This window comes from Pseudomonas sp. GG8, assembly GCF_052976945.1.
On the sequence record NZ_JBRIIP010000001.1, the window covers coordinates 4,884,887 to 4,942,243 of the forward strand.

Annotated in this window: 53 protein-coding genes and 2 tRNA genes (2 of these 55 only partly in view); 35 read left to right on the forward strand and 20 right to left on the reverse strand. The window is 57.9% G+C overall.

Annotated elements, in window-relative coordinates:
* Window positions 1-45: the 3' portion of a hypothetical protein gene (locus ACVBEG_RS23100; RefSeq protein ID WP_447108336.1), read on the forward strand. The gene continues 1,092 nt to the left of window position 1, outside the view; only the last 45 of its 1,137 coding nucleotides appear in the window; its start codon lies beyond the left edge, outside the window; its stop codon occupies window positions 43-45.
* Window positions 46-146: 101 nt separating this feature from the next.
* On the opposite strand, the gene ACVBEG_RS23105 is transcribed toward ACVBEG_RS23100, so the two are convergent.
* Window positions 147-1,808: an OFA family MFS transporter gene (locus tag ACVBEG_RS23105; protein ID WP_322177352.1), complete on the reverse strand. Its 1,662-nt coding sequence runs from the start codon at window positions 1,806-1,808 to the stop codon at window positions 147-149.
* A gap of 255 nt (window positions 1,809-2,063) precedes the next feature.
* Between ACVBEG_RS23105 and panM the strand changes: the two genes are divergently transcribed.
* The 8 genes from panM (at window position 2,064) to ACVBEG_RS23145 (ending at window position 9,021) form a co-directional block, all read left to right on the forward strand.
* Window positions 2,064-2,480: an aspartate 1-decarboxylase autocleavage activator PanM gene (gene panM, locus ACVBEG_RS23110; RefSeq protein WP_322177351.1), complete on the forward strand. Its 417-nt coding sequence runs from the start codon at window positions 2,064-2,066 to the stop codon at window positions 2,478-2,480.
* A 93-nt stretch (window positions 2,481-2,573) separates the two neighbouring features.
* Window positions 2,574-4,805: an AsmA family protein gene (locus ACVBEG_RS23115; RefSeq protein WP_322177350.1), complete on the forward strand. Its 2,232-nt coding sequence runs from the start codon at window positions 2,574-2,576 to the stop codon at window positions 4,803-4,805.
* Window positions 4,802-5,869 (forward strand): A/G-specific adenine glycosylase, encoded by a 1,068-nt coding sequence (gene mutY / locus ACVBEG_RS23120; RefSeq protein ID WP_322177349.1) that lies wholly within the window; start codon window positions 4,802-4,804, stop codon window positions 5,867-5,869. The genes ACVBEG_RS23115 and mutY overlap by 4 nt, the downstream gene beginning before the upstream one ends.
* Window positions 5,866-6,138, forward strand: coding sequence for an oxidative damage protection protein (locus ACVBEG_RS23125; RefSeq protein WP_219063674.1), 273 nt, complete (start codon window positions 5,866-5,868; stop codon window positions 6,136-6,138). Before mutY ends, ACVBEG_RS23125 begins: the two co-directional genes overlap by 4 nt.
* 101 nt (window positions 6,139-6,239) lie before the next feature.
* Window positions 6,240-6,315 (forward strand) — tRNA-Phe (locus ACVBEG_RS23130).
* Window positions 6,316-6,477: 162 nt separating this feature from the next.
* The gene (locus ACVBEG_RS23135) at window positions 6,478-6,969 is read left to right on the forward strand and encodes a hypothetical protein (RefSeq protein ID WP_322177323.1); all 492 of its coding nucleotides are present in this window, start codon (window positions 6,478-6,480) and stop codon (window positions 6,967-6,969) included.
* Window positions 6,970-7,037: 68 nt separating this feature from the next.
* On the forward strand, window positions 7,038-7,427 hold the full coding sequence (locus ACVBEG_RS23140; protein WP_322177322.1) for a bacteriocin: 390 nt from the start codon (window positions 7,038-7,040) through the stop codon (window positions 7,425-7,427).
* A gap of 439 nt (window positions 7,428-7,866) precedes the next feature.
* Window positions 7,867-9,021 carry a Fic family protein gene (locus tag ACVBEG_RS23145; protein ID WP_323565792.1) on the forward strand — a complete coding sequence of 385 codons (1,155 nt, stop codon included), beginning with the start codon at window positions 7,867-7,869 and terminating at the stop codon, window positions 9,019-9,021.
* 105 nt (window positions 9,022-9,126) lie between these two features.
* Here ACVBEG_RS23145 and gabP read toward each other — a convergent pair whose 3' ends face one another.
* The gene (gene gabP, locus ACVBEG_RS23150) at window positions 9,127-10,521 is read right to left on the reverse strand and encodes a GABA permease (RefSeq protein WP_330201634.1); all 1,395 of its coding nucleotides are present in this window, start codon (window positions 10,519-10,521) and stop codon (window positions 9,127-9,129) included.
* 555 nt (window positions 10,522-11,076) lie between these two features.
* Here gabP and ACVBEG_RS23155 point away from each other — a divergent pair.
* The 5 genes from ACVBEG_RS23155 to ACVBEG_RS23175 all read left to right on the forward strand — a co-directional run bounded on the left by ACVBEG_RS23155 (window position 11,077) and on the right by ACVBEG_RS23175 (window position 14,638).
* Window positions 11,077-11,850 carry an ABC transporter ATP-binding protein gene (locus ACVBEG_RS23155; protein WP_219063677.1) on the forward strand — a complete coding sequence of 258 codons (774 nt, stop codon included), beginning with the start codon at window positions 11,077-11,079 and terminating at the stop codon, window positions 11,848-11,850.
* A gap of 13 nt (window positions 11,851-11,863) precedes the next feature.
* Window positions 11,864-12,628 (forward strand): ABC transporter substrate-binding protein, encoded by a 765-nt coding sequence (locus tag ACVBEG_RS23160; protein WP_322177319.1) that lies wholly within the window; start codon window positions 11,864-11,866, stop codon window positions 12,626-12,628.
* Window positions 12,629-12,701: 73 nt separating this feature from the next.
* Window positions 12,702-13,397, forward strand: a complete 696-nt coding sequence (locus ACVBEG_RS23165) for an ABC transporter permease (protein WP_322277828.1) — start codon at window positions 12,702-12,704, stop codon at window positions 13,395-13,397.
* Window positions 13,394-14,083, forward strand: a complete 690-nt coding sequence (locus ACVBEG_RS23170; RefSeq protein ID WP_322277827.1) for an ABC transporter permease — start codon at window positions 13,394-13,396, stop codon at window positions 14,081-14,083. The genes ACVBEG_RS23165 and ACVBEG_RS23170 overlap by 4 nt, the downstream gene beginning before the upstream one ends.
* A gap of 479 nt (window positions 14,084-14,562) precedes the next feature.
* Window positions 14,563-14,638: transfer RNA gene (locus tag ACVBEG_RS23175), tRNA-Thr, on the forward strand.
* 95 nt (window positions 14,639-14,733) lie between these two features.
* Here the strand turns inward: ACVBEG_RS23175 and ACVBEG_RS23180 are convergent.
* From ACVBEG_RS23180 to ACVBEG_RS23240, 13 genes are all read right to left on the reverse strand, one after another.
* Window positions 14,734-15,318: an HD domain-containing protein gene (locus ACVBEG_RS23180; protein WP_447108337.1), complete on the reverse strand. Its 585-nt coding sequence runs from the start codon at window positions 15,316-15,318 to the stop codon at window positions 14,734-14,736.
* Window positions 15,319-15,434: 116 nt separating this feature from the next.
* The gene (locus ACVBEG_RS23185) at window positions 15,435-16,508 is read right to left on the reverse strand and encodes a hypothetical protein (protein ID WP_322177316.1); all 1,074 of its coding nucleotides are present in this window, start codon (window positions 16,506-16,508) and stop codon (window positions 15,435-15,437) included.
* Window positions 16,508-17,800: a DUF2252 domain-containing protein gene (locus tag ACVBEG_RS23190; protein ID WP_447108486.1), complete on the reverse strand. Its 1,293-nt coding sequence runs from the start codon at window positions 17,798-17,800 to the stop codon at window positions 16,508-16,510. Before ACVBEG_RS23190 ends, ACVBEG_RS23185 begins: the two co-directional genes overlap by 1 nt.
* Window positions 17,801-18,213: 413 nt before the next feature.
* Window positions 18,214-18,417, reverse strand: coding sequence for a membrane protein insertion efficiency factor YidD (gene yidD, locus ACVBEG_RS23195; protein ID WP_322277807.1), 204 nt, complete (start codon window positions 18,415-18,417; stop codon window positions 18,214-18,216).
* Window positions 18,417-18,656, reverse strand: coding sequence for a DUF4177 domain-containing protein (locus tag ACVBEG_RS23200; RefSeq protein WP_322177314.1), 240 nt, complete (start codon window positions 18,654-18,656; stop codon window positions 18,417-18,419). Before ACVBEG_RS23200 ends, yidD begins: the two co-directional genes overlap by 1 nt.
* A 205-nt stretch (window positions 18,657-18,861) precedes the next feature.
* Window positions 18,862-19,116: a DUF2790 domain-containing protein gene (locus ACVBEG_RS23205; protein ID WP_322177313.1), complete on the reverse strand. Its 255-nt coding sequence runs from the start codon at window positions 19,114-19,116 to the stop codon at window positions 18,862-18,864.
* A 377-nt stretch (window positions 19,117-19,493) separates the two neighbouring features.
* Window positions 19,494-19,748, reverse strand: a complete 255-nt coding sequence (locus ACVBEG_RS23210; RefSeq protein WP_322177312.1) for a DUF2790 domain-containing protein — start codon at window positions 19,746-19,748, stop codon at window positions 19,494-19,496.
* A gap of 259 nt (window positions 19,749-20,007) precedes the next feature.
* Window positions 20,008-20,967, reverse strand: coding sequence for a quinone oxidoreductase family protein (locus ACVBEG_RS23215; protein WP_322177311.1), 960 nt, complete (start codon window positions 20,965-20,967; stop codon window positions 20,008-20,010).
* 150 nt (window positions 20,968-21,117) lie between these two features.
* Window positions 21,118-21,900 carry an AraC family transcriptional regulator gene (locus ACVBEG_RS23220; protein ID WP_443696375.1) on the reverse strand — a complete coding sequence of 261 codons (783 nt, stop codon included), beginning with the start codon at window positions 21,898-21,900 and terminating at the stop codon, window positions 21,118-21,120.
* A 182-nt stretch (window positions 21,901-22,082) separates the two neighbouring features.
* Complete coding sequence (locus ACVBEG_RS23225) at window positions 22,083-23,354, reverse strand: OprD family porin (RefSeq protein ID WP_447108339.1); 1,272 nt, start codon at window positions 23,352-23,354, stop codon at window positions 22,083-22,085.
* Window positions 23,355-23,901: 547 nt separating this feature from the next.
* Window positions 23,902-25,008 (reverse strand): agmatine deiminase, encoded by a 1,107-nt coding sequence (aguA, locus tag ACVBEG_RS23230; protein WP_330201626.1) that lies wholly within the window; start codon window positions 25,006-25,008, stop codon window positions 23,902-23,904.
* 5 nt (window positions 25,009-25,013) lie between these two features.
* Window positions 25,014-25,892 (reverse strand): N-carbamoylputrescine amidase, encoded by an 879-nt coding sequence (gene aguB, locus ACVBEG_RS23235; RefSeq protein WP_322177307.1) that lies wholly within the window; start codon window positions 25,890-25,892, stop codon window positions 25,014-25,016.
* 200 nt (window positions 25,893-26,092) lie between these two features.
* Window positions 26,093-29,005, reverse strand: a complete 2,913-nt coding sequence (locus tag ACVBEG_RS23240) for an aminotransferase (protein WP_447108340.1) — start codon at window positions 29,003-29,005, stop codon at window positions 26,093-26,095.
* Between the two features lie 419 nt (window positions 29,006-29,424).
* Here ACVBEG_RS23240 and rfbB point away from each other — a divergent pair, with 419 nt between their 5' ends.
* The 7 genes from rfbB (at window position 29,425) to ACVBEG_RS23275 (ending at window position 36,636) form a co-directional block, all read left to right on the forward strand.
* Window positions 29,425-30,507 carry a dTDP-glucose 4,6-dehydratase gene (gene rfbB, locus ACVBEG_RS23245; protein WP_322177305.1) on the forward strand — a complete coding sequence of 361 codons (1,083 nt, stop codon included), beginning with the start codon at window positions 29,425-29,427 and terminating at the stop codon, window positions 30,505-30,507.
* The gene (gene rfbA, locus ACVBEG_RS23250) at window positions 30,504-31,379 is read left to right on the forward strand and encodes a glucose-1-phosphate thymidylyltransferase RfbA (protein WP_219063769.1); all 876 of its coding nucleotides are present in this window, start codon (window positions 30,504-30,506) and stop codon (window positions 31,377-31,379) included. The genes rfbB and rfbA overlap by 4 nt, the downstream gene beginning before the upstream one ends.
* Window positions 31,379-31,924, forward strand: a complete 546-nt coding sequence (gene rfbC / locus ACVBEG_RS23255) for a dTDP-4-dehydrorhamnose 3,5-epimerase (RefSeq protein ID WP_447108341.1) — start codon at window positions 31,379-31,381, stop codon at window positions 31,922-31,924. Before rfbA ends, rfbC begins: the two co-directional genes overlap by 1 nt.
* Window positions 31,921-32,814, forward strand: coding sequence for a dTDP-4-dehydrorhamnose reductase (gene rfbD, locus ACVBEG_RS23260; protein ID WP_322177303.1), 894 nt, complete (start codon window positions 31,921-31,923; stop codon window positions 32,812-32,814). Before rfbC ends, rfbD begins: the two co-directional genes overlap by 4 nt.
* A gap of 151 nt (window positions 32,815-32,965) precedes the next feature.
* Entirely contained in the window at window positions 32,966-34,780 is a 1,815-nt protein-coding gene (locus ACVBEG_RS23265) for a sensor histidine kinase (protein WP_330201625.1), read from the forward strand.
* Complete coding sequence (locus ACVBEG_RS23270) at window positions 34,777-36,165, forward strand: sigma-54-dependent transcriptional regulator (protein WP_322218908.1); 1,389 nt, start codon at window positions 34,777-34,779, stop codon at window positions 36,163-36,165. The genes ACVBEG_RS23265 and ACVBEG_RS23270 overlap by 4 nt, the downstream gene beginning before the upstream one ends.
* A gap of 15 nt (window positions 36,166-36,180) precedes the next feature.
* Complete coding sequence (locus ACVBEG_RS23275; protein WP_322218906.1) at window positions 36,181-36,636, forward strand: thioesterase domain-containing protein; 456 nt, start codon at window positions 36,181-36,183, stop codon at window positions 36,634-36,636.
* 3 nt (window positions 36,637-36,639) lie between these two features.
* Here ACVBEG_RS23275 and cysQ read toward each other — a convergent pair whose 3' ends face one another.
* Both cysQ and nudE read right to left on the reverse strand, forming a co-directional pair.
* Window positions 36,640-37,488, reverse strand: coding sequence for a 3'(2'),5'-bisphosphate nucleotidase CysQ (gene cysQ, locus ACVBEG_RS23280; RefSeq protein WP_447108342.1), 849 nt, complete (start codon window positions 37,486-37,488; stop codon window positions 36,640-36,642).
* Window positions 37,485-38,051, reverse strand: a complete 567-nt coding sequence (gene nudE, locus ACVBEG_RS23285; protein ID WP_322177298.1) for an ADP compounds hydrolase NudE — start codon at window positions 38,049-38,051, stop codon at window positions 37,485-37,487. The genes cysQ and nudE overlap by 4 nt, the downstream gene beginning before the upstream one ends.
* Before the next feature lie 99 nt (window positions 38,052-38,150).
* On the opposite strand from nudE, the gene yrfG reads away from it, so the two are divergent.
* The 5 genes from yrfG to ACVBEG_RS23310 all read left to right on the forward strand — a co-directional run bounded on the left by yrfG (window position 38,151) and on the right by ACVBEG_RS23310 (window position 43,760).
* Entirely contained in the window at window positions 38,151-38,813 is a 663-nt protein-coding gene (gene yrfG, locus ACVBEG_RS23290; RefSeq protein ID WP_322218900.1) for a GMP/IMP nucleotidase, read from the forward strand.
* A gap of 122 nt (window positions 38,814-38,935) precedes the next feature.
* Complete coding sequence (locus ACVBEG_RS23295; protein WP_322218898.1) at window positions 38,936-39,823, forward strand: LysR family transcriptional regulator; 888 nt, start codon at window positions 38,936-38,938, stop codon at window positions 39,821-39,823.
* A 93-nt stretch (window positions 39,824-39,916) separates the two neighbouring features.
* Entirely contained in the window at window positions 39,917-40,741 is an 825-nt protein-coding gene (fdhD, locus tag ACVBEG_RS23300; RefSeq protein WP_322177295.1) for a formate dehydrogenase accessory sulfurtransferase FdhD, read from the forward strand.
* The gene (locus ACVBEG_RS23305; protein ID WP_322177294.1) at window positions 40,738-43,074 is read left to right on the forward strand and encodes an FdhF/YdeP family oxidoreductase; all 2,337 of its coding nucleotides are present in this window, start codon (window positions 40,738-40,740) and stop codon (window positions 43,072-43,074) included. The genes fdhD and ACVBEG_RS23305 overlap by 4 nt, the downstream gene beginning before the upstream one ends.
* Before the next feature lie 197 nt (window positions 43,075-43,271).
* Window positions 43,272-43,760, forward strand: a complete 489-nt coding sequence (locus ACVBEG_RS23310) for a glycine zipper domain-containing protein (RefSeq protein ID WP_322177293.1) — start codon at window positions 43,272-43,274, stop codon at window positions 43,758-43,760.
* A gap of 271 nt (window positions 43,761-44,031) precedes the next feature.
* Here ACVBEG_RS23310 and typA read toward each other — a convergent pair whose 3' ends face one another.
* On the reverse strand, window positions 44,032-45,852 hold the full coding sequence (typA, locus tag ACVBEG_RS23315) for a translational GTPase TypA (RefSeq protein ID WP_447108343.1): 1,821 nt from the start codon (window positions 45,850-45,852) through the stop codon (window positions 44,032-44,034).
* Between the two features lie 140 nt (window positions 45,853-45,992).
* Complete coding sequence (thiI, locus tag ACVBEG_RS23320; RefSeq protein WP_322177291.1) at window positions 45,993-47,447, reverse strand: tRNA uracil 4-sulfurtransferase ThiI; 1,455 nt, start codon at window positions 47,445-47,447, stop codon at window positions 45,993-45,995.
* 332 nt (window positions 47,448-47,779) lie between these two features.
* Between thiI and glnA the strand changes: the two genes are divergently transcribed.
* The 9 genes from glnA (at window position 47,780) to ACVBEG_RS23365 (ending at window position 56,687) form a co-directional block, all read left to right on the forward strand.
* Entirely contained in the window at window positions 47,780-49,186 is a 1,407-nt protein-coding gene (gene glnA, locus ACVBEG_RS23325) for a glutamate--ammonia ligase (protein ID WP_322177290.1), read from the forward strand.
* A gap of 157 nt (window positions 49,187-49,343) precedes the next feature.
* Window positions 49,344-49,928, forward strand: coding sequence for a chorismate mutase (locus ACVBEG_RS23330; protein ID WP_322177289.1), 585 nt, complete (start codon window positions 49,344-49,346; stop codon window positions 49,926-49,928).
* A 195-nt stretch (window positions 49,929-50,123) separates the two neighbouring features.
* Window positions 50,124-50,546 carry a cupin domain-containing protein gene (locus ACVBEG_RS23335; RefSeq protein ID WP_322177288.1) on the forward strand — a complete coding sequence of 141 codons (423 nt, stop codon included), beginning with the start codon at window positions 50,124-50,126 and terminating at the stop codon, window positions 50,544-50,546.
* A 29-nt stretch (window positions 50,547-50,575) separates the two neighbouring features.
* Window positions 50,576-51,100, forward strand: a complete 525-nt coding sequence (locus ACVBEG_RS23340) for a DUF4124 domain-containing protein (RefSeq protein ID WP_322177287.1) — start codon at window positions 50,576-50,578, stop codon at window positions 51,098-51,100.
* 22 nt (window positions 51,101-51,122) lie between these two features.
* Window positions 51,123-51,743 carry a DUF4124 domain-containing protein gene (locus ACVBEG_RS23345; RefSeq protein WP_322278485.1) on the forward strand — a complete coding sequence of 207 codons (621 nt, stop codon included), beginning with the start codon at window positions 51,123-51,125 and terminating at the stop codon, window positions 51,741-51,743.
* A 293-nt stretch (window positions 51,744-52,036) separates the two neighbouring features.
* Entirely contained in the window at window positions 52,037-53,122 is a 1,086-nt protein-coding gene (glnL, locus tag ACVBEG_RS23350) for a nitrogen regulation protein NR(II) (RefSeq protein ID WP_322177286.1), read from the forward strand.
* The gene (ntrC, locus tag ACVBEG_RS23355; RefSeq protein ID WP_322177285.1) at window positions 53,119-54,552 is read left to right on the forward strand and encodes a nitrogen regulation protein NR(I); all 1,434 of its coding nucleotides are present in this window, start codon (window positions 53,119-53,121) and stop codon (window positions 54,550-54,552) included. The genes glnL and ntrC overlap by 4 nt, the downstream gene beginning before the upstream one ends.
* A 195-nt stretch (window positions 54,553-54,747) precedes the next feature.
* Complete coding sequence (locus ACVBEG_RS23360) at window positions 54,748-56,511, forward strand: amidase (RefSeq protein WP_447108344.1); 1,764 nt, start codon at window positions 54,748-54,750, stop codon at window positions 56,509-56,511.
* Complete coding sequence (locus ACVBEG_RS23365; protein WP_323568077.1) at window positions 56,508-56,687, forward strand: hypothetical protein; 180 nt, start codon at window positions 56,508-56,510, stop codon at window positions 56,685-56,687. Before ACVBEG_RS23360 ends, ACVBEG_RS23365 begins: the two co-directional genes overlap by 4 nt.
* Window positions 56,688-57,064: 377 nt before the next feature.
* Here the strand turns inward: ACVBEG_RS23365 and mgrA are convergent, their stop codons facing one another.
* On the reverse strand, window positions 57,065-57,357 hold the 3' end of the coding sequence (gene mgrA, locus ACVBEG_RS23370) for an L-glyceraldehyde 3-phosphate reductase (RefSeq protein WP_322177283.1). 745 nt of this gene lie beyond the right edge of the window; only the last 293 of its 1,038 coding nucleotides appear in the window; its start codon lies beyond the right edge, outside the window — the gene reads right to left on this strand; it ends in the stop codon at window positions 57,065-57,067.

Here is a 57,357-nt window from a genome sequence, read left to right on the forward strand (position 1 = left end):
GCCGAGGTCTATCGCGGCGAGAAGTCGGGGAGGCGTAGCGCGTAATTATGGTTACTCTGAAACCAACGCCTGCATCATCCCCCAGACGTTCATGTGGCACTTAAATCAACACCCGTGCCACACAAACGCGCGTTTACAGTCGGCTGTCAGTGAAACAACACGGCCGTTTTTTGCAGGGTAACCCACACGCCCCAAGTCAGCGGGATGCCTACCGCCAACCAGGCCGCGACGACCAGAGGCATGCTGGCAGGCGAAGCTTTCCACTCCAGCACGGTGGTGTGATCCGCACCGGCATCGTGACCGTAGGATTGCTCCACAGCCAACGCTTCGTCAGTCATGAAATGCTTATCGGCCACCGGACGAATCAGCAGGTTGCAGATAAAGCCCAGCACCAGCAGACCTGCGAGGATGTACAGGGTGATGTCGTAGGCGTCAGCGCGTGCAACGCCGATGCTCAACTGATACTCACGCAAGTAGGTGACCAACACCGGACCCAATACGCCCGCTGCAGCCCAGGCGGTCAGCAGACGACCATGAATCGCGCCGACCATTTGCGTGCCAAACAGATCCGCCAGATAAGCCGGAACAGTCGCAAAGCCACCACCGTACATCGACAGAACCACGCAGAACGCTGCCACAAACAGTGCAATGCTGCCCAAGTGACTCAACGAAGGCACTGACGCGTAGAGCAAAAAGCCCAGAAAAAAGAACACGAAGTACGTGGCTTTACGGCCGATGTAATCGGAAAAAGTCGCCCAGAAGAAACGTCCACCGATGTTGAACAGGCTCAGCAAACCGGTAAAGCCCGCAGCGATGGCAGCGATCTGCCCCAGTTGAACGGCGTCCAGTTGGCCATACGCCAAACCGTTGCCGAGCAATTTACCGGCGAACACTTCCTGCAGCAGTGGCGAGGCCATGCCGAGGATGCCGATGCCCGCCGACACGTTCAGGCACAGCACCAGCCACACCAGAGCGAACTGCGGAGTTTTCCACGCCACGCTGACGTGCACATGGCGGTGAGTAATCATCGCGTTGCTGGCTTTCTTTGCCGGAGCAGTCCAACCCTCAGGCTTCCAGCCGGTCGGTGGAACGCGGTAACCCAGAGCGCCGCCGATCATGAAGACAAAATAGATCGCCGCCATCACCAGGAAGCTCTGCCACACACCAGCACCAGCGGGCGAAGCAAAATGGCCCATCAAGGCTGCAGCCAACGGTGCGCCGACCATTGCCCCGCCACCGAAACCCATGATTGCCATGCCGGTCGCCATGCCGCGCTTGTCCGGGAACCACTTGATCAGCGTCGAGACTGGCGAGATATAGCCCAACCCCAGGCCGATACCGCCGATCACACCGGAGCCCAGCCACATCAGCCAGATCTGGTGGGTATAAATACCCAACGCGGAAATCACCAGCCCGCCGCACCAGCACAACGCCGAAACGACGCCCGCCTTACGCGGACCGGAATGCTCCAGCCAGCCGCCCCAAATGGCTGCGGAACAGCCCAGGAAGATGAAAAACAGGGTAAAAATCCAGCTCAGCATCGAAATCGGCCAGTCGCAATCCGATGCAAACACCTGGGCCAGGAAGCTCATGTTCGGCGCGCAAGCAACCGGCGCGGTCATGCCAATGGCTTTGGACAGCGGCAACCAGAACACCGAAAAACCATACGCCATGCCGATGCACAGATGGATGGCCAATGCTGCTGGGGGTACCAGCCAACGGTTGAAACCGGGCTTGGCGATGATGCGTTCTTTGGACAAGAACGCGGGCTGCGCGACAATGCCGCTCAGCGTAGCGTGTGTGTTCATTATTATTTCCCCGGATTGGATGTAGCTCGCAAGGCAATTACGTGTTTCACCCACAACCTTCCATGCACGCAGGCAACGCTTGTCTTATCGGCAGAGATCCCCCAGACGTGACAAAAAGACGCAGGAGGACTGACGATGGCCCAGAGGGTACCATCACGGCCTCTACGGAAGGCTATATGCCAGCACCTTTATTCGCGCTGTCTGGCCCTAATGCCACTACGCTCTACACCACTCACGCTTGATCGAGGAAACGTAATGCCCATCGTCATTGAGTCCGTACATTCAGCCTCCTATCAGGATCAGGAAGATCTGCAGAAGATTTACCGCGATGCACCGGAGTGGCTGCTTGCACCGTTTGGCGATAGTCAGGCGTTGATCACCGCAGGCCTGAGCAACGGCAGCTTGCTGGCTGCTCGGTTCAATGACCGCCTGTTGGGTGCCGCTCGCGTGCAACGCCAGGGCAACGTCTGGCACCTGTCGCAGCTGTGCGTACGCAAGCTCACCCGGCGCCGGGGGGTGGCCGAACGCTTGCTGGTCGAGGCGCAAAGAATGGCTCATGAGGCGGGTTGTGAACTACGCCTGCTGGCGCCAGTCGGACAACTGGAGGCTCAGGCGCTGGCGGCTAAACTCGACTTGCAACTGGACGCGCAACAGGCCCTGAACCAAGGGTAAGTCACACCCGGAGGCATCGGCAGCCCGGTTACTGTTTGTGGAGGCTATACTCGCGGGCTAAATTTTGAATGATTCAATTACAAGGACTCGCCCATGAAAGCGTTCGGCAAAATCCTGGGTCTGGTTATTCTCGGGCTGTTGCTGATCATCGTGGCTCTGGGCTTTGCTCTGAGCCATCTGTTTGATCCCAACGACTATAAAGACGAGATTCGCCAGCTGGCACGCGACAAGGCCCACCTAGAGCTGACACTCAACGGCGACATCGGCTGGAGCCTGTTCCCCTGGCTTGGGTTGGAGTTGCATGACGCCAGCGTGGCGACCCTGACCGCCCCCACCAAACCCTTTGCCGACCTGCAGATGCTCGGGCTCTCCGTGCGCGTCCTGCCGCTATTGCGCCGCGAAGTGCAGATGAGCGATGTCCGCGTCGAAGGCCTCAACCTGACGCTGAACCGCGACGAAAATGGCCATGGCAACTGGGAGGACATTGGGCGTCCGGCACAGCCCGCAACGCCGCCCCCGGTTGAACCAGGCGCAGCCGGTCAGACTGCACAAGGCACGGCAACAACGCCGGAAAAAACCTCGCAACCGATCAAACTGGACATCGACAGCCTGACCGTCAACAACGCGCGCATCGACTTCAACGATGCCAAGAATGGTCGGCAATTCAGTGCCGAAAGCATTCAACTGAGTACCGGCGCAGTGCATGAAGGGACCAACATCCCGGTCAAACTCACCGCCTTCTTCAGCACTAACCAGCCGGTGATCCGCGCCAAGACCGAACTGGCCGGGCAACTGCGCTTCGATCGTGTGCTCAAACGCTACCAATTCGAAGACATGCGCCTGTCCGGCGAAGCATCGGGCGAACCGCTGGACGGGAAAACCCTGACCTTTGCTGCACAAGGGCAACTGCTGGTGGACCTGGCAGCCAACGTCGCGGAGTGGAACGGCTTGAAGCTCTCAGCCAACCAACTGCGCGCCTTGGGCGAACTGCACGTTCGCGACCTGGACAAGACACCACAGCTCAGTGGCGGCCTGTCCATCGCGCAGTTCAACCTGCACGATTTCCTCGAAGGTATCGGTCAACCGGTACCCGAGATGGCCGCAGGCAGCCTGAACAAGTTCGAAATGGTCAGCCGCCTCACCGGTAACCCGACCAGCGTGGCCTTCGAAGACCTCAACCTGAAGGTCGACGACAGCACCTTCACCGGACGCCTTGCCGTCGACGACTTCGCCAAACAGGCGCTACGCGTCCAGCTCAAGGGTGACACCTTCGACGCTGATCGCTATCGCCCGGGCAAGTCCGAAGCCGCCAAAAGCGCTGGCGCAGCACGTAAATCCGAAGTTGAGAGCACCCAAAGCCAGGCCTTTGCAGCGAGTGGCGGCACAACCCCGCTGCCGAACGCGCCGACGCAAGGCGCATGGAGCAACACCCAGCTACTGCCGCTGGAGCGCATGCGCACACTCGATGTCCAGGCTGATCTCAACTTCGGCACGCTGACCCTCAACAAGCTGCCGATCCAGAATGCCGTACTCAAAACCCAGGCCCAGGCCGGGCAGATCACCCTCGAAAGCCTGCGTGGCGATCTCTACAACGGCAATTTCGAAGTCAAAGGCAACCTTGACGTGCGCCCGGACATTCCGCTGATGCGCGTGCAAACCCACATCGCCAAAGTGCCGGTCGAACGCTTCATCCAGAGCAAGGACCAAACGCCGCCGGTCAAAGGCCTGCTGACCTTGAGCAGCGACCTGACCAGCAAAGGCAACAGCGAAAAAGTCCTGATCGACGGACTCAACGGCACCGCCAGCTTCATGCTCAACGACGGCGTGCTGGTCAACGCCAACCTGGAGCAACAGCTTTGCCAGGGCATTGCCAAGCTCAACCGCAAAACCCTCGACAGCGAACCGCGCGGCAAGGACACCCCGTTCCAGCAGCTCAACGGCAATCTGGTCTTTCATAACGGTGTCGCCAGTAACCCGGACCTCAAAGTGGGCATTCCGGGGCTCACGGTCAAAGGCGATGGTGACGTAGACCTGCGCGTTCTGGGCATGGATTACCGCATCGCCATCATCATCGAAGGCGACAAGAGCGACATGCCCGACCCAGCGTGTCAGGTCAACGAACGCTACGCCGGCATCGAATGGCCCGTGCGCTGCCGTGGTCCTTTGGAACTGGGCGCCAAAGCCTGCCGCCTGGACAACGAAAAACTGGGCCAAGTCGCGGCGAAACTGGCCGGCGACAAGCTCCAGCAGAAAATCGAAGACAAGCTCGGCGATAAAGTCAGCCCACAACTCAAAGACGCCCTCAAAGGTCTGTTCAATCGATGAAACCCGAGCAGTTTTCAGCGGCCGTACTGGAATGGTATGAGCGTCACGGTCGGCATGACTTGCCTTGGCAACAGGGCATCACGCCGTACCGGGTGTGGGTTTCGGAGATCATGTTGCAGCAGACCCAAGTCAGTACCGTGCTCAATTACTTTGACCGGTTCATGGATGCGCTGCCGACGGTCCAGGCCCTGGCCGACGCGCCGGAGGACGAAGTACTTCACCTGTGGACCGGGCTGGGCTACTACACCCGCGCACGCAACTTGCAGAAGACCGCAAAAATCGTCGTGGCAGACCACGGCAGCGAGTTTCCCCGCAATGTCGAACAGCTCACAGAACTGCCGGGGATCGGTCTTTCTACCGCCGGTGCAATCGCCAGCCTGAGCATGGGCCTGCGTGCGCCGATCCTCGACGGCAACGTCAAACGCGTTCTGGCGCGCTACACCGCCCAGGAGGGCTACCCCGGCGAGCCGAAGGTCGCCAAACAGCTATGGGCCACGGCTGAGTGTTTTACCCCGCAGTCACGGGTCAATCACTACACCCAGGCGATGATGGACCTGGGCGCGACCCTGTGCACCCGGAGCAAACCGAGCTGCCTGCTCTGCCCCCTGGAAAAAGGCTGTGAAGCGCACCTGCTCGGGCTGGAGACTCGCTACCCGATCCCTAAGCCGCGTAAAACCATCCCACAGAAGCGCACGCTGATGCCGATGCTCGCCAACCGCGACGGCGCCATTCTGCTTTACCGGCGCCCGTCCACGGGGCTCTGGGGCGGCTTGTGGAGCCTGCCGGAGCTGGATCACTTCAGCGATCTGGAGCATCTGGCGAATCAACATGCCCTGGAACTGGGCAACCACCACGAACTGCCAGGCCTGATCCACACCTTCAGCCACTTCCAACTGAGCATCGAGCCGTGGCTGATACAGGTCGAAGAGTCTAGCCACCACGTGGCCGAGGCCGACTGGCTCTGGTATAACCTCGCCACCCCACCGCGCCTGGGCCTTGCTGCCCCGGTGAAGAAGCTGTTGAAACGCGCAGCCGACGTATTGAACGCAGGAGAGTTGTCATGACCCGCACCGTAATGTGCCGCAAGTACAAAGAAGAACTGCCAGGCCTTGAGCGCCCTCCGTACCCAGGTGCCAAAGGCGAAGATATCTTCAACCACGTCTCACTAAAAGCCTGGGGCGACTGGCAGAAACACCAGACGCTACTGATCAACGAACGTCGCCTGAACATGATGAACATCGACGACCGCAAATTCATCCAGGGCGAGATGGACAAGTACCTGTCCGGCGAAGAATACGCCCAGGCCGAAGGCTACGTTCCCCCAGAGAAATAAGCGTTTCCAGCAGGTAAGGGTCGTAAGCGACGGTAATAACTGAAATTTTTTTAACAACACGCTTGACGACCCCCTGAAAAACAAGTCTAATGCGCCCCGTTGCCCAGATAGCTCAGTCGGTAGAGCAGGGGATTGAAAATCCCCGTGTCGGCGGTTCGATTCCGTCTCTGGGCACCATAAATACCGAAAAACCCCTGCATCGAAAGATTCAGGGGTTTTTTATTGGGCGCCATTTATCGTTCGCTCGCACAGCGGCCGACGCCCCCCCCTTGGCTATTCGAAAGGTATGCGCTTCAATGGCGCCCCAACGCCCCCCTGCCTGCAAAAGGACTCAAGCCCATGGCCTCGTCAGACAAACAGCAGAAACGCGCCAAACGGGCGAAGACCAAGGCCAGGCAGAACCGCGTGAGCAAACCCGCGCAGAGCGTCGTCCACCCGGTTCTCGCGTCACCCCTGATCAACCAGCCTTTCGATGACGTCGACATTGACCTGAGCACGTTCGACTTCAAGGACATCCTTGAAAACGGCTTCGATCCGGCCGACTTCGACGACCTGTTCCAGACCATGAAAGCCGCCGAAGCGATTAGCCAACTGGCAATGTGCGTGGTCTTTCTTCAATACCCGGTGCTGGAACTGGTCATTGCCGAAGAGGAAGAAGAGGACGCCACCGACTTCTTGATGAGCCTGCTCATCGCGTACCGGGCGATGTTCTACGACGAAGACGAAGACGCTGCCGTTGTATGGATGGAAGGCCCTGTGTTCCAGGCCGACTACAACGAGGCATCACGGATTCTGCAGGAAAAAAACAAAACCCTGTCTCGCCGAGACTGATCCACCGGACAGGCTCCAGGAGTCTGCCGTCCCCCACCTTTGCATCGTCTTTTTTTGAGGTTAGTAACATGCGTACAACACTTTCTGCCCTTACCCTCGCCCTAGGACTTCTGGCCGCCCAAAGCGCCATGGCCGGGGGCGATCTCAACGCCGCACTTGGCGGGGGCATCGGCGGCGCACTGGGTAACGTCGTCGGCCAGAAAATGGGCGGCAGCACCGGTGCAGCACTGGGTGCCGGTGTCGGCGGCGCAGCAGGAGGCGCGATCTCTGCACCCAAAGGTCACAAGACCTCCGCAGCACTCGGTGGCGGCCTCGGATCAGCAGGCGGCTCGCTGATCGGCGGCAAACTTGGCGGTACTACCGGCTCAACCGTTGGCGCAGGCCTGGGCGGCGCAGCAGGTGGCGCCATTGCCAATGACATGGCCAGTGGCAGCAAACACAAGCGCAAACATGACTGATTCGTTTGCAGCCTGACGCTTTTTTGCCGGGCTTTGGTTTTGCGGTTTCACCCGGGGAATGCAGGCATGGCCTCCCTGAATGAGATCGTGACTAAGAAAGGAGCAGCGCTACTGGCTGCCGAAGGCGACCTGCTCGAACCGTTCAAATAAAGCCCGCTCCAAACAAAACGGCCGCGATCATCACTGATCGCGGCCGTTTTGTTTTTAAGAGTCATGCAGGGCAAGCTCGCCCGCCGAGCCGATCTTCCCTGCCCGCTGACTCTGCCCACGACGCCCCAAGACCTGTCGTTTTTACACATAATTTCCGCAGAAATTTAACTTAGCTTAATCGTTGATTTAATATAATGTTTATCAGGCCCTAATCAGGGACTCAGTGAATACAAGCTTTTCGCTGAAATTTTTATAGATAATCTATTTGGCGATTAGAGATATTCCGCTCATGCCTGAATTTCTTCACCATGACCTTAAGCTATTGAATCCCTCCTTTGACTCAGGCTTGGTGGACGTCCTGAGCGAGCTTGAGCACCTTCGCCGATTAAAACTTGAAGGGGACACGCCCGCCCCGGTCTTTTTCCAGCTCAAATCCATATTCCACACGCTTGAGAGCCTGGGATCTGCGCGCATCGAAGGGAACCACACCACCCTTGCTGACTACATCGACAGCAAGGTAGAAGGCAGGGTGGAAGACACCGATCAATTGCGCGAGGTGGCCAACATTGAAAAGGCCATGGATTACATAGAAAAAATCATGGAGCCCGGCACCCCGCTTACCGAGCATGTTATCCGCGAGCTGCATGCCATGACGGTGCAGGAACTCCACCGCGAAGGTGACAAGACGCCAGGGGCTTATCGACAAGGCACGGTACGCATATCCCAGTCAGAGCACTTGCCGCCTGACTTCGTCCTTGTGCAAGGGTACATGCAAGAGCTGGTCGACTTCATAAACAAGGACGACTCGCCAAAATACGACCTGATGAAAGTGGCGTTGGCTCATCATAGGTTCGGATGGATACACCCATTCGGTAATGGGAATGGTCGGGTGGTGAGACTACTCACCTACGCAATGCTGATGAAGTATGGTTTCAATGTGAGCACTGGAGGGCGGGTTCTCAACCCCACAGCCGTTTTCTGTAACGATCGAGAGCGCTACTACACAATGCTCGCGACAGCAGATACAGGCACAGAAGAAGGGCTCGAAGCCTGGTGCACCTATGTCCTGGAAGGCGTTCGCGACGAACTGGCCAAGGTTGATAGACTCACACAGTATGCATACCTGACGAAGTCGATCCTCAATCCTGCCATTGCTTTCGCCCGTGAAAGACGCTGGATCACCGAGACAGAAGAGTCTGTGCTGTCCGTGGCGATAAAGGCGAAGGTCGTTAAATCCGCAGATTTATCGGGCGTGTTACCCAAGCTTAAAAGCGCTCAGCGAACCTACCTGATAAAGAAACTCGTCGACCAAGACATGCTACTTCCTATCAGCGAAGGTGCAAGGCAGTACACGATTGGTTTTTCCAATAATTATTTGATACGCGGCGTTATCAAAGCACTTAGAGATCAGGGCTTCATACCCGAGCCATTGGAGAAGCCCTGAAAGCGCTCGTCGCTGCTTGAGCTTACCCCCCCCAACAAAAACGGCCGCGATCATCACTGATCGCGGCCGTTTTGTTTTATCGAGCCCTATAACAGCCCTGCCCCATTAACTCAGTACCGGCTTGCCCTGCCGTACCGCGATGTTGCGGCGTCGTGCCACCAGCAATCCTGCTGCGATGACCAACGCGCTCAACACGCCGGTGGCGAGGATTTCGACGCGGTGTTCTTCCTGGAACAGCATGATGGTCAGCACGCCGACGATGAAGACGATGACGGCCCATGTCAGCCCTGGGAACAGCCACATGCGGAAGGCAATGGTCTCGCCATTAGCGGTGCGTTTGTGGCGCAGGCGCAACTGGGAGATGGCGATGACCAGGTACACCAGCAGCGCAATGGCGCCGGAGCTGGCGAGCAGGAAGTCGAAAACCGCCGCCGGAGCGACGTAGTTGGCGAATACCGCCAGGAAGGCCGCTGAGGTGGACAGCATGACCGCCCAGTAAGGCGTGCCGCTGCGGTTAGTGCGTCTTGCAACAGCAGGCGCATCGCCGCGCTTGCCGAGGGAGAAGAGCATCCGCGAGGCGGTGTACAGCGCCGAATTCAAGCAACTGGTTACGGCGACCAATACCACCAGATCGACGATCAGTTTGGCGTTAGGAATGCCCATCATGTCGAGCACGGTCTGATAAGAACCCAGCTCGGTCAGACGGCTGTCATTCCACGGCACCAGCGCGACGACAAGGAAAATCGACACCAGATAGAACAGGCAAATCCGCCAGATCACCGAGTTGGTGGCCTTGGTGATCTGCTCACCCGGGTTCTTCGATTCAGCGGCAGCGATCGTAACGATCTCGGTGCCCATAAACGAAAACATGGTGGTCAACATGGCCGCCAGCACAGCGCCCATCCCGTTGGGCATGAAGCCGTGCGTGTCGACCAGATGACTGACGCCGCTGACCTGACTGCCCGGCAACAGACCGAAAATCGCCAGAACGCCTAAAATGACGAAACCGATAATGGCCAACACCTTGATCAGAGCGAACCAGAATTCGAACTCGCCGTAATGCTTCACGCTGAACAGGTTGGTGGCCGTGAGGAGCAAGGTGATAACCAGCGTGAACGCCCAAATTGCCATGCCGGGAAACCAGGCATGCAGGATTGTCGCGGCGGCGTTGGCTTCGAGAGGGATAACCAGCACCCAGAACCACCAGTACAGCCAACCAATGGTGAAACCGGCCCAATGGCCGATAGCACGGTCCGCGTAGGTGGAGAACGAACCGGTGTCAGGTGAGGCCACCGCCATCTCGGCCAGCATGCGCATGACCAGAACCACCAGCGTGCCCGCCGCCAAGTAGGCCAACAGCACAGCCGGGCCCGCCTCGGCGATGGCGTGCCCGGAGCCGACGAACAAGCCAGCGCCAATCACACCGGCGATAGAAAGCATGGTGATGTGTCGCGATTTGAGCCCCTGATCGAGGTCGTTGGATTTTTGCGCACTGCTCATTAAAACTACCTTTGCAAAGAAGCGAGATTCAGTTCGTCGTACACGTCGCGCACCCCGTAAAAAGAAAGCAACGACGCTGTTCCTTATTTTTTACGCAAGATTTACGCCAAAATGTGTCTATAACGACGTCGTCCACGGATATACGCGCTTGCGCCTCGTTCCATAAGCGTTTGATAGGAATGGCCTTTTGCCATTTTCCAGAGTTTGTTACTGAACGCCTCACCCACTTAACGATGGCGTGCATGACAAATACACACAGGGCGCATTTGTCGCCCCGATGTGGTGCGCTCGCAAAATGACCGAGAGGATTGCCTCCGAGGCAATAAACCTTCCAACACCCTCTCGAAACTGGCACCATCGCGGCCCTTTTTTGCCCAGCCGTCGCGTGACCAACGCACCTTCCGAGGTGCGGTTTGTATCCGCGCGACAGTCTGCGTTAGCAATGCGACAACCCTTCGATAGCCGGAAGCTTGCTTCCAAACGCTATGCTAGCTTGGCGCTCGCCAAGGAAGGCCGCCAATAGCAGGAGCACACAGAACACAATGAGGACCGCACATGGCTGAGGCCACGCCCGCGCTGGAAATCCGTAACTTGCACAAACGCTACGGTTCGCTTGAAGTACTCAAAGGTATTTCGCTGACCGCCCGCGATGGCGATGTGATCTCGATCCTTGGCTCTTCCGGTTCCGGTAAATCCACCCTGCTGCGCTGCATCAATCTGCTGGAAAACCCGCATCAAGGGCAGATTCTGGTGGCCGGTGAAGAACTGAAACTCAAGGCCGCCAAGAATGGCGATCTGATCGCCGCCGACAACAAGCAGATCAATCGCATGCGCAGCGAGATCGGCTTCGTGTTCCAGAACTTCAATCTGTGGCCGCACATGACCGTACTCGACAACATCATCGAGGCGCCGCGTCGCGTACTGGGGCAAAGCAAGGCTGAAGCCATTGAAGTCGCTGAAGCCCTGCTGGCCAAAGTCGGCATCGGCGACAAGCGTCATGTGTACCCGGCCCAACTGTCTGGCGGTCAACAACAGCGCGCGGCCATCGCCCGCACCCTGGCGATGCAGCCTAAAGTAATCCTGTTCGATGAACCGACCTCCGCCCTCGATCCGGAAATGGTTCAGGAAGTGCTCAACGTCATTAGAGCCCTCGCCGAAGAAGGCCGGACCATGCTGCTCGTAACCCACGAAATGAGCTTTGCCCGCCAAGTGTCCAGCGAAGTAGTGTTCCTGCATCAGGGCCTCGTCGAAGAACAAGGATCGCCGCAACAGGTGTTTGAAAACCCCTTGTCGGCGCGTTGTAAACAATTCATGTCCAGCAACCGCTAACGGAGCAACACGCATGCAGACCTACAAAAAATTTCTCCTGGCCGCTGCCGTCACTCTGACATTCGCGACCAGCGCCTTTGCCGCAGAAAAACTGAAAATGGGCATCGAAGCCGCCTACCCGCCGTTCAATAACAAAGACGCCAGCGGCCAGGTCGTGGGCTTCGACGTCGACATCGGCAACGCCCTTTGCGCCAAGATGAAAGTCGAATGCGAAATCGTCACGTCCGACTGGGACGGCATCATCCCGGCCTTGAACGCGAATAAATTCAATTTCCTGATCTCGTCGATGTCGATCACCGAGGAACGCAAACAGGCCGTCGACTTCACTGACCCGTACTATTCCAACAAGCTGCAGTTCGTTGCGCCCAAGACCACTGATTTGACCATCGACAAGGCCACCCTCAAGGAAACCTTGAAAGGCAAAATCATTGGTGCCCAGCGTGCGACGCTGGCAGGTAGCTGGCTCGAAGACAACCTGGGTGACACCGTCACCATCAAGCTCTATGACACTCAGGAAAACGCCTACCTCGACCTGACCTCCGGGCGTGTCGATGCACTGCTGGCAGACAAATTCGTCAACTACGAATGGCTCAAAAGCGACGCGGGCAAAAACTTTGAATTCAAAGGCGAGCCAGTGTTCGGCAACGACAAAATCGGCATCGCCGTGCGCAAAGGCGATCCACTGCGTGAGGAGCTGAACAAAGCGCTGAAAGAAATCATCGCCGACGGCACCTACAAAAAAATCAACGACAAGTATTTCCCGTTCAGTATTCTCTGACCTGCCCGACGGGCACCGCCGCTTCTTGTTTCAGTGACAGCGTCGCGGTGCCGGTCCCTAGCAAAGCCTGCCTATGAACATTGATATCTACGGATTCGGCCCGGCCCTTGCGGCTGGCGCGCTGATGACCGTCAAACTTGCCCTGTCGGCGTTATGCCTGGGGCTGGTGCTCGGTCTGCTCGGCGCCTTGGCAAAAACATCACCCTACAAGTCGCTGCAATGGCTTGGCGGTACCTACTCGACGCTGGTGCGCGGCATCCCGGAATTACTCTGGGTCCTGCTGATCTACTTCGGCACGGTCAACCTTATGCGCAGCCTCGGCGAAGCGCTCGGCAAACCCGACCTTGAGCTAAACGCCTTCGCGGCCGGGGTGATCGCGCTTGGATTGTGCTTTGGTGCGTATGCGACCGAAGTGTTCCGAGGGGCCATCCTCGCCATCCCTAAAGGTCATCGCGAAGCCGGTATGGCGCTGGGCATGTCCACATCGCGGATCTTCATCAAGCTGATCATGCCGCAGATGTGGCGCATCGCCCTGCCCGGCCTGGGCAACCTGTTCATGATCCTGATGAAGGACACCGCACTGGTGTCAGTGATCGGCCTTGAAGAAATCATGCGCCACTCGCAGATCGCCGTGAGCTTCACCAAACAGGCGTTCACCTTCTATATGGTCGCAGCCTTCATGTACCTGGGCCTGACCGTCCTGGCGATGATCGGCATGTACCTGCTGGAAAGACGCGCCGCACGCGGTTTCTTGAGGAGTTCGTCATGAACTGGGAAGTCATCATCAAATGGCTGCCAAGGCTGGCTCAGGGCGCAACCCTGACCCTGGAGCTGGTCGCCATCGCAGTGGTCGCCGGGCTGATTCTGGCGATACCACTGGGCATCGCGCGCTCGTCACGGCACTTGTCCGTACGCGCCTTGCCGTACGCATACATTTTCTTCTTCCGTGGTACACCGCTGCTGGTGCAGCTGTTTCTGGTCTATTACGGACTGGCGCAATTCGACTCGGTGCGGGCGAGCGCACTATGGCCGTATCTACGCGACCCGTTCTGGTGTGCGACCGTCACCATGACCCTGCACACGGCAGCCTACATCGCCGAAATCCTGCGTGGTGCGATCCAGGCCATCCCGCCGGGCGAAATCGAAGCGGCGCGGGCGCTGGGCATGTCCAAGTGGAAAGCCTTGTTCTACATCATCCTGCCGCGCGCCTCGCGTATCGGGCTGCCGGCCTACAGCAACGAAGTGATTCTGATGCTCAAAGCCAGCGCACTGGCCAGCACCGTCACCCTGCTGGAACTGACCGGCATGGCGCGCACCATCATCGCCAGGACCTACCTGCCGGTCGAAATATTCTTCGCCGCCGGGATGTTCTACCTGCTGATGGCTTACGTCCTGGTACGCGGCTTCAAGCTACTGGAACGCGTACTGCGCGTGGACGCCTGCCAAGGGCGGTGAGACAAACGCGCGGGTGAATGGAGCAGCCTGAATACTCCACTCATCCGCGCCCAGTCTGTGGATAAGTCTGTTAATAACAATTCGAAGAAGGCACGAAAACCGCAGCCTGCTGGCCAAGTTCATGACTGATCATTTTTCACTCAAGCCTAAACCGCCCAAAAAACAGTAAGTTGCAGCAGTTGAGAACGGCCGCACAAAATCAGCCACTGGCGCGCCACCCCTAACTCCGATTGTGCATAAGCATTCCAGCAAAAGTGAATATGGCCCGTAAAGCCATTGTTTTACCGGCAGTACATAGGCGTACAGATCGTGCACAGAACCTGACCAACACAAGGAAAAAACCCCAACTGTCGAGGGTGGATCAGGGAAGCAGCGGGACAGAAGCAGTGAAAAAGCTCATCGCTGAAAGTTTTTGCAATCGAATCAGTCAGCTAGGGGTTTACAACCCAAAAAATCTGGATATACTTTGCGCCCATCACGCCGGTATAGCTCAGTTGGTAGAGCAACTGACTTGTAATCAGTAGGTCCCGAGTTCGACTCTTGGTGCCGGCACCATACAAGGTTCCAGAGAAAGCTTTCAAAATCTCTGAAACCCCCGAAAAACCCGCCTTCTGGCGGGTTTTTTCGTTTTGGCGTTCTGTCAGCCTACGTCAATCCGCCAAACGCTTCATCTCGGCCACCGTGCGGGTCAGTTCGTCGGCGAGTGGGCTCGGCAGGCAAGTCTGGAAGGCGCTTGCCAGTTGATCGTAGTACCACAGGGTGCCGTCCTTCCCAGTATTGAAACGAGAGAACATCTTGGGGCCATGGGTATTGAGATCGCTCACGATTGCGCGAGCGTTGTGCAGTTTGTCGCAGCCGGAGACTAACAAGACCTCTGCTGGCGCATCGGGCAGATGATCCAAATAGCGCTGCTTGCGGGTATGCCAATCACCCTTCTCGCCATTTTCGTCCGGTACACCATCGGTGCAGCCGAGCACGATGCGGGTGACCCGTTCGCCGAACTGCGTTCTGATCTGTGCTTCGGCATGCGCGCCGGCATCTTCCAAGGCATCGTGGAGTAAGCCCGCAATGGTCTGGTCTTCATCCCCTCCGTGCTCCATTACCAGGCAGGCGACCCCCATGAGGTGGGACAAATAGGGAATACCGGTGGCCTTGCGGGTTTGATCGGCGTGAAGCGTTGTCGCCAGGGCGACGGCGTCTGCGATTCGGAATGAAGGTTGGAAATTCGGATTCATTGCGACCCTCCAAAATGTAGTTTTTACACATTTAAAGACTGCGGTAATCAATAGTCAGGCCTGATCCTCTGGCCTGATTTCGCCAGCCAGTGGCCCGGGTGTACAGCACGTAGGTATCAGTTCGCGGGCACGGTGATCACTGGCGCCTGCGGCGGTACGCCGGTTTCGGCCAGGGAGAACAGCACGAGAATGAACAGGAATTCCGATTTGGACTTCATGTCGCGGTCGTCGATCCAGAACCAATAGCCACGATAGCGAACGGCGGAATACGCATCGGCGGGTCGCTCCACGCTCGAGTGGATACGTACCAGCGGGTCGTCCCACGGGCTTGGGTTATCGGGTGCGGCCGCTGCCGGGTTTGCGCGTCCTTCCTTCAGGTGCTGGGGAGGCACCTCGATGGTCGCGGCAAGCTCTAGGAATATTTCCGACATGGAACGTGTGAGCAGGGCGACCTCCGTATCGCTCCTCGACACCATACCGAAGGTCAATGTCAGTTCACTTGTGTCGGGACGCAGATGAAGGGTTTCGCGCACAAAGTGGCTGTCCTTCAGGACGCTTTCAGGAACGCCCTGATTGATGATAACCAGAACGGCGTCACTGTCAGCGCCCGGATTAATTCGCATGCCCAGCGATTCCGACCGCTGTATCCGTCTTAGCGTCTCAAGCACCTGATAGAAACGTGGATCCGCAGCCCGGGCACGGGTGGGCGATGTGGATCGGTTGTAGACGCCGTTAATGGCGCGGGTAGTCAATTGCAGCACGCGATCCACGGGATAGCCCGCCTGGACAAGGGAGAACACGGAAGCCGGTGATAGCGGGTGCAGCAGATAGCGTGAGAATTTCTCCCCGGAGAGTGGTGTGTAGCTGATCGTCGGTCGGTCCGTGTAACGGCCGTATGCGCCGATGGCTTGGCTATCTCCATCGTTAGGCCATCCCGAAAACCAGCTCGCGCCCAGGCTGACCTGACTCTCCATCGCGGTGGAGCTGATCATCGACGTGACATCCAGGTACACCGGTACGTCCCCGTAGCGCAACTTGACGACATTGAGCAGCGTCTGCTCTTTCCAGGTCGTGGAAAGAACACCGCCGTAGTCTGTACGATCGCGCTGAATCGAGGTTGGCCCCATTGTTCCGCACCCACCTAAGTAGCAGGCTGCGGTGAGCAATGCTACACAACGGATCGGCGTCATCAATCTTCCTCTATCAGCGCTTTGATCCGTCCGGACTTCTCTGCAGCCACCAGCGCCGCATGGTCTTTTGCATTTTGATCCGCATAGGTCAGGGCAAATTCGCCGATGGCCTGGTCGAACGTGTCCGACTTGCCCAGGTAGCCACTGATCAGCGCCGCATCCCCGGATTTGGCGTGAGCACGGGCCAGGGTAAGACCGCACAGCTCGGCATACATCTTCATTTGTGCGAACGATGCGCCTTCTACAGGCGCGGACATTTTCATGTCCCGTAACTGGCGCACAAAGAAATCCCGTCCTCTTTGGCCTTGCGTCCAGCCCAAAAAAATATCGCTGGAGGACTGCATCAGCCGCTGCCCCGTGACAACGCGCTGCCCGTGATTGTCATAAATGCTCTTGCCCGCATAAGGCTCGAGTACGGAGGGACAAGCTTCCTTGAATTGCAGGAGCAGAGGATGGTTTTCTGCGGAAAAAAACAGACCGACAAAACAACGGGTACCCACGCTACCGATGCCGACGGCTTTGAGAGCGATGTCTTCCAGACGGTAACGATCGAAGAGCACGCGGCGCTCGTGCGGCAGGGATAATCGATAATCCTGCAATGCCTTATAAACGCGCTGCTCAAAGTCTTTTTCATAAATGTGAAAAAGTATGGGCGGTTGATCGATCAGACGCCGCCGCCCCCCGACCTCGCCACTGATTGTGGGATAAAGGTAATCACCTACACGCATCTTTGCTTTTTCAATCAATTGCTCCCGCGCCTTTTTGACTTTGGCATTGGGGGCCATATCAACAATCGTTTGGGCATCCAGACGGTCGTACCAAACCTCCAGCGGACTCATCTTCGAACATTCGCGCAGACGCTCGCGATAAGCACGCACACATTCGACGGCGCTCGCCTCGGCCTCCTTGTCGGTGAGGCCGTTATCGCGCGCGGCCACGGTAAAACTGATCGCCAGACGCTTGATATCCCATTCCCACGGTGCGGGCGTCGTTTCGTCGAAATCGTTAATGTCGAAAATCAGATTGCGCTCGGGGGTCGCAAACAATCCGAAGTTCAATAGGTGGCAATCCCCGCAGGCCTGTACCTGAATACCTGTGTTCGGGGTGGTGGCCAAGTCATATGCCATCAACCCCGAAGAGCCGCGCAGAAAAGTAAACGGGCTGCGCAACATACGCCCATAGCGGACAGGTACCAGACTGGCTAGCCGATACCGGTTGGACTCTTCCAGGACATCGGTAGGGTCACGGTGTTTGCGCGGTGCTTTCCATACGGCGTGACTCGAATGTGGCATGCCCTCAAGCAAGCTCTCGCCTGCATGCACGCGTTCTTTGCGCGAGCGAAAGACCGGCTCGAAAATCCCGAATGCCTCTGCTTTTGTTTTACTTTTGATAGTTTTTTTCTTGTCGGCAGACATGTCCACTCCTTTGCTCAACGAAATCCAACTCGCTTGGGCGCCAGAACTAGTCAAACCACGGCCAGCCATTAGGCTTAGTGTTTACTGGGTGAGGTTATTTATTTTCCGGCGCGTCTAAATAACTGGCGCGAGCAGTTCTCTCTGCCGTTTTTCCGGCGAAATCATGGGGAAAAAACGAATAATCGTCACAAAGACAAGCGTAGCAGCTGCAATCCAGGGTGCTGGCAGCTGCATGGAGTCGACAAGCACGGAAGGAATGGCTCGGCACGGGCACAATTCCTCTGGAGAGCTTACGGGTAATCCTCTCCGCCGTTGGGGATTCGGCATCGGCAGATACGATTGAACGTCATCCGGCTCCCCTTCCAGGGACCGTATCTTTCGATGGCCAATTTGCCATAGCAGGAACACGACGGCTCAAACCGGCAGGCCCCTCTCAACCTTTGAGGGGCCATGGCTTGATACAGGCGTATGAGCGCCAGTAACAGCCGAATCATCACCGAGGCTTGCGGAAGGTAATGACGTAGTAGGTGCTGAAATCGGCTTTTTTTCCAAAAAGTGCTTCAAAGCAACCGGGCTTGATCTGAACGCCGACGCTGTCTACGCGGTAGAACTCCCAACCCTGCTCTGCGTATTGATTGGCGATCGACTCCAAATACACGGCGGCTTCAGTGCCTGAGTTCTTGACCTTTACTTCGATGTTGGGTGGAACCTGAACCATCTTGTATTGATACATCTGCCGTCCTTAGTCGCTGAGTGGCCTCATGCCACGCTCCGAGTCTACGGTAAGGCATGACCTTAATCGCAGCGCTGAAGCACTTTGCGATCCGTCCTACTTAAATTTCAGATCTCTGCACCCTTGATGCCTTTCCGCCACACACAACAAAAAGCCCCCTCATCAGGAGGGGGCTTGGGTCACGTCTCTGCTTGAAGCGTGAGGCTTAGCCGTTTGAGCAGCCGTTACCCATCACGCTGTATTGGAGGGTGTGACGCTGACCTTGATGGTCTTCGTAAGTCATTTGCACCGGAACAACACCACATGTGTCAGGGACTGAGTCCATGCTAATCACTTTAGCGACATCAAGTTCTGTGGCGTATGTGTACTGTTCAACGGCTGGGTTGTTGACGGCTTGCACTTCGCCAGCTGCTGCGATTGAGGAGAAGCCGACCAACGCAAGTACGATTAAACTTTTCATTTTATTTACAGGCCTTTAAATCAATCACAACTGACTGACTTCATTTGCCAACGTGGCGGAAGAAGTTGTTAAACCGTTTAGAGTTAGGTCTAACACGAAGTACCATGCCCTGTTTGTTTCGGTTACCAGGGAATGGGGTTAGTTTACAAGGGTGGGTATTTAGTTAAACCCAAAAGAACCATAATATTCTTTACCGAAACGGTAACAATCCCTGAGGCGGTGTTTTCCCAGGCGTTGCGCCGATCAGTCCGTGCCTTGGCCTGCGGGCTGCGGATGACCAGCAGCCGTTACCGAGGACGTACGCCTTATCGAGCACACAACAAAAAGCCCCCTCATAAGAGGGGGCTTGGGTCACATGTCGATCTGAAGCGTGAGGCTTAGCCGTTTGAGCAGCCGTTACCCATCACGCTGTATTCGAGGGTGTGACGCTGACCTTTGTGGTCTTCGTAAGTCATGTGCATCGGAACGACACCGCAGGTGTCCGGCACTGAATCCATGTGAATAACTTTAGCAATATCTAGATTCATAGAGTACGTGTACTGTTCAACAGCTGCGCTATTAACAGCTTGCACTTCGTCAGCCGCGGCGATTGTAGAGAAGCCGACCAACGCAAGTACGATTAAACTTTTCATGTTATTTACAGGCCTTTAAATCAATCACAACCGACTGACTTCACTTGCCGAGGAGGCGGAAGAAGTTGCTAGACCCTTTTAAAGTTAGGTCTAACACGAAGTACCATGCTCTGCTGAGTTCGTTTGCTAGGGCATGTGTGTAGTTTACAAGGATGGTTATATAGTTATACCCAAAAGAAGCATAATGTTCTTTACCGAAACGGTAACAATCCCTGGCGCGACGTCTTGGAGGCCGGCAAACCGGCCTCTGACCCCTGTCTTAAGGCAGCAAAACCACCTTATCCCCACTCCCCTTGTTAACCTCCTCGTACCGCGCCAGCCCCTCACTCAATGGCGACTCAAACAACCCGGTCGGCAAAGGCAATAATCCTTCATCAAAAAACCGCCCAAATTGATCCAGCATCCCGGCACACGCCTCTGTCCCGTAGAGCAATGAGTTGATGCCCACAACAGACCCACCTTTGCGATACAGCGCCAACGCGGGCAGATGCACGTGCCCATCCGCAGGCGCGGCGATGATGGCGATGCGGCCGAAGGGGGCCAGGGCAGTGACGGCGGCAGGAAGCCAGAAGCCAGTGGTGTCGAAGATGACGTCGGCGCCGCCGGTGAAAACTGCGTTGACGCTGGCGGCGAGGTCTTCGGGTGTGTCGAGCTGGATGGCGTTGAAGCCTCGGTCGTTGAGCGCTTTAACGTGCTCGGGGCGACGCACTGCGCCGAGCACGTGGGCACCACGGATTTTTGCCAGAGCCAGGGCGGCACTGCCGACTGCACCGTTGGCGCCGATCACCAACAGGCGCGTGTCAGCAGTCACCAGGCTCCGCTCCAGTGCATCCCACGCAGTGGTGAACGGGACGCCAAGGCTGGCAGCCTGGGCAAAGCTCAAGGCTTTGGGCTTGAGGGCGACGCCTTTGGCGGGCAGGGTCAAATACTCGGCATGCGAACCGTCGCGGATGAAGCCCGGTTCTTTACCCGTGCCCCAGACTTCCTGTCCGATCAGTGCCTGCGGACCTTCCACGACGATACCGGAGAAGTCCCGACCGGGGATGCGCGGCAGGGTGGTGTAGGGAAAGCGCCCGAGTACATTTTTCACGTCGCTGGGGTTGAGGCCGGCGGCTTTCACCTGGATCAGTACTTCGTCTTGAGCGGGGGTGGGTTTGGGCACGTCAATGTAGTGCAGGGCCGCGAGGTCGCCGGTTTTGGCAAATTGCAGGGCATTCATAAGGAACTCCATCTCTGGACGTCGCGTTGCGCTGTGCGGCTGAGCGACCGTGTTTTAGGTGTCCCGAGTGTAGGAGGAGGCGCAGGAAGCTGTCGGTCAACTGCTTCTGCTTTACTGCCAAACAACGTCAGACAATCACGCGGGCCGTCGTCAGGCCGCACCGTCGCCGACCGGGTACTGCGAAGGGCTCATGCCCAGTTCACGACGGAACATATCGCTGAAGCTGCTGGGCGAATAACCGAGATCGCGCGCGATGGTGCTGATCGGTACCCCCTGAATCAGCTCGGCGACCGCCGTTGCCAATTGCACCTGTCGCCGCCACTCAGCGAAGCCCATGCCCAGTGCAGCTTGAAACAGACGCGCCAGGGTACGCACGCTGGCGCCAGCATTTTCCGCGTGTTGCTCGAAGGACACATCCAGCGAGGGCGAAGCCATCACCGCCTGGCACAGGTTGATCAGGCGCCGGTCGGAGCTATCGGGCAAGGGGATTTTCAGCACGGTGCGCTTGGCTCGCCTCAACTCCAGCAACGCAAGGTCTACGACCGCGTCGTAATAGTCCTGCCGCTGTTGATCCTGAGCCTGCTCCACCAGATTGAGGATCAGCTCACGCAGCAGCCGTCCGACTTCGATGACCTGCACTGTGCTTTCCAGCGTCACGGCAATCGCCGGGCGCAGGTAGATGTTGCGCATTTCCAGGTCCGACACCACCCGAATCCCATGCACCACGCCCGGCGGTAACCACACCGCACGTTGCGGCGGCACGACCAGCGCTTCGTGCGGGGTTTCAAGCCACATGACGCCGGACATGGCGTACAGCACCTGCCCCCAGACATGCTCGTGCGGCTCGATATACAGGCCACGCGGATACGTCCGCGCCAGGGGCTGCACGGGGACGGCGGTGTCACTGAGGTCGGGCGGAGCAGCGAGGGCCATTACGGTGACCGGGAGCGAGAAGATAGGCGCATGGTAACGAGCGTCATGGGTTGTCGCCATCAGTCCATGAGCCTGCCTCTATAGACGAAGGCGGTTGCGGCCTTGTATTTAATGTACCCCGCACACAAAAACGCCCCGATCGACCCGAGGCGTTTTTTATCAGCGCGTCACACGTTCAAGCATCAGAAAATGTTGATCGGGTAGTCGACGAAGATACGGGTTTCGTTACCTTCATCATTGTAGAAACTGGCGTTGTCCGAGACGCGCAAGAAGGAGTTGCGCAGGCGCACGGAGAGGTTTTTCGCCGGGCCAGTCTGTACGACGTATTGCAACTGGCTGAAGATTTCGCGTTCTTCGCCATTGCCGCGGCCGGAGCCGTCGTCGATGTGGTCGCCACGTACGTAGGCGACTTTATAGGTCAGGCCTGGCATCACGAGCGTGCCCAGGTTGACCCCGTAACCCAGTTGCCAGGAACGTTCGTCTTTGGCGTTGAAGTCAGACCAGTAGGAGTTGGCGAGGTAGATGGTGTTACCGCCATCACCCGTACCGCCCGCGTTGCGATAACCGCCGTATTTGTAGCCGGTATCGCCGGTGCTGCGCTGGTGAGCGAGGGTGAAGGAGTGGATACCGAGGGCGTAGGTCGCCGCCAGGCTCCAGATTTTGTTGTCGCGTGCATCGTTGACAGCGAAATCTTTGTCCAGCGTGGTCTTGTACCCGTTGAAGTCGAATGTCAGCGACTCGTCCTTCTGGAGTGCAAACACGTAGTTAAGGTTGAGGTATTGCTTCTTCAGTACTTCTTCGTCGTTGGAGGCATAGAACGCTGCGCTGAAACTGTCTGTGAATTTGTAGCTACCTCCGTAGACGTCGATTTTCTTCAGATCACCGCTGTCACGGCCTTCAACGCTTTTACGCGACTCGGCGGTGAACCGGCCCAGATTCAGCTCAAGGCCTTCGATTTCCTTGGACGTGATCAGGGTGCCGGTGAAACTTTCAGGCAGCAGACGCACGTTGTCGTAGCTCAACACTGGCAGCGACGGCATTTGCTCGCCGTACTTGATCACGGTATTGGAGAAACGTACTTTGACGGCACCGCCGCCTTTGGCCAGGTCGTCAGCCGCTTCGCCGCTGCTGTCCTGCTTGAAAAAGTCGATACCCGCACGGCCGCTTTTGCCTTTACCGCCGTCCAGACGCACCGCGTACATCGCAAATGCATCGACGCCAAAGCCAACGGTGCCCTGGGTGAAGCCCGATGCGAAATCAGCGGTGACGGACTGACCCCATTCGGCCCTGTCCTGAACGCCGTTCTTGTAATCACGGCTGATGTAAGCGTTGCGCAAGAGCAGGTTGAGGCTGCTGTCCTCGACAAAACCTTTGGAATCCGCTTGTCCATCGGCCATTGCCTGAGTGGCGCACATGACGATCACGGCGATCACGCCAATACGTACATTCAACATCTTGTTTTCCTTAATGCGAGTTGATCACGCGCTGTGGCCTTGGCCGGACAGGGGTTGCGGCCTTTGAGTCTGGTCAATCGGACCGACTCAGAAGGCCCGCACGAAATCATCGCAGTGGACTACTGATGCTACGTACATGGCGGGTAGCCACAGGCGGGCGCGAATCCTAGCCGTGGGTTACCGGGGTGTCAATTTTGAAAACTCAGCGGTCCAGAATCAGCATCAATGCGTCTAGCTCTGCGTCGCTGATCAATCCAACCGGGTAGCGAGCCTGCAACAACTGTCGTGAGTCTGGCTCCGGCGCCTGGGATCTTCTGGTTGTCCTTAACCAGTCCGCCATCAACTGGCGTGATTCGCTACTTGCAGACAAACTACGAGCAAAGGGCTGCTCAATACCTGCGTTCATGGGGGACAACCTCTTGAGTCTTGAGCGGCTAAATGTACCTGTGCTTTATGACAGCCCCGAGAAGGACAGTATGGGTCAGCGATTTGACGCCAATAAAAAGCCCATCAATTGATGGGCTTTAATAGCAAGAACAAGACCAACTCAGCCTTTGTGCGGGGCCGGTTGCTGCTGGGTCAGGCAGTGGATATTCCCGCCACCAAGCAACAGTTCGCGGCCTGGCACCATGACAACCTCATGTTCCGGGAACAGACGCTGCAAAATCTCACGCGCCGTTTCGTCGAGAGGGTCGTCAAAGCCAGGCGCAATAAGGCCTCCATTGACTATCAGGAAGTTAACGTAAGAGCCAGCCAGCCGCACCGTCGGGTTGCGCTCCTGACTGCCGTGCACCTGATCGACGCCTGCACACTCTTCTTCGGTGGCAAACAGCGGACCGGGAATGGGCATTTTATGCACAATAAACGGGCGACCCTTGGCGTCGTGCGCGTGTTCCAGGACGCGCATCGCCGCCTGGCAACGTGGATAGTTGGGGTCTTTTGGATCATCGGTCCACGCCAGTAACACTTCACCGGGGCGCACGTAGCAACAAAAGTTATCCACATGGCCGTCGGTTTCGTCGTTGTACAGGCCGTCCGGCAGCCAAATGATCTTCTCTACCGCCAGATGATCACGCAGCACCGCTTCGATCTCTTCGCGAGACAGATGCGCATTACGGTTGCGATTGAGCAGGCATTCTTCGGTGGTAATCAGTGTGCCTTCGCCGTCGACGTGAATCGAGCCGCCCTCAAGCACAAAGCCTTCGGTCACATAGCGTGGGCAACGTTCAATCTCCAGCACCTTGCTGGCCACCTGCTCGTCGAAGTTCCACGGCGCGTACAGACCGCCGTCGAAACCACCCCACGCGTTGAAGCCCCAGTCGACGCCGCGCACTTGGCCCTTGTCATTAATGACGAAGGTCGGCCCGGTATCGCGTATCCAGGCATCGTTGTTGCTGATCTCCACGACGCGAATGTTCGGCACATCGAGGCGCGCACGAGCGTTGTCGTATTGCGCGGCAGAAACACCCACGGTCACCGGTTCGAAACGCGCGATGGCTTTGGCCAGCGCGACATGGGCGCTCTGTACCGGCTTGCCGCCCAGGCGCCAGTTGTCCGGGCGCTCGGGCCAGATCATCCAAGTCTGGGTCTGCTGCGCCCATTCGGCAGGCATGTAGAAGCCATCGGCGCGTGGTGTGCTTTTCAGCGTGGTCATGGCGATCAGGACTCCAGGGAACCGTCGAGCGTTTTGATCGCGCCGTACAGGTTAGGACGACGATCACGGAAAGTGCCCCACGCGCTACGCGTGTGCTCAAGCTCGTCGAGGTCGAAGCTGTGAACCAGTACGCCTTCTTCGGTTTCGTTGAGCTCTGCGACTTTTTCGCCGAACTGGTTAGCAATAAACGACGAGCCGTAGAACGTGATGTCGTAGCCGTCCTGCTCTTCGTTACCGATACGGTTGCTGGCGATCAGCGGCATCAGGTTGGCGCCGGCATGGCCTTGTTGCACGCGCTGCCAGTGGTCGCGGGAGCTGATGGTCTTGTCATGCGGCTCGCTGCCGATGGCCGTTGGGTAGAACAGGATTTCCGCACCCAGCAACGCCATGCTGCGGGCGCATTCCGGGAACCACTGATCCCAACAGATACCCACGCCGATTTTCGCGTAACGGGTTTGCCAGACTTTGAAGCCGGTGTCGCCCGGGTTGAAGTAGTACTTCTCGTGATAGCCAGGGCCATCCGGGATGTGGCTTTTACGATAAATCCCGAGGTTGGTGCCGTCAGCGTCGATGATCACGATGCTGTTGAAGCGTGCACGTCCCGCCAGTTCGAAAAAGCTGATCGGCAGCACGACTTTCAGTTCTTTAGCGACTTTCTGGAAGTGCTTGATGGCGACGTTTTCTTCCATGGGCGTGGCCAACTGCAGATAGTCCGGGTTCGGCTTCTGGCAGAAATACGGGGTCTCGAACAATTCCTGAATCAGGATGATCTGCGCGCCTTTGGCAGCGGCTTCGCGCACCAGCTTTTCAGCGGTTTCGATGTTCGCTTCAAGATCCCAGGAACAGGCCATCTGGGTGGCGGCGACAGTAACGATACGGCTCATGGAAATCTCCTCCTGGGCAAATGCGGTGGGGCCCTCACCTTAGCAGAGGACCCGTGACAATCTTGGCAACTTTATAGCCGATAAAAATCGGCTTTGGAAGGATGATTAGACGGAAAGCAAAAATAATCAGGCCTTTAGGTCGATAACAATCGATTATCAGGCCTACTTTCCTTGCCTCACACTTCGCGAATGAATTCGAGTCAGCCGAGTTCGCCCAGCACCTTCGACACCGTATCCACAAAGAAATCCACACTCTGCCGGGTGGTGCACATCGGCGGCTTGATCTTGAGGATGTTCAAGTAGTCACCGGTGGGCTGCATGAAGATCCCTAACTCACGCAGTCGATCACACAGGTAGGCGGTTTCCTCAGTGGCAGGCTCCAGAGTTTCACGGTCGCGGATCAACTCCACGCCCAGATAGAAGCCGGAGCCATGCACCGCACCGACCAATGGATGTTTATCGATCAAGGCTTCCAGGCGTGCCTTGAAATGACCGCCTACCACTCGGGCGTTTTCCCACAGCTGTTCCTTGTCCATCACATCCAGTACGGCCAGGCCGACGCGGCAACTGACCGGACTACCGCCCGCAGATGAGAAGAAATAACCCTCGGCCTCCAGCGCTTCGGCAATTTCCCGACGGGTGATGACCGCGCCCAATGGCTGGCCGTTGCCCATGCCCTTGGCCATGGTGATGATGTCCGGCACCACGCCCTGCTCTTCGAAGCCCCAGAAGTAATGGCCCAAACGGCCGTAACCCACTTGCACTTCGTCAGCGATGCACACCCCGCCCTGGGCGCGGACCTTGGCATATACCTGCTGCAGATAGCCTGGTGGCAACGAGATTCCGCCCGCGTTGCCGTACACCGGCTCACAGATGAAACCGGCGACCTGACGTTCCTGGCTGGTCAGCTTCGCCAGCGTGTGTTCGACGCTGCGTACGTAATCCGGCGCGCTGTCGCTGCCACGGAACTCACCGCGATAGGTATTCGGTGCCGTCACCGGGTGCACCCAATCAGGCCGAGTGCTCAAGGCTTGCGGATTGTCGGCAATCGAGGTGGAGATGGCATCGGTCGCCACTGACCAGCCGTGATACGCCTCCAGCACGCTGAGCATGTCGCGCCCGCCGCTGTAAGCCCAGGCAAGACGAATCGCCAGGTCATTGGCTTCGGTGCCGCTGTTGACCAGAAACACCCGGTCCATGGAGTCCGGCGCCAGCTCCAGCAATCGTTCGGAGAATTCGGCGATGGCCGCGTAATGAAAGCGCGAGTTGGTGTTGAGCAACGACCACTGGCGTGCGGATTCTTCGGCCATGCGCGGGTGCCCATGCCCCAATACCGCGACGTTGTTGAGCATGTCCAGATAAGACCGACCCTGCATATCAATCAGGTGATTGCGCCAGCCCCGCTCGATCTGCGGCGGGTCCTGATAATAGTGCTTCTGCGACCGGGCGAAGCTGGCATCGCGACGCGCCAGCAGCTTCGCTGAGTCTTCAATCGGCGGCGCATCGCAATCGAATCCCAGTAGCGCGGCGGGCGAAGGGCATACCACTTGCCAGGCTGGCGCCCACGAAGGCGTACTGAACAACGGCGGACTGATATCGGTCACGCGACACAGCTGGACGATCAAAGAGCCGCTGCTCTGACCAATCTCCTGACCTGCACGCACGGCACACCCTGAGTCCAGCGAAGAGGTCACGCCCCACACGCGCAGATTCATCTGCTCGCCGATCAGCCACAGCGCAGCATCAGCGGTCAGACGCAACGTGCCGCCGAATGGCGCATGCAGCTCAGTGCCTGAAGGCACATGCAGTTCGACATGCAAAGCGCAGGTGTCAGGCTCTTTAGCGCTGTCGGGGACCGTGCGCGACAAGCGGTATTCACCATATCGGGTCGAGGCCAGTCCGCTTTTGATGCCCGCTTCGAACAACAGTTGTTCATCGATACCGCGCTTCTCCCAATTGCCGGCGGCGAAGTGCGTACTGAGCACACCCAGGTCGACAGGGGTGAATTCGCGACCACTCAGGCTGGGCAGCAGGGGCAAGAACGATTCAGCGCGGGTCTCTGGCTGAGCCAGCCCGACGCTGGCCAGAATCGCCGCCTCCATCAATTCGAGAGGCACCGAAGTGGCCACATCGAAGATACCCCACTCGCTCTGCAAATTGGCCTGGATGTAAGTGTTGTGCGGTTCGATGCTGGCCTGCTGCTCGCTGCTGAGCACCAGAATCGCGGCCCGCGCGACGATCAATGGCCACAGCGCCTGCAACTCTTCGGGTTGCAACGGGTTGATGGCCTGATACGCCTGAATCGCCGGCAGGATGTACAGCGGATTGCCATCGGCATGGTGCAACAGCGCCGCGCACGTCACTGACAGGTCGGCAACTCGCCAGGTAGTGACCAAGTCCCCGAAATCAATCAAGCCCTGCAACTGCCATTGGCGCTGCTGATCGCGTACCCAGACCACGTTATATTCGGTGATATCCAGGTGAATCGCCTGCACCGGCAGCTTCGCCACCAGCGGTCGTAAGCGGTGCGCCGCCTGCTCGGCGGCGTGTGCGAGCAAGGCGCGCTCTTCAGCGTTATTGATGACCGGTAATAGATGCCTGATCAACGCATCGGCATGCCGCGGGTCCCACTGCAGCGTTCGCTCCAGCCCCGCGTGCTGAAAACTCGCCAGCGCCAGGTCGACCTGAGCGCACAGTTCACCCAATCCCACCACCACGTCGCGGCTCAGGTGGGGCAAATGGGCTAACGACTGACCGTCGATGAACTCAAGCAACCGCGCCTGCACCGTCCGACCGCCGATCTCCAGCGAAAGCAATTCCTCACCGTTGCTGGCCGCCATCACCCGAGGCACACGCAACCCCGGCTCCGCCCCTAAATGCCCCAACGCCGCGTGCTGTGCCTGAAGCTCGCGCAACGAATAATCACCGTGGCAAATCTTCAAGACATAGCGCCCCTGAGCGCTGTCGAGCAAATAGTTACGATCCTGCTGGCTACCCAACTCCTTGAGCGTGCCGCTCAACCCGTAATGCTGCTCAAGCAATAGCAACGCCTGCTCGGCGCTGACTTCCGGGCACGGCAGACTGGAACGATGAATCAACGTGGCGAGCGACATGACGACCTCAACGGTTCTTGTTAGCGGCCTATATCGCCAGTTGGCTGGGCGATGTGCAAGGGGTGTGTTCAGGAAAAACCACAATAAGGAAGAAATGAACGGCTTCTATGAACGGCAGAGAGGACGCAGTGGGCGCATGCTCATTGGGGATCAATACGGTATCTACAGGATCGCGGGCGCGCGGACGACCTTCTGCGTTTTTTTTCGCCGCACTTAACGCACGGGAAAACTCAAAAAATTTAGGTGTTTATGGTCACCAACTTCAGTCGCGACAGTTTTATGGCGCGCAACCTGCTCCTCATGTGTTTTTTTCATGGCTTTGTAGCGTTTTCTCGATCAATCGCTCTTGCACCTGCCCTCTCCTGCCGACAAGCTATGTCTCATCCGCTTAACGTCCATCCAAGGAAGAAGGCAAACTCATGCGAATCCTCGTTACAGGCGGTGCCGGCTTTATCGGTTCGGCGCTGATCCGTCACCTGATCCAGAACACCGATCACGAAGTCCTCAATTACGACAAACTGACCTACGCCGGCAATCTGGAGTCGCTGCAAAGCATTGCGACCAACACCCGCTATGAGTTTGTGCAGGCCGATATCGTTGATCAGGCCGCTGTCAGCGCTGTGCTGGCACGCTTCGAGCCCCACGCGATTATGCATTTGGCTGCTGAGTCCCACGTTGACCGTTCTATTGATGGTCCGGCGGAATTCATTCAGACCAACATCGTCGGCACCTACAGCCTGCTTGAGGCCACACGCGCCTACTGGAGCAAGCTGCCTGAAGCCGAACGTGCGGCGTTCCGCTTCCACCATATTTCTACAGACGAGGTGTACGGCGACCTGCACGGCGTCGATGACCTGTTCACCGAAACCACGCCTTACGCACCAAGCTCGCCGTATTCGGCCAGCAAAGCGGCGTCCGATCACCTGGTTCGGGCCTGGCACCGCACCTATGGCCTGCCGGTTGTCGTCACTAACTGCTCCAATAACTACGGGCCGTTCCACTTCCCGGAGAAGCTCATCCCGCTGGTGATCCTCAACGCCTTGGCGGGTAAACCGCTACCGGTGTATGGCAATGGCCTGCAAGTACGCGACTGGCTGTATGTCGAAGATCACGCCCGGGCGCTGCTTAAAGTGGTAACCGAGGGTGTTGTCGGCGAGACGTACAACATCGGCGGGCACAATGAGCAAAAGAATATCGATGTGGTGCGCGGCATCTGCGCGCTACTTGAAGAACTGGCGCCTGAGCATCCGCCGGGTGTAGCGAATTTCGCTGATCTGATCACCTACGTAACCGATCGCCCAGGCCACGATATGCGCTATGCCATCGACGCCAGCAAGATCGAGCGCGAGCTGGGCTGGACCCCTGAAGAAACATTCGAATCGGGTCTGCGCAAAACCGTGCAGTGGTATTTGGATAACCTAGACTGGTGCCGTAGGGTCCAGGACGGCAGCTACCAAGGCGAACGACTGGGATTCACTGACCTTAAGGATTTGATCGCATGATGAAAGGCATCGTTCTGGCTGGCGGTTCGGGCACGCGTCTGCACCCCATCACCCTTGGTGTTTCCAAACAATTGCTGCCGGTCTATGACAAACCGATGATCTATTACCCGATCTCGGTCCTGATGCTGGCCGGCATCCGTGAAATCCTGGTTATTTCCACCCCGCAGGACTTGCCGCAATATCGCAACCTGCTGGGTGATGGCAGCCAGTTTGGCGTGCATTTTCACTACAAGGAACAGCCCACTCCGGACGGTCTGGCCCAGGCGTTTCTGATCGGCGAAGAATTCATCGGCGATGACCCGGTGTGCCTGATTCTGGGCGACAACATTTTCCACGGACAGCATTTCAGCGAGCAGTTGCAAAGTGCCGCCGAGCACCCCAAAGGCGCGACGGTCTTCGGTTATTGGGTCAAGGATCCAGAACGTTTTGGCGTGATTGATTTCGATGAGAGTGGCCGTGCGCTGTCCATCGAAGAAAAGCCGAAAAAGCCGAAATCCAGCTACGCCGTGACCGGTCTGTATTTCTACGACAATGACGTTATCGAGATCGCCAAAGCGGTGAAGCCTTCGCCCCGTGGCGAGCTGGAGATTACCGACGTCAACAACGCCTATCTGGAACGCGGCGATCTGCGGGTCGAGCGCTTCGGTCGGGGTTTTGCCTGGCTTGATACCGGCACCCACGACAGTCTGCTGGAAGCGTCGCAGTACGTTCAGACCATCGAACATCGTCAGGGACTGAAAGTGGCTTGCCTGGAAGAGATCGCGTTCCAAAACGGCTGGATCGACCGCGAGCACCTGCTCAACCGCGCAGATGCATTTGGCAAGACCGGCTATGGCCAATACCTGTTCAAGCTTGCCGGGGAATATCAATAATGAAGGTGGTGCCGACTGAACTGCCTGGGGTCCTGATCCTGGAACCCAAAGTATTTGGCGATGAGCGCGGGTTTTTCTATGAAAGCTTCAATGCGCGCGACTTTAAGCAAGACACTGGCATAGAAGCGGACTTCGTTCAGGACAACCACTCACGCTCGCAAAAGGGCGTGTTGCGGGGCCTGCATTACCAACTGGAACAAGCCCAAGGCAAATTGGTTCGGGTCACGGCGGGAGAAGTGCTGGATGTCGCGGTGGATATTCGCCGCAGCTCACCGACCTTCGGACGCTGGGCCAGCGTCCTGCTTTCCGCCGAAAACAATCGTCAGTTATGGATCCCGCAAGGCTTTGCCCACGGGTTCCTAGTGCTCAGCGACTACGCCGAATTCCTCTACAAGACCACCGACTACTATCAGCCTCGTGCCGAGCGCTGCATTCGCTGGAATGACCCGGACCTGGCAATTGACTGGCAGCTCACCGACATCCCGAAACTGTCGGAGAAGGATCAAAACGGCAGAAGCCTGAATGAGGCTGAGCTGTTCTCATGACCCAGTCCTCCACTCCACCACTGAAGATATTGATCAGTGGACAGCATGGTCAGGTGTCACGCGAGTTGCAGAAAAGCCTGGCTGATCTCGGCGAACTGCACGTGCTGGGGCGCGATCAACTGGACCTTGGCCAGCCCGAGGCCATTCGTGACCACGTGCGCGCACTACGTCCAGACCTGATCATTAATGCGGCAGCGCACACCGCAGTCGATCAGGCTGAAAACGAACCCGAGCTGGCCTTCGCGATCAATGCCACGGCACCGGGTATTTTCGCTGAAGAAGCTGATCGGCTGGGCATCCCCCTGATTCACTACTCCACCGATTACGTGTTCGACGGCAAAAAAGACTCGGCCTATACCGAGCAGGATCTGCCGAACCCGCTGGGTGTGTATGGTCGTAGCAAACTGGCGGGCGAACAGGCAATTGCGGCGGTGGGGGGCAAACACCTGATCCTGCGCACCAGCTGGGTTTACTCCCTGCACGGGCGTAACTTCCTGCTGACCATGCAACGCCTGCTGCAAGAGCGGGCAGAATTGCGCATCGTCTCGGACCAGATCGGCGCACCCACCTGGGCCGGCACCATCGCCCACAGCACGCGCTTGCTGATCGAACACTGGCGCGACGGACAGGCTGGCGCCTGGGGTACGTATCACCTGACCGCCAGCGGCGAGACGTCGTGGTTCGGTTTTGCTCAGGCCATTGGTGAGCAACTGATCAAACAAGGCAAGCCCTGTGCGACGCTGGAAGCGATTCCGTCCAGCGCCTACCCGACTCCCGCCGAACGCCCGCTGAACTCACGCCTCGATTGCAGTCTTCTGCAGCGTGAATGGCAGGTGCAGCAGCCTGATTGGCATCACGCGTTGCTGGAGTGCTTAGCCGGTCAGCAGTAGGCATAATGGGTCGATCAGCTTCTGCCCGGAGGGCGTAGGCACTGACGTGTCTGAGAGCGGCGTCACGCGGAGTACCTGGGACACCGCTTTCGCAGACACGTCAGTGCCTACAAATAATCCGTGTCAGGCGAACATCATCTGGCGCATTTCTATGATCACGACGTCCACCGTTGCCCGACGCCCCCGCTGGCGCAGCCTTGCGTTGCTGGCGCTTTGTCTTGCGCCGCTGTTGTGGCCACTGCAGCATCTGGCCGAGCGTTATTACGGCAACGAGCTGGTCAGCCAGAACCGCCAGACGCTTGATCTCTACGTCGCCAACCTGCTCGGGACCCTGCATCGCTATGAAGTATTGCCACAAATTCTCGGCGATCTTCCAGCCCTGCGCGCGGTGTTGGCGAATCCCGAGCAAAAGGTCACTCTGGAAGACGCCAACCGGTTACTCAAGGATATTTGCGAACAGACCGGGGCAGAGGTGATGTACCTGATGGACCCCAGCGGCAATACGCTGGCAGCGTCCAACTGGGACCAGCGCGACAGTTTCGTGGGGCGCAACTTCGCCTTTCGCCCTTACTTCAGTGAAGCCATGGCCGGCGGCCTGGGGCGCTTTTTCGGCTTGGGCACGACTTCGGCCAAACGCGGTTACTTCTTTGCCGGTGCCGTGCACGATGGCGACAAGGTGATTGGGGTGCTGGTGGTCAAGGTCGATCTGGACCGCACCGAGACCTTGTGGGGCAAAACCCCGGAGCAATTGCTGCTGACCGATCACAATGGCGTGGTGATCCTGACCTCAAACCCGGAATGGCGCTTTCGCGCAACCCGTCCGCTGAGCCAGGAAGAACAGCAAGCGATCAACGCCATCCAGCCCTATCCGACCCGGAACCCAAAACCGTTGCACCTCGACGAAAAGGCCTGGTTGACGCAAACCCAGCAGATCGACGAGACCGGCTGGGCCGTGAGTATCCTTGCCCCACGTGGGCTGATCGACCGACCGGTGCGTACCGCCGTCGCTGTCGGCGGCGCGACCCTGTTGGTGCTGATGCTACTGCTGGGCCTGATGATGCAACGCCGGCGCCATTATCTGGACCGCATTGCCTTCGAAGCCAAGGCCCGTCGCGAGCTGGAAATGCGCGTAATCGAACGTACCGCCGACCTGGAAGGCCTGAACAGTCGACTCAAGCAAGAAGTACTGGAGCGCGAGCAGGCGCAGCAGGAACTCGTCCGCGCACAAGACGAACTGGTGCAGGCCGGTAAACTCTCGGCACTGGGGACCATGTCTGCCAGCATTAGCCATGAACTCAATCAACCGCTGGCGGCGATCCGCAGCTATGCGGAAAACGCCGAAGTGCTGCTCGATCACGAACGCACCGAGGACGCTCGCGGTAATCTCAAGCTGATCAGCGAACTCACCGGACGCATGGCCTCGATCATTGCCCATCTGCGCGCGTTTGCCCGACGTGATCGGCATGCGCCGGAAAGTGTCGCCCTGCAACCGGCGCTCGACGATGCCTTGGCGCTGCTGTCCAAACGCCGCCGGGCAATGGAAGTTGAACTGATCCGCGACATGCCGGACGCGACACTCTGGGTCCAGGCCGGTGAAACCCGCTTGCGTCAGGTACTCGGTAACTTGTTGGCCAATGCCCTTGATGCGCTCACTGAAAAAGGTCCGCCACGCAAACTCTGGCTGAGTGCCGAACAGACTCCCGAAGGCGTCAATCTGTATATCCGCGATAACGGCCCGGGTTTTTCCAAAGAAGCTCTGGCCCGTGCCCGCGAGCCGTTCTTCACCACCAAGACCCGCACCCAGGGTTTGGGCCTCGGCCTGGCGATTTGCGATACGCTGATGCGCGCGCTGGGCGGAGAGTTACTGCTCGCCAATCATCCCGACGGCGGCGCCCTGCTGACCCTGCACCTGCAGGCCGGGGCGGCCGGGGTCAATCTTCAACCGCCAGAGGATCTATCTGCATGAGTACGGACCACGCCATCGACAGCCGGATTCAGGTGGTGCTGATCGACGACGACCCGCATCTGCGAGGCGCCCTCAGCCAGACCCTGGACCTTGCCGGCTTGCACGTTCTGGCGTTGGCCGACGCCAAGGGCCTGGCGAGTCGCATTGAGCGCGACTGGCCTGGCGTGGTGGTGAGTGATATCCGCATGCCTGGCATCGACGGGCTCGAACTGCTCGCACAACTGCATACTCAGGACCCGGAACTGCCCGTGCTGCTGATGACCGGTCATGGCGACGTGCCGTTGGCGGTGCAAGCCATGCGCGCCGGCGCCTATGATTTCCTGGAGAAGCCGTTCTCCAGCGACGCCATGCTCGACAGCGTGCGCCGCGCGCTTGATCTGCGCAGCCTGGTGCTGGACAACCGCAGCCTGCGCCTGGCCTTGAGTGATCGGACCCAATTGAGTACGCGCCTGGTCGGTCAGTCCGCGCCAATGTTGCGTCTACGTGAACAGATCGGTGCCTTGGCCGCGACCAAGGCCGACGTGCTGATACTCGGTGAAACCGGCACCGGCAAAGAAGTGGTTGCCCGCGCCTTGCACGACCTGTCCAACCGCCGTGCCGGGCCTTTTGTCGCGATCAACGCGGGGGCACTCGCCGAGTCCGTCGTCGAAAGCGAGCTGTTCGGGCATGAGCCGGGCGCGTTCACTGGCGCGCAAAAACGCCGGATCGGCAAGTTCGAATTCGCCAACGGCGGTACGCTGTTTCTCGACGAAATCGAGAGCATGAGCCTGGAGGTGCAGGTCAAATTGCTGCGCTTGCTGCAAGAGCGCGTGGTCGAGCGCTTGGGTGGCAATCAGCAGATTCCACTGGATATCAGGGTGATCGCCGCGACCAAGGAAGACCTGCGTCAGTCTGCCGATCAAGGACGCTTCCGCGCTGACTTGTATTACCGGTTGAACGTCGCACCGCTGAAAATTCCACCGCTGCGCGAGCGTGGCGAAGACGCGTTGATGCTGTTCCAGCACTTTGCCGACTCAGCCAGCACCCGCCACGGATTGCCCAAACACGAACTGCAACCGGGCCAACGCGCCTTGCTGTTGCGGCACACCTGGCCGGGCAATGTGCGCGAACTGCAGAACGTCGCAGAGCGCTTTGCCCTTGGCCTGGAACTGGCCCTCGAAGGCAATGAAGTCCCCAGCATGCCAACCACCGGAGGCGGGCTCAGCGAGCAGGTTGAAAGCTTCGAACGATCCTTGATCGCCGCAGAGCTGACCCGGCCTCACAGTTCCGTGCGCAGCCTCGCCGAAGCCTTGGGTCTGCCACGCAAAACCCTGCACGACAAGTTGCGCAAACACGGCCTGAGCTTTGGTGACAGCAGCGGCAGCGCTGCCGATGAACTCGATTGATAAATAGGAGCCCGCATGAATAACGACAGCCACCATTTGCAGAAGGTGCTGCATCACGACATTCCTCTGACCCGCGAGATGGGCCTCAAGGTGCTCAGCTGGCAAGGGCGACAGCTGCGTCTGCAGTTACCCCTGGCCCCCAACACCAATCACAAAAACACCATGTTCGGCGGTAGCCTGTACAGCGCGGCCGTGCTGGCGGGTTGGGGCTGGCTGCATTTGCGCCTGCGCGAAGAGGGGATCGAAGACGGGCATATTGTGATTCAGGAAGGGCAGATCAGCTATCCGCTACCGGTCACCGCCGATGCCATCGCCACGTGCGAGGCGCCAGAGGATGCCGCCTGGGAAAAATTTCTAAGCACGTACCGCCGTTATGGACGCGCCCGCTTGACCTTGCCGACGCACATTTTCAATCAGGGCAGTGACAACGCGGCAGTACGTTTCAGCGGGCAGTTTGTGTTGCATCGTTAAGCCCTATAGCTCGGATTTAGCCAGCGCCAACAGCTTGCTGCGCCACGGCGCGTTCGCCGGCAACGCGAGAAACGAGGTGTTGAGCAGCGACTCGCGCGACGGGTAGCTGAACGTCTCGCCTGCCAGATCGAGCACTTCGCCGCCTGCGCCTTCGAGTACCCCTTGAGCCGCAGCAGTGTCCCACTGCGAGGTCGGCGCCAGACGCGGATAACAATCGGCGGCACCTTCGGCAAGCAGGCAGAACTTCAATGAGCTGCCGACGCTGGTCAGTTGCAAATCACCCAGGCTCTCGGACAACCCCTCCAACAAGCGCTCCTGTTCCGGGCTGGTGTGACGACGACTGGCGACCACGGTAAACGCTTCGCCGGGTGCTGGCGCCGTTCGCACGCGGATCGGCGCAGCATGCGCCTCATCATCACTGCGCCATGCGCCCAACCCCGCACCGCCGAAGTAGCAGCGATTATTGGTGGGCATCGAGACCACGCCAAACACCACGCGCCCCTGTTCGATCAGGGCAATGTTGACGGTGAATTCTTCGCTGCCGGAAATGAATTCCTTGGTGCCGTCCAGCGGATCGACCAGCCACCAGCGCTCCCAAGTGGAGCGCTCACTGAGGGGAATGTCGGCATCTTCTTCAGACAGCACATGAATATCAGGCGCCAGCGCCTGCAAACCCGCGACCAATAGATGATGCGCCGCTATATCCGCGGCGGTGACGGGCGACGCATCGGTCTTGGTGACGACGGACACATTTGCGCGCCAATACGGCAGGATCACTTCGCCTGCACGTCTGGCCAGCTCAATCACGGGCGCCAACAACGGATGCGGCAGATGAGCGAACGCTTGGGTCATGGCTCGAATACTCCACGCTGGGTCAATAAGTCGCGGACCAGATACAGCGCCGCCAAGGCACGGCCCTCGCTGAACTGTGGGTGTTGAATCAGGCTGGACAGTTCACGCAGATTGACCTTGTCGACGCGCATCGGCTCTGGCTCGTCGCCCGGCAGGCTCTCTTCATACAAATCAGTGGCCAACACCACCTGAATCTTCTGGCTCATGTAACCGGGCGACAGGGACAGCTCGGTCAAATGCTCAAGCTGATGAGCGCCAAACCCGGCTTCCTCCTTAAGCTCACGATTGGCAGCGGCCAGGATGTCTTCGCCCGGTTCGATCAGGCCCTTGGGCAAAGACAACTCGTACTCGTCGGTCCCCCCGCAGTACTCCTCGATCAATACCGCGTGGTCGGCATCGAGCATCGCGACGATCATCACTGCGCCATAACCAACGCCTCTACTCACCAGACGCTCGTACGTGCGCTCGACGCCGTTGGCAAAACGTAACTGCAACGCTTCGACACGGAACAGATGGCTACTGGCGACGATTTCGCGGGCGAGGATGGTGGGTTTCTGTCGCATGGCAAGCTCCTTGGCGTGGACGGAGTACTATACCGTGGCTTTCCCGATTGTCTGTGTCGGATATGCTGACGTGGCTCATTCACCGCCCGAGAGACCTGAATGCCTTCTTTACCCTGGCGCGACATTGATACCGTTCTGCTCGATATGGACGGCACCCTGCTCGACTTGCATTACGACAACCATTTCTGGATGGAGCACCTGCCACAGCGCTACGCCGAACTGCACGGGGTCAGCCGGGCCATGGCCGAACTGGAAATGGCCCCGCTGTTCGAAAAGAATGCCGGCACGCTCAACTGGTACTGCCTGGACTTCTGGAGCGCCGAGCTGAAGCTACCGCTGCGCGAGCTGAAACTGGAAACTGCGCACCTGATCTCCCTGCGTCCGGATGCCGAAACGTTTTTGATGGCAATCAAGCAGGCCGGCAAACGCGTGATCATGATCACCAACGCCCACCGCGACTCGCTGTCATTAAAGATGGAGCGGGTGCAACTGGCGCCCTACTTCGAACGCATGATCAGCTCCCACGACTACGGGTTCGCCAAAGAGAACGCGCAGTTCTGGGATGCGTTGCACGCCGACATCGCCTTCGAGCCAGGTCGCAGCCTGTTCATCGATGACACCCTGCCGATCCTGCGCAGCGCCCGAACATTCGGAATCGCCCATCTGCTGGCCGTCAGCGAACCCGACAGCCGCAAGGGCCCGAAGAACACCGAAGAGTTTGCCGCGGTAGCGGATTATCGGACGTTGATTGCGGGGCTTTAGCTGCGCGGACACTGTAGGAGCGGGCTTGCCCACGATGGCGTTTTACCTGACACACCGCATCAACCTGATCGCAGGCAAGCCAGCTACAGGACGAACTGCCTGCATAACGCCCCGGAGCGAAGATGGACATCAAACAGCTTAAATTCCTCATCGCCCTCGACGAGACCCGGCACTTCGGCCAAGCGGCGGCGCGCTGCCACATTACCCAGCCGACCCTGTCGATGCGCCTGCGCAGCCTGGAAGAAGAGCTGGAGTTGCCGCTGGTCAATCGTGGTCAGCGCTTCGAAAGTTTTACCGCGCCGGGTGAACGGGTATTGGCCTGGGCGCGGACGGTACTCGCCGCCTATGACGGCTTGTACGCCGAAGCGGCAGCGTGCCGGGGGCATCTGGTCGGTACGTTGCGCCTGGGCGTGGTGCCGCTGTCGAGTTTCGATCCACTGCCACTGATGCAACGCCTGCATCAGTTGCACCCCAACCTGCGCTTCGAACTGTCGGCGCTCAGCTCCGAGCAGATTCTGGAGCAGTTGGCGAGCAATCAGCTGGATCTGGGCGTGTCGTATCTGGACCGGCTCGACGGTGAGCGCTTTGATTCTCTGGCACTGGCAAAAACACGCATGGGCCTGCTTTACGATCACCGTCACTTCAGCTTCGGTGAAGATCCACTCAGCTGGGAAAGCCTGATCGAGCTGCCCCTCGGCCTACTGACCAGCGGCATGCACTTTCGTCAATCCATCGACCACAATTTCCACAGTCGGGGCCTGAACCCCCTGCCCTTGTTGCAAACCGACGCGGTCCATCAGTTGCTGCAAGCGGTGCATGGCGGTTTCTGTTGCGCGATCATGCCACTTGATGGCGGTCTGGAGACCCTGACCGAGCACCTGCGCCTGCACCCTATCGCGGAGGCCAAGACCCTGGCCCGGCTGGGTTTGATCATGCGTCGTAGCGCGCCGCGCTCTGCCCTGGCCGAAGCATGCTTCGCGGCCTACCAGAAAATCATCGAGGCATCTTGATCGACGTCATCTATCAAGGCATCAGCACTAGCGATTAGACGTTATCCGACGACAGGCCTAGGCTAAAGGCAAATAACCTGCCGGTACGATCCCATGCCCGCCAAGCGCACGGTCAGCACGGCGCCCGCGTCCGCCGCAAGCCACGCCTACAGCTACTCAAACCTTGAACGTGAAGCCTCGGGGAGCACGGCGCTGGCCGAAGAGGTGGCGCTGGCCATTGCCTACAATGGCATCAGCCAAGCGGTGATGCTGGTCAGCCCGACCGATCTCGAAGACTTCATCGTCGGCTTCAGCCTGGGCAGCGGCATCATTGCCTCTCCCGACGAAATCTACGACCTGAAGCTCAGCGGCTCGGGTTCTGCGCAGCACGCACAGGTGGAGATCGCCAGCCGCGCCTTCTGGAACCTCAAACAGCAGCGTCGCCAACTGGCCGGGACCAGTGGCTGTGGCCTGTGCGGTGTGGAAGCGGTCGAGCAAGCGTTACCCGAACTCGATGTATTGCCGGGCGCGCCATTGCCGCCTGCGATCTGGCTGGAAGGGCTGCGCCAACGCATCAGCGCATTCCAGCCACTGGGCCAGCATTGCGGCGCGGTACATGCCGCGCTGTTCATGGACAGCACGGGAGAGCTGCTGCTGGGCCGCGAAGACATCGGCCGGCATAACGCCCTCGACAAACTGATCGGTGCGTTGATCCGCCAGAACATTCCATTGACTGGCGGGATTGCCATCGTCACCAGCCGTTGCAGCCTGGAACTGATCCAGAAAGTACTGCGCGCCCGCATTCAGACGCTGGTCAGCCTGTCCTCGCCCACCGGCCTGGCCCTGCAATGGGCACGCCGACACAACCTCAATTTAATCCACCTGCCGCAACACAGTGCGCCGCGGGTCTATAGCCCTGCGATGGAGAATCAAGCGTGAGCATTCGTCACCAAGCCGACAAAACCCCGACGCCCCGCTACAAACCGTACAGAGGCGCGGCGGGCGGCTGGGGCGCACTGGTCAGTGTGACGCAGGCTTGGCTGAGCAGTGATAACGCACTGAAGAACCTGCGCATGATGCTCAAGACTAACCAGAACGGCGGCTTCGACTGCCCAGGCTGCGCGTGGGGCGATTCGCCGGAAAGCGGCATCGTGAAGTTCTGCGAGAACGGCGCCAAGGCGGTCAACTGGGAAGCCACCAAGCGCCGTGTCGATGCCTCGTTCTTCGCCCGCTACAGCGTCAGCGCCCTGCGTGAGCAAAGCGACTACTGGCTCGAGTACCAGGGTCGCCTGACCGAGCCGATGAGCTACAACGCTGAAACCGATCGTTACACGCCAATCAGTTGGGACGACGCGTTCGCCCTGATTGGCAAGCATCTGCGTAACCTGCCAAGCCCAAACATGGCCGAGTTCTATACCTCGGGCCGGGCAAGCAATGAAGCCGCCTACCTGTATCAGCTGTTCGTACGCGCCTACGGCACCAACAATTTCCCCGACTGCTCGAACATGTGCCACGAGGCCAGCGGTGTCGCCCTGGCGCAAAGCGTTGGCGTCGGTAAAGGCACGGTAACCTTCGATGACTTCGAACACGCCGATGCGATTTTCGTTCTCGGCCAAAACCCCGGCACCAACCACCCGCGCATGCTCGAACCGCTGCGTGAAGCCGTCAAACGCGGCGCGCAAGTGGTGTGCGTCAACCCGCTCAAAGAACGCGGCCTGGAACGCTTCCAGCATCCGCAGCACCCGCTGGAAATGCTCACCAACGGCTCGGAGCCGACCAACACTGCGTACTTCCGCCCGGCATTGGGTGGCGACATGGCGCTGTTGCGCGGCATGGCCAAGTACCTGTTGCAATGGGAACGCGAGGCTCAGGCCAACAACGCACCGTCGGTCTTCGATCACGCCTTCCTAAACGAACACACCGACGGCGTGCTTGATTACCTGGCGACCGTCGATGACACCTCGTGGGAAGAGATCATTGAGCAGTCCGGCTTGCCCCTTGCCGATATCGAGCACGCGGCGAAGATGTACTGCAAAGGTCAGAAAGTCATCATGTGCTGGGCGATGGGCATCACTCAGCATCGCCATTCGGTGCCGACCATTCAGGAAATTGCCAACCTGATGCTCCTGCGCGGCAACATCGGCAAGCCCGGCGCAGGCCTGTGCCCAGTGCGTGGTCACAGTAACGTGCAGGGCGACCGGACCATGGGCATCAATGAGCGCCCACCTGCGTTATTCCTTGATGCGCTGGAAAAACGCTTCCAGTTCAAAGCCCCACGCGCATCGGGTCATAACGTGGTGGAAGCTATCCACTCAATGCTCGCGGGCAAATCAAGGGTCTTTATCGGCCTGGGTGGCAACTTCGCCCAAGCCACACCAGACAGCACACGCACCGTTGAAGCCTTGAACAACTGCGACCTGACGGTGCAGATCAGCACCAAGCTCAACCGCAGCCACCTGACTCACGGCGCACACGCACTGATCCTGCCATGCTTCGGCCGGACCGATATTGATATCCAGTCCGAAGGCCCACAAGCGGTGACGGTGGAAGACTCGTTCAGCATGGTTCATGCGTCCAATGGCCAACTGCAGCCCCTGTCCAGACAGATGCGTTCGGAGCCGGCAATCATCGCCGGTATCGCTGCCGCGACCCTGGGCACGCAACCCGTGGACTGGTTGTGGCTGACTGCGGATTACAGCCGTATTCGCGACCTGATTGCTGACACCATCCCCGGTTTCAAGGACTTCAATGAGCGCCTGAAAAATCCGGGGGGCTTCTATCTCGGCAATGCAGCCAGTAAACGCCGCTGGAACACACCCACCGCCCGAGCCAACTTCAAGGCCAACGTCCTGCCGCTGGACCTGGTGCATGAGAACGTACGCTCTACCGGCCAGACTCCCGACCTGATCATGCAGTCCATGCGCTCGCACGATCAGTACAACACCACTATTTATGGGCTGGACGACCGTTATCGCGGGGTCAAAGGTCAGCGGGATGTGTTGTTCGTCAACGAAGCAGACATTATCCGCCTGGGCTTCAAGCCGGGGCAGAAGGCGGACCTGGTGTCGATCTGGGACGATGGTCGCGAGCGCCGCGTAAAAGGCTTCACCCTGCTGGCATTCGATATTCCCGCCGGACAAGCAGCCGCTTATTACCCGGAAGTGAACCCGTTAGTGCCACTCGAAAGCGTGGGTGACGGCAGCCATACACCAACGTCAAAGTTCATCGCTATCCGCCTGGAAACAGCAAGTGACGACGGACGGATTATGTAAACTGACAAGGAACAATGGCATACAGCGACTAACGGCATGTATGCCAAGTAAGCTCAGAGTGCTATTTACAACTAAAGTTCCCGTTAAAAAACAGCATGTTAGTGTTTTCTTATAATACGTGTTACTCGTCGGATTTAGATTGTAGCAATACTGACATGGCCTCAGGATCGCGCCGTCATCCCTATGAGGTTCCATACATGAAGTATTCCTCGATTCTGTTGTTGTCTCTCTCCCTGGCCAGTGGTTTTGCCTCAGCTGGCGGCACCGCTGAAGCCGGCGTGGGCGGTGCATTGGGTGGGGTACTCGGTTCCGTTGTCGGCCAACAATTGGGCGGCAGCACAGGTTCAGCGATTGGCGCTGGTCTAGGCGGTGCGGCAGGTGGCGCAGTGGGCGCAGACCGTCGCAACCGTGGTGAAGCCGCTATTGGTGGCGGCTTGGGCGCAGCGGGCGGCAACGTGCTTGGCCGCAGCGTCGGCGGCACTACCGGCAGCCTGATCGGCGCAGCAGCCGGTGGCGGTGCAGGTGGCGCCCTGGGTAACTACATGGGCAACGAAAGCCGCGACGATGGTCGTGGAGACCGCCGCTACCGTGGTCGCGATGATCGTCGTGATTACCGCGGCGACCATCGCGGTCGTGGTCATGCCTATGGTCATCGCAAACATTGGGATGATCATGATCGCCGCTGAGTGATCGCACGTGTCGCTATATCTGCCGCTGGCTGCACTCCCCACGCAGCCAGCGCTGCTTTAAAGTCCGCTAAACCAACCTTCTGATCAACACCGGTCGCCTGCCCGCTGGGGAGCCGTGTCTGTCATATACCGTCTAATTAGCGCTCGAGTGGACCAACCCAGTCAAACTTGACGCACCACTCTTACAGCGTTTCTGACATTTTCCAGACAAACAAAAACGCCCCCGACCTTGCGGTCGGGGGCGTTTTTTTAACAGCTAACTAATGAATCAGTTGCCGTTTTTCTTGGCAGAGCGGGTGCGCTCGCTTTCACCAAGGATTTTCTTACGCAGGCGGATCGACTTCGGCGTTACTTCGCAGAGTTCGTCTTCTTGAACGAATTCCAGCGCTTGTTCCAAAGTGAAACGGATAGGCGGAACCAAAGCGATGGTTTCGTCTTTACCGGAAGCACGCATGTTATCGAGCTTCTTGCCTTTGGTTGGGTTAACGCCCAGGTCGTTGTCACGGCTGTTGATGCCGACGATTTGACCTTCGTACACGTCTTCACCGTGACCCAGGAACAGCTTGCCACGCGCCTGCAGAGTTTCCAGCGAGTAGGTCAAAGCCTTACCGGTAGCAACCGAAACCAGTACGCCGTTCTGACGACCGGACATGTCGCCGGACTTCATTACGTCGTAACGGTCGAAGATGCTGGTCAGGATGCCGGCACCGGATGTCAGGGTCAGGAATTCGTTACGGAAACCGATCAAGCCACGTGCCGGGATGTTGTACTCAAGGCGAACACGCCCTTTGCCATCCGGAACCATGTTGGTCAGGTCGCCTTTACGGATACCGATTTGCTCCATGATCGCGCCTTGCGCAATTTCCGGCAGGTCGATGGTGACGTTTTCGTACGGTTCGTGCTTAACGCCGTCAACCATACGGATGATCACTTCTGGACGACCAACGCCCATTTCGAAGCCTTCGCGACGCATGGTTTCGATCAGTACCGAGAGGTGCAGCTCACCACGGCCGGACACTTTGAACTTGTCAGCCGAGTCGCCTTCTTCAACGCGCAGTGCAACGTTGAACAGCAATTCTTTGTCCAGACGTTCCTTGATGTTACGGCTGGTGACGAACTTGCCTTCTTTACCGCAGAAAGGCGAGTCGTTTACCTGGAAAGTCATGGAAACGGTTGGTTCGTCAACGGTCAGCGGCTTCATCGCTTCGACGTTCAGTGGGTCGCACAGAGTGTCGGAGATGAACAGCTGGTCGAAGCCGCTGATGCAGACGATGTCGCCGGCAGCTGCTTCTTCAACGTCGATACGGTGCAGACCGTGGTGACCCATCAACTTCAGGATACGACCGTTACGGCGCTTGCCGTCAATGTCGATAGCCACAACTTGAGTGTTCGGCTTGACGCGACCACGAGCGATACGGCCAACGCCGATAACACCCAGGAAGCTGTTGTAGTCCAGTGCCGAGATTTGCATCTGGAACGGGCCGTCACGGTCAACTTGTGGAGCCGGGACGTGGTCGACGATGGCCTGGTACAGCGGGGTCATGTCTTCAGCCATGTCGGTATGTTCCAGACCGGCAATACCGTTCAGGGCCGAAGCGTAGATAACCTGGAAGTCCAGTTGTTCTTCGGTAGCACCCAGGTTGTCGAACAGGTCGAAAATCTGGTCCAGAACCCAGTCCGGACGTGCGCCCGGACGGTCAACCTTGTTGATTACCACGATCGGACGCAGGCCGGCTTCGAAAGCCTTCTTGGTCACGAAACGGGTTTGCGGCATAGGGCCGTCTTGAGCGTCAACCAGCAGCAGAACGGAGTCAACCATCGACATTACGCGTTCTACTTCGCCGCCGAAGTCGGCGTGGCCCGGGGTATCCACGATGTTGATGTGGTAGCCGTTCCAGTTGATAGCGGTGTTTTTAGCCAGGATGGTAATACCGCGCTCTTTTTCCTGGTCGTTGGAGTCCATCACGCGCTCGTCGTTGAGCTCGTTGCGCTCCAGGGTGCCGGATTGACGCAAGAGTTTGTCTACCAGGGTGGTTTTACCATGGTCAACGTGAGCAATGATGGCGATGTTACGTAGATTTTCGATCACTTGTGTATCTCGATCAGAGGATTCGGTCAGCTGCCTATTGTAGGCAGCTATTAACAGTAGAGTCGGCGAAAGCCATGACGGCTTGACGACTGGCGTCGGGGGGCCGGTGACGCAAGCCACAGGCAAACAGCCCCGGGCACTTAGCTCGGTCGATAAACGCGCACATTGGCATGCCCCTCACTGAGCAAATGGTGGGCATGCAGGCGACTCATCACGCCTTTGTCGCAATACAACAGGTACTGGCGAGTCTCATCCAGTTCCTTGAAGCGGCTGTTCAATGCATAGAACGGCAGCGTCTGTATTTCAATGCCAGGCAACTCCAGCGGTTCGTCATGCTGAGCATCCGGATGACGGATGTCGACGATGACCTGACCGGCCAGTGCTTCACTGACTTCCTCGATTTCAATGTCCTGGCCCAATTCGTCGATAACGCGATCGATCGGCACCAACCTGGCTTGCTCAAGCGCACGCTCGAGCACCGCCATATCAAACTGCTGTTCTTCATACTCCACGCGGTTGCGCTTGGCGTGGGTCTTGGGGTTGACCGAAATCACCCCACAATACTCGGGCATGTGCTTGGCGAAATCGGCAGTGCCTATATCGTAAGCCTGATCGATGATGTCTTGCTTGTGGCTGGCGATCAGTGGACGCAAAACCAGCTTTTCCGTGACCGAATCGATCAGCGACAGATTGGGCAGGGTCTGGCTGGAGACCTGAGAGATCGCCTCGCCTGTTACCAGCACATCAATCTCGAGCCGATCAGCGATACGGGTCGCTGCGCGCAACATCATACGCTTCAACACCACGCCCATATGACTGTTATCGACTTTACCGAGAATTTCTCCCAGTACTTCTTCAAACGGGACGCTGACAAATAGCACGCGTTGCGAGCTACCGTACTTCTTCCACAAGAAATGGGCGACTTCCATCACCCCTAATTCGTGGGCGCGACCACCGAGATTGAAGAAGCAGAAGTGGCTCATCAGCCCACGGCGCATGATCTGGTAGGCCGCGACCGTGGAATCGAAACCGCCGGACATCAGCACCAGTGTCTGCTCGAGCGCACCCAGCGGATAACCGCCGATGCTGTTGTGCTGACCGTGAATCACAAACAACCGTTGGTCGCGAATTTCCATGCGCACTTCGATTTCGGGTGCTTTCAGGGAAATTCCGGCAGCGCCGCACTGCTGGCGAAGCTGGCTACCGACGTATTTCTCGACATCCATGGAGCTGAAACTGTGTTTGCCGGCACGCTTGCAGCGCACTGAAAACATTTTGCCGGCCAACGATGCGCCGACGTGTTCTTTACACTTGGCGACGATGTCGTCCATATCGCCTAGCGGGTATTCATTGACCTGCAAAAAATGTGCGATGCCCGGCATGCAACTCAGGCGCTCAATCATCTCCTGCAAGGCTTTCGGCTCGCTAACCCTGGTTTCGACCTCAAGATTGTCCCACACGCCTCCCACCACCAATGCCGGGTCCAGATCACGGAGCACGGTACGGATGTTTTTGGCCAACTGGCGGATGAAACGCTTACGCACCGGCCGGCTTTTGATAGTGATTTCGGGGAAGACTTTTACGATTAGTTTCATGTAAAAAACGCGCGAGGTGCCAGCCGAAAAATAGGGGGCAGGATTATAGCGGAAATTGCTCAAGGTTTAACCAGTTATCGTACAGCCAATATTGCACGCACCAAAAAAGACCGCTCTCTCATCAATCCGCATCATATCAGTGCATCAAATTTTCGATTTATCAGCTTTAATGCCCGCAATGCCTGCGTTTGGCGCGAAAAACCCAAGTCGGGGCACTGGCATGCAATTTGCTCCCTTGTGAGGCAGGTTGCCTTGGCAGAGTATTCGCGCCGGCATCACCCAATTCTAAGGGCCAAACCACTAAAGTGGCCCGAAGCCACCCGGAGGACACCATGTCGAAGTCGGTTCAACTCATCAAAGATCATGACGTTAAATGGATTGATCTGCGCTTCACTGATACCAAAGGCACTCAGCACCACGTGACCATGCCGGCTCGCGATGCGCTGGATGAAGATTTCTTTGAAATCGGCAAAATGTTCGACGGTTCCTCCATTGCGGGCTGGAAAGGCATCGAAGCGTCCGACATGATCCTTATGCCTGACGACAGCACTGCCGTGCTCGACCCGTTCACCGAAGAGCCAACCATCATCCTGGTTTGCGACATCATCGAACCTTCGACCATGCAAGGCTATGACCGCGACCCACGCGCCATTGCCCGTCGCGCTGAGGAATACCTGAAGTCCACGGGTATCGGCGACACTGTTTTCGTTGGCCCGGAACCAGAATTCTTCATCTTCGACGAAGTGAAGTTCAAGTCCGACATCTCCGGTTCCATGTTCAAGATCTTCTCCGAACAAGGCTCCTGGATGTCTGACCAGGACGTGGAAGGCGGCAACCGTGGCCACCGTCCAGGTATCAAAGGCGGCTACTTCCCGGTTCCACCGTTCGACCACGACCACGAAATCCGTACCTCCATGTGTAATGCCATGGAAGAAATGGGCCTGGTCATCGAAGTTCACCACCACGAAGTGGCGACTGCCGGTCAGAACGAAATCGGCGTGAAATTCAACACCCTGGTTGCCAAGGCTGATGAAGTTCAGACCCTGAAATACTGCGTACACAACGTAGCCGATGCCTACGGCCGTACCGCTACCTTCATGCCTAAGCCTCTGTATGGCGACAACGGTTCAGGTATGCACGTACACATGTCCATCTCCAAAGATGGCAAGAACACCTTCGCAGGCGAAGGCTATGCCGGCCTGTCCGATACCGCCCTGTTCTTCATCGGCGGCATCATCAAGCACGGTAAAGCACTGAACGGCTTCACCAACCCGTCGACCAACTCCTACAAGCGTCTGGTCCCAGGTTTCGAAGCACCGGTAATGCTCGCCTACTCGGCTCGCAACCGTTCCGCGTCGATCCGTATTCCTTACGTGTCCAGCCCTAAAGCTCGCCGTATCGAAGCTCGCTTCCCGGATCCAGCAGCTAACCCGTACCTGGGCTTCGCTGCACTGTTGATGGCTGGCCTGGACGGCATCCAGAACAAAATCCACCCAGGCGACGCTGCTGACAAAAACCTGTACGACCTGCCGCCTGAAGAGGCGAAAGAGATCCCACAAGTTTGCGGCAGCTTGAAAGAAGCCCTGGAAGAGCTGGACAAAGGTCGTGCGTTCCTGACCAAAGGCGGCGTATTCAGCGATGACTTCATCGACGCTTACATCGCTCTGAAAAGCGAAGAAGAAATCAAAGTACGCACCTTCGTACACCCACTGGAATACGAGCTGTACTACAGCTGCTAATCCAGTTACGTCAGCCGCATCGACGTAATAGAGGCCTCCTTCGGGGGGCCTTTTTTATGCCTGATATTTTTTAACAATTGGTTTCTGGCTTTGAGCACAACCTGTGGCGTTAACTCTCTGGCTTTATCAGGTCGCCGAATCAGCCAGAGGTCTACCCATGTCGAATTCACATCGACTGCCGCATTTGTCTCTTCTATGTGCGGCCATAGTCAGCATAAGCGCCTGCGCCAATACGCCCACACCCTCTCAACCACCCGACTCGCTGGCGCCCTTGATCCAGACCGTCAGTGAACGCTTGAGCATCGCCGATCAGGTCGCACTCACCAAATGGGACAGCGGAAAACCGATCCAGGACAGCCTGCGCGAACAACAGGTCATCGCCAACGCGGCAAAGCTGGCCCCGGCCTACAAGCTCAATCCCGAAGAAGTCAGTCAATTCCTGGCGGCGCAAATCGAGGCGAACAAGCTGGTGCAGTACACGCTACTGGCCAATTGGCACGCGGCAGGCAAGGCGCCGAATACAGCGAGACCGGACCTGGTCAATCAAGTCCGCCCACAGCTCGACCGACTGCAAATTCGATTGCTGCAAAACTTCGCAGCCTTCACGCCCTACCGGCACGATCCACAATGCCCGACCTGGCTGAACCAGCAACGACAGCTTCAGGCAAACGACGCCATCCATGACATCGCACTGGGACGTGCAGTCGGGGAGCTTTGTATCATCACCCAGCAGCCCCGCTGACAAGATTGCTAACAGCTAGCCCCTCAGGTCTGGAGAACCCGCTTTAGCATGAAAATACGACGCTGAGCCTCCATTACATGACTTCGTATTTCCGACATTTTCTGCAATTCTTGAAGGCTGGTTTGTGCCCCTGATCATGACGTTTACTCGGCTGCGCTCAGGGCGTTTCGCCCTGGCAGACCGAGGAAGTTGAATATGATCAAACAAGCCCTGCTCTCCCTAAGCCTCTTGACTCTCATCGGTACGGCCAACGCCCAGATGAAGCCAGCCATTGATTCAAAGATCCTTTTGCAGAGCTCATCGTCCTGGGACGGCACGCCCTATGTTGCATACCCACAAGGACAGCCAGAACTGACTGTTCGAAAAGTAACCATGGCACCCGGCAGCAGCTTCGATTGGCATTCCCACCCAATGCCGGCGGCCGGTTATGTAGTCTCGGGCGAGTTGATCGTTCAGGCACGGGATAGCGATAAAACCGTAACATTGACAGCCGGACAGGTTTTACCTGAAATGAATAACATTGTTCACCGCGGCCTCAGTGGCAATAGCCCCACCGAACTCATTGTGTTCTATGCTGGCACCCCCGGTATGCCGATATCGGTAGAGCCTACCAACTAAAACCCGTGCTATTGCCATTGGACGATTCCATGCATCGAAGCCTTATATTTCTGCTGCTGTCGATCGCCTTGCCCGCTGCGGCGCAGATTTATAAATACACCGACGCCAATGGCAATCCCGCCTACAGCAATCAACCACCCAACGGCACACCAAGCGAAACCGTGCAGTTGCCGCCACTGAACAGTGTCGATACCAAGAAGCCTGCCGCTCAGCAAAACAACGCGCCCTCCAGCGCCAATCAGGGTCAGTCATCCGACGCCTATGGCGTGCTGACGCTGAGTGACCTGCCGACCGATGAAGCGCTGCGCGCCAACAACGGAACATTCACGATTGGCGTCCAGCTGCAACCACGCCTGCAACCCGGGCATCTCTTGCAACTGGTGCTCGACGGTAACGCTTACGGACAACCCAGCAACGTCCCGAGGCTCCAGGTAGTGAACCTTGACCGGGGGGAGCACAGCCTCGCGGTCCGCGTGATAAACGACCAACAGATCATCCAGCAAAGCCCGACCGTCACGATCAGCGTGCAGCGCGTCCATCTCGGTAAACCTTAAGATGCCTTCCCGATCAAACCCCGTGCGCAGCCTGTTGCTGCTATGCCTGATTTTGTTCGCATTACCAGCGGTTGCCGACGTCTATACCTACGTCGATCCGCAAGGCAACCGGGTGTTCACTGACCAGGCGCACCCTGGCAACGCGCATCGCGTCGAGATCCCGCCCAGCAATATGAGCTCCCAGCCACGCAAGCACGTCGTGCAGAAGGCCCACGCCCCCACAAAACCCGCGCCCATATTCCGCTACCAACTCCTGCGGATCCTGGTGCCCGAACCGGATGCAACGGTGCGCAGCATGACGGGGGAACTGATCGTCAGCGTCAGCAATGACCCGGCCCTGCAGAACGGTCACACGTATCGCTTGCTGGTCGACGGCCAACCCTACGGGCAAGCAGGTCGCAGTCCGGTGTTCCCACTGATCAACATTGATCGCGGGACACACCAGCTGGCCGTCGAGATTATGGATGAAACGGATCGCATCGTAGAGCGAACACCCAACCAGCCCTTCCATATGTTGCGCATCACCCTGGCGCAAAAACGTCTGGCGCAGCCGTGCAAGGAAGCGGATTACGGTGTACGCCCCGAATGCGCCCTTGCCGATAAGCCTGCGGAGAAAAAAAGCAGCCTCCTGCCTTTCTTCTGACCACTCAACAGCGTCAGGCACTATATTGGTGCGATAGCTTGCAGCGTGATCGACGAAGCCGCCCATTTTGGTTCGAAAATCCTGGCGGAGAGCAGCCTCTAACGACCCAATGTCCGAAAAAAGCCCGATTTTGCGGGTTTGGCGCTTCTTTTCGGAGCCTTGGTTTGGTTTTTGCAGATTCGTACTATCAGTACCGTATCAGCGGCTAAACCCATGCTGGCGAAGACCAACCAGCGCCTGCGATCCGGGCCCGCCTGGGGTTGCAATGTGCCAAAAGAGGTCAACGACAAGTAATGACTATCAGTGACGCGCTGCACCGGCTTTTACTCGACAACCTGACCACTGCCACCATTTTACTCAACTCGAACCTGCGTCTTGAGTACATGAATCCAGCAGCGGAAATGCTGCTGGCCATCAGCGGCCAACGCAGCCATGGACAATTCATCAGCGAGCTGTTCACCGAATCGGCTGAAGCACTGAGCTCGCTGCGTCAGGCTGTCGAACAGGCTCACCCGTTCACTAAGCGCGAAGCGATGCTCACCGCGTTGACCGGGCAGACCTTGACCGTCGACTACGCCGTCACCCCGATCCTCAGCGGAGGCGAAACCCTGCTCCTGCTGGAGGTCCACCCACGTGATCGCTTGCTGCGGATTACCAAGGAAGAGGCTCAGCTGTCCAAGCAGGAAACCACCAAAATGCTGGTGCGCGGCCTGGCCCACGAAATCAAGAACCCGCTCGGCGGGATTCGTGGTGCCGCCCAACTGCTGGCCCGGGAGCTGCCTGAAGAGAGCCTCAAGGATTACACCAACGTCATCATCGAAGAGGCCGACCGCCTGCGTAATCTGGTCGACCGCATGCTGGGTTCCAACAAGCTGCCTTCGCTGGCAATGACCAACGTGCACGAAGTGCTCGAGCGCGTGTGCAGCCTGGTCGACGCCGAAAGCCAAGGCTGCATCACCTTGGTGCGCGATTACGACCCGAGCATTCCAGACGTGTTGATCGACCGCGAGCAAATGATCCAGGCCGTCCTCAATATCGTGCGCAACGCCATGCAGGCCATCAGCAGTCAGAACGAGTTGCGCCTGGGCCGGATCAGCATGCGCACCCGCGCCTTGCGCCAGTTCACCATCGGCCACGTCCGCCACCGTCTGGTGTGCAAGATTGAAATCATCGACAACGGTCCGGGCGTTCCGGCCGAGCTTCAGGAAACCATTTTTTACCCCATGGTCAGCGGCCGCCCGGATGGCACCGGGCTCGGCCTCGCGATTACCCAGAACATCATCAGTCAGCATCAGGGACTGATCGAGTGTGACAGCCATCCTGGCCACACCACCTTCTCGATCTTCCTGCCGCTAGAACAAGGAGCCGCGTCGACATGAGCCGTAGTGAAACTGTATGGATCGTCGATGACGACCGTTCTATCCGCTGGGTGTTGGAAAAAGCCCTGCAACAAGAAGGCATGACCACCCAAAGCTTCGACAGCGCCGACGGGGTGATGAGTCGCCTGGCCCGCCAGCAGCCTGATGTGATCATTTCCGACATTCGCATGCCGGGCGCCAGTGGCCTGGAGTTGTTGGCCCGGATCCGCGAACTGCATCCGCGCTTGCCGGTCATCATCATGACCGCGCATTCAGATCTCGACAGCGCAGTGGCGTCATATCAAGGCGGTGCGTTCGAATACCTGCCCAAGCCGTTTGACGTCGATGAGGCCGTGTCTCTGGTCAAACGCGCCAATCAGCATGCCCAGGAACAACACGGCATGCAGGTCGTGCCGGCCCTGACCCGCACCCCGGAAATCATCGGCGAAGCCCCGGCGATGCAGGAAGTGTTTCGCGCCATCGGGCGCCTGAGCCATTCCAACATCACCGTGCTGATCAACGGCGAGTCCGGCACCGGTAAAGAACTGGTCGCCCATGCGTTGCACCGCCACAGCCCGCGCGCCGCGTCGCCGTTCATTGCGTTGAACATGGCAGCGATTCCTAAGGACTTGATGGAGTCCGAGCTGTTCGGCCACGAAAAAGGCGCCTTTACCGGCGCGGCCAACCTGCGTCGCGGCCGTTTCGAACAAGCGGACGGCGGCACGCTGTTCCTTGATGAAATCGGCGATATGCCGGCAGATACCCAGACGCGCTTGCTGCGGGTACTGGCTGATGGCGAGTTCTACCGTGTCGGTGGGCATACCCCGGTCAAGGTCGACGTACGCATCATCGCCGCGACTCACCAGAATCTGGAAACCCTGGTGCAAGCGGGTAAATTCCGTGAGGACTTGTTCCACCGCCTCAACGTGATCCGCATCCACATTCCACGGATGTCCGACCGTCGCGAAGACATTCCGACCCTAGCCAAGCACTTCCTCGCCCGTGCCGCGCAAGAGTTGTCGGTCGAACCGAAACTGCTCAAAGCCGAAACCGAGGAATACCTCAAGCACCTGCCATGGCCGGGCAACGTCCGTCAGCTGGAAAACACCTGCCGCTGGATCACCGTCATGGCCTCAGGTCGCGAGGTGCACATCAGCGACCTGCCACCAGAACTGCTTAGCCTGCCGCATGACGCCGCACCGGTTACCAACTGGGAACATGCGCTGCGCCAATGGGCCGATCAGGCGCTGGCACGCGGGCAGTCCAGTCTGCTCGACAGTGCGGTTCCGACGTTCGAGCGGATCATGATCGAAACCGCCCTCAAGCACACCGCTGGCCGCCGCCGCGATGCCGCCGTGTTGCTGGGCTGGGGCCGCAATACCTTGACGCGCAAGATCAAGGAATTGGGGATGAAAATCGACGGCGACGAAGACGAAGGCGACGACGCCTAAGATCTTTTTGCGCCTTGGTTGATTCCAGATCGCTCACGGGAAGACCTGTCTGCACAGGGAAATGCGATTGTTTGCCCCTACGCAGACTATTCGGCTGCCATGACCTGTCATTTCTGACAGGGTTTACAGATCTGTCTTTCACTGGTTAGCTCCAAAAATGACCTCGATCCTGAGGTCATCAAGGAGATAGCCGTCATGGAAAAACCGACTTTTGCATTTACCCCCGAAGAGCAGGCACTCAATGCCCGCCTTCTCGCAGCGCTCCCCCGTGGTTCCTCAATCAAAAAACGCGACCGAATCGTCGACTATGAAGTCGTCGAAATGGCTGCGTTGTTCCGCGAGGGCAATCCGAATAAGTTGACCGCAGAACAAGTGCTCCTCGCCTACCTGAATAGAATCAGCCAATTCAACGGCACCTTCGAAACCTATGATGAAAACGGCGGCTACAACGCCTTCGTGCGCATCGATCTGATAGAGGCCCAGGAACAAGCCAGACTGGCCGATGAATGGCTAAGCAATCCCAACGACGAACGCGGCCCGGCACCACCACTGTGTGGTATTGCGATGGGAGTGAAAGATTCAATCGGCATACAAGACCGAAAGAGTACAAACGGCACTGCGGCATTCAGCAGCAATATTGCGCTTCAGGATGCTACCTGTGTGACCAAGCTTCGGGCACAAGGTGCGGTGTTGGTCGGGCACAATACGTGTTCGGCTTACTCGGGCGATACAACGGGGACTTTTGCTGGAAATGCCTGGGACCCGGCGCGAGCACCCGGCGGATCCAGCCAAGGCTCAGGGGTCGCGCCAGTGGCCCGCCTTTGCGCGGCGTCGCTGGGCGAGGAAACCGGCGGCTCGATGATCATCCCCGCAGCGTGCAACGGAGCCAGCGCGATCAAACCATCTCTTGGGCTGGTATCCGTAGCCGGTCTGATGCCCGCAAGTAACGGCCTTGATGTGATAGGTCCGATGTGCCGGTCGGTTCGCGATGCCTCACTGATTTTGTCACTCATCTCGGGGATCGATCAGCTCAACGATCCCCATACCCTGTCGGCACCGATCCCGCCAAACCTGCTGCCAACGACCGCCAGAGAGGGCCTTTTGCCTCTGCGCGGGCTGACCATTGGGGTGCCTCAAACGGACTGGATGAACTCCATCTCCGTTCCTCCCGCCGACACCTACGACCCCGACTACAAGCTAGCGTTCGATCGCTTTAAGGGGCAACTACGGGACCTGGGTGCCACTGTCGTTGAATTCCCGGGCCTGGATCTACAGATTCCCGACAATGCACCTTTCACCCACTCTCACGAGTTAGGGTTACTGCCGGACCTAGAACCCATCACGCCATTCAAAGCAGTTTTCTGGAGTAACGGACTCGACTGTCGACACTGGCAGTCGGTTGCGGAATTTGCGCAGGACCTGCCAGCCGAGTACCGGACCGAGTTACTTGGGCATTACCACCCCGCGACCAATACCTCTGCGAGCTACATCACCTCTGCCATGAGAACGGAAGCTGAGGAACGGCGCCGACGAGAGCAAGCGCTTCTCCAACAGGCGCTTGATGATTACGCCGTGGACTTTATGCTGGTCATGCCATTGGGTGCTCACATCGGCAGGCGCTTTGATGGCAGCGAAAGGCTGCCGAACCAACGTTCACACTACAACGTGCCTAACTTACAAGGTTGGCCCATGCTGACATTTCCCATAGGATATGGGCGGACCGGTCTACCCGCGCAATTGCCGATCACTGCAGCATTCTGGGGAACACGCTTCAACGAAGCGATGATCATTCAAGCTGCCATAGATTTTCAGGATCGATTTCCGGAATACCATAATGCGGTGCCGCCAGACCCCACATTCGGCCCTGACACGAAACGGCCGCCGCACATTCCGCGCGTGCAGCCTGTGACACCAGAAACCTCGACCGATCCGATTATCATGCAGAGGGGGCGCTCATGAGCCTGATCAGCAGCACGCCATTCTTTACCGTTAAATGGACGCCACCGATCAATCCAGGGCAATTACCCGCAAATCCGAGAAGTGAGGTGCCAAGGTTCATGGCCGTGGCGTGGCGAGCGAAACTCGGGCCGGTGTATTACCCGTTTGAGCGTGAGAGACCAGAGATTGCGTTATAGCGGCCTGTCTGACAAAGCGCATCAAACCCTTCGCAGGCAAGCCAGCTCCCACAGATTTGGTGTACTAAAGGACCCATGTGGGAGCGAATTCATTCGCTTGTATGGTAGGACTTGAAGGGGTGGTGGGACGAACAGTTCGCTTCTGACTGATGAGACAGTACAGACCGTGGGAGACCTCGCCCCACCCCTTCCACCAAAGCGCCGATAAAGAATGCATCGTGTAAGAGCGAAGATAGAAACAAGCCAACACCTCTTGGTGAAACCCCAACAAGTCCTGAAACCTTATCGTGGAGCGCCGTCCTTGGCAAACCTGGTCGTAAAGTCTCCCACAGTTAAAAATATGCGTCAGGCACAGACTCCTATAGTAGCGCTGTCAATTACTGATCAGTCGACGGTTTTTCCCAAAGATTGATCCCGCCTTCAACTGCGAAGCGGTCGATTTCGGCCAGCTCTTCGCTGCTGAACGACAGGTTTTTCAAGGCCCCGACGTTTTCGATGATTTGCTCTGGGTGACTGGCGCCGATCAACGCCGAGGTCACGCGTGGATCACGCAGGGTCCAGGCCAGCGCCATTTGCGCCAGGCTCTGGCCACGACGCTGGGCGATTTCATTGAGGGCACGCACGTGAGCGATGTTGCTCTCGGACAGGTGCGACGCCTGCAATGACCCAC

What these genes read in the sequence shown, in the direction of transcription:
- ACVBEG_RS23105 (WP_322177352.1), bottom strand. Translation starts at nt 1,808, where the DNA reads ATGAACACACACGCTACGCTGAGCGGCATTGTCGCGCAGCCCGCGTTC.
- panM (WP_322177351.1), top strand. Translation starts at nt 2,064, where the DNA reads ATGCCCATCGTCATTGAGTCCGTACATTCAGCCTCCTATCAGGATCAG.
- ACVBEG_RS23115 (WP_322177350.1), top strand. Translation starts at nt 2,574, where the DNA reads ATGAAAGCGTTCGGCAAAATCCTGGGTCTGGTTATTCTCGGGCTGTTG.
- mutY (WP_322177349.1), top strand. Translation starts at nt 4,802, where the DNA reads ATGAAACCCGAGCAGTTTTCAGCGGCCGTACTGGAATGGTATGAGCGT.
- ACVBEG_RS23125 (WP_219063674.1), top strand. Translation starts at nt 5,866, where the DNA reads ATGACCCGCACCGTAATGTGCCGCAAGTACAAAGAAGAACTGCCAGGC.
- ACVBEG_RS23135 (WP_322177323.1), top strand. Translation starts at nt 6,478, where the DNA reads ATGGCCTCGTCAGACAAACAGCAGAAACGCGCCAAACGGGCGAAGACC.
- ACVBEG_RS23140 (WP_322177322.1), top strand. Translation starts at nt 7,038, where the DNA reads ATGCGTACAACACTTTCTGCCCTTACCCTCGCCCTAGGACTTCTGGCC.
- ACVBEG_RS23145 (WP_323565792.1), top strand. Translation starts at nt 7,867, where the DNA reads ATGCCTGAATTTCTTCACCATGACCTTAAGCTATTGAATCCCTCCTTT.
- gabP (WP_330201634.1), bottom strand. Translation starts at nt 10,521, where the DNA reads ATGAGCAGTGCGCAAAAATCCAACGACCTCGATCAGGGGCTCAAATCG.
- ACVBEG_RS23155 (WP_219063677.1), top strand. Translation starts at nt 11,077, where the DNA reads ATGGCTGAGGCCACGCCCGCGCTGGAAATCCGTAACTTGCACAAACGC.
- ACVBEG_RS23160 (WP_322177319.1), top strand. Translation starts at nt 11,864, where the DNA reads ATGCAGACCTACAAAAAATTTCTCCTGGCCGCTGCCGTCACTCTGACA.
- ACVBEG_RS23165 (WP_322277828.1), top strand. Translation starts at nt 12,702, where the DNA reads ATGAACATTGATATCTACGGATTCGGCCCGGCCCTTGCGGCTGGCGCG.
- ACVBEG_RS23170 (WP_322277827.1), top strand. Translation starts at nt 13,394, where the DNA reads ATGAACTGGGAAGTCATCATCAAATGGCTGCCAAGGCTGGCTCAGGGC.
- ACVBEG_RS23180 (WP_447108337.1), bottom strand. Translation starts at nt 15,318, where the DNA reads ATGAATCCGAATTTCCAACCTTCATTCCGAATCGCAGACGCCGTCGCC.
- ACVBEG_RS23185 (WP_322177316.1), bottom strand. Translation starts at nt 16,508, where the DNA reads ATGACGCCGATCCGTTGTGTAGCATTGCTCACCGCAGCCTGCTACTTA.
- ACVBEG_RS23190 (WP_447108486.1), bottom strand. Translation starts at nt 17,800, where the DNA reads ATGCCACATTCGAGTCACGCCGTATGGAAAGCACCGCGCAAACACCGT.
- yidD (WP_322277807.1), bottom strand. Translation starts at nt 18,417, where the DNA reads ATGATTCGGCTGTTACTGGCGCTCATACGCCTGTATCAAGCCATGGCC.
- ACVBEG_RS23200 (WP_322177314.1), bottom strand. Translation starts at nt 18,656, where the DNA reads ATGTATCAATACAAGATGGTTCAGGTTCCACCCAACATCGAAGTAAAG.
- ACVBEG_RS23205 (WP_322177313.1), bottom strand. Translation starts at nt 19,116, where the DNA reads ATGAAAAGTTTAATCGTACTTGCGTTGGTCGGCTTCTCCTCAATCGCA.
- ACVBEG_RS23210 (WP_322177312.1), bottom strand. Translation starts at nt 19,748, where the DNA reads ATGAAAAGTTTAATCGTACTTGCGTTGGTCGGCTTCTCTACAATCGCC.
- ACVBEG_RS23215 (WP_322177311.1), bottom strand. Translation starts at nt 20,967, where the DNA reads ATGAATGCCCTGCAATTTGCCAAAACCGGCGACCTCGCGGCCCTGCAC.
- ACVBEG_RS23220 (WP_443696375.1), bottom strand. Translation starts at nt 21,900, where the DNA reads ATGGCCCTCGCTGCTCCGCCCGACCTCAGTGACACCGCCGTCCCCGTG.
- ACVBEG_RS23225 (WP_447108339.1), bottom strand. Translation starts at nt 23,354, where the DNA reads ATGTTGAATGTACGTATTGGCGTGATCGCCGTGATCGTCATGTGCGCC.
- aguA (WP_330201626.1), bottom strand. Translation starts at nt 25,008, where the DNA reads ATGACCACGCTGAAAAGCACACCACGCGCCGATGGCTTCTACATGCCT.
- aguB (WP_322177307.1), bottom strand. Translation starts at nt 25,892, where the DNA reads ATGAGCCGTATCGTTACTGTCGCCGCCACCCAGATGGCCTGTTCCTGG.
- ACVBEG_RS23240 (WP_447108340.1), bottom strand. Translation starts at nt 29,005, where the DNA reads ATGTCGCTCGCCACGTTGATTCATCGTTCCAGTCTGCCGTGCCCGGAA.
- rfbB (WP_322177305.1), top strand. Translation starts at nt 29,425, where the DNA reads ATGCGAATCCTCGTTACAGGCGGTGCCGGCTTTATCGGTTCGGCGCTG.
- rfbA (WP_219063769.1), top strand. Translation starts at nt 30,504, where the DNA reads ATGATGAAAGGCATCGTTCTGGCTGGCGGTTCGGGCACGCGTCTGCAC.
- rfbC (WP_447108341.1), top strand. Translation starts at nt 31,379, where the DNA reads ATGAAGGTGGTGCCGACTGAACTGCCTGGGGTCCTGATCCTGGAACCC.
- rfbD (WP_322177303.1), top strand. Translation starts at nt 31,921, where the DNA reads ATGACCCAGTCCTCCACTCCACCACTGAAGATATTGATCAGTGGACAG.
- ACVBEG_RS23265 (WP_330201625.1), top strand. Translation starts at nt 32,966, where the DNA reads ATGATCACGACGTCCACCGTTGCCCGACGCCCCCGCTGGCGCAGCCTT.
- ACVBEG_RS23270 (WP_322218908.1), top strand. Translation starts at nt 34,777, where the DNA reads ATGAGTACGGACCACGCCATCGACAGCCGGATTCAGGTGGTGCTGATC.
- ACVBEG_RS23275 (WP_322218906.1), top strand. Translation starts at nt 36,181, where the DNA reads ATGAATAACGACAGCCACCATTTGCAGAAGGTGCTGCATCACGACATT.
- cysQ (WP_447108342.1), bottom strand. Translation starts at nt 37,488, where the DNA reads ATGACCCAAGCGTTCGCTCATCTGCCGCATCCGTTGTTGGCGCCCGTG.
- nudE (WP_322177298.1), bottom strand. Translation starts at nt 38,051, where the DNA reads ATGCGACAGAAACCCACCATCCTCGCCCGCGAAATCGTCGCCAGTAGC.
- yrfG (WP_322218900.1), top strand. Translation starts at nt 38,151, where the DNA reads ATGCCTTCTTTACCCTGGCGCGACATTGATACCGTTCTGCTCGATATG.
- ACVBEG_RS23295 (WP_322218898.1), top strand. Translation starts at nt 38,936, where the DNA reads ATGGACATCAAACAGCTTAAATTCCTCATCGCCCTCGACGAGACCCGG.
- fdhD (WP_322177295.1), top strand. Translation starts at nt 39,917, where the DNA reads ATGCCCGCCAAGCGCACGGTCAGCACGGCGCCCGCGTCCGCCGCAAGC.
- ACVBEG_RS23310 (WP_322177293.1), top strand. Translation starts at nt 43,272, where the DNA reads ATGAAGTATTCCTCGATTCTGTTGTTGTCTCTCTCCCTGGCCAGTGGT.
- thiI (WP_322177291.1), bottom strand. Translation starts at nt 47,447, where the DNA reads ATGAAACTAATCGTAAAAGTCTTCCCCGAAATCACTATCAAAAGCCGG.
- glnA (WP_322177290.1), top strand. Translation starts at nt 47,780, where the DNA reads ATGTCGAAGTCGGTTCAACTCATCAAAGATCATGACGTTAAATGGATT.
- ACVBEG_RS23330 (WP_322177289.1), top strand. Translation starts at nt 49,344, where the DNA reads ATGTCGAATTCACATCGACTGCCGCATTTGTCTCTTCTATGTGCGGCC.
- ACVBEG_RS23335 (WP_322177288.1), top strand. Translation starts at nt 50,124, where the DNA reads ATGATCAAACAAGCCCTGCTCTCCCTAAGCCTCTTGACTCTCATCGGT.
- ACVBEG_RS23340 (WP_322177287.1), top strand. Translation starts at nt 50,576, where the DNA reads ATGCATCGAAGCCTTATATTTCTGCTGCTGTCGATCGCCTTGCCCGCT.
- glnL (WP_322177286.1), top strand. Translation starts at nt 52,037, where the DNA reads ATGACTATCAGTGACGCGCTGCACCGGCTTTTACTCGACAACCTGACC.
- ntrC (WP_322177285.1), top strand. Translation starts at nt 53,119, where the DNA reads ATGAGCCGTAGTGAAACTGTATGGATCGTCGATGACGACCGTTCTATC.
- ACVBEG_RS23360 (WP_447108344.1), top strand. Translation starts at nt 54,748, where the DNA reads ATGGAAAAACCGACTTTTGCATTTACCCCCGAAGAGCAGGCACTCAAT.
- ACVBEG_RS23365 (WP_323568077.1), top strand. Translation starts at nt 56,508, where the DNA reads ATGAGCCTGATCAGCAGCACGCCATTCTTTACCGTTAAATGGACGCCA.